This is a genomic window from Nocardioides sp. zg-1228 (genome assembly GCF_017086465.1).
In the GTDB taxonomy this organism is placed as follows: domain Bacteria; phylum Actinomycetota; class Actinomycetes; order Propionibacteriales; family Nocardioidaceae; genus Nocardioides.
Genome location: NZ_CP070961.1, coordinates 3,849,884 through 3,905,265, shown reverse-complemented (window position 1 = coordinate 3,905,265; position 55,382 = coordinate 3,849,884). Strand labels below are relative to the sequence as shown.

At 73.1% G+C, this 55,382-nt stretch carries 61 protein-coding genes (2 of these 61 running past the window's edge); 38 read left to right on the top strand and 23 right to left on the bottom strand.

Annotated features, from left to right (window positions below):
* From JX575_RS18800 to JX575_RS18760, 9 genes are all read left to right on the top strand, one after another.
* A protein-coding gene (locus JX575_RS18800; RefSeq protein WP_186339561.1) for a GH1 family beta-glucosidase crosses the window boundary here: on the top strand, positions 1-1,029 show its 3' portion. The gene continues 321 nt to the left of window position 1, outside the view; the window shows 1,029 of its 1,350 coding nt (coding positions 322-1,350); its start codon lies beyond the left edge, outside the window; its stop codon occupies positions 1,027-1,029.
* A 59-nt stretch (positions 1,030-1,088) separates the two neighbouring features.
* Positions 1,089-1,610 (top strand): hypothetical protein, encoded by a 522-nt coding sequence (locus JX575_RS18795; protein ID WP_186339560.1) that lies wholly within the window; start codon positions 1,089-1,091, stop codon positions 1,608-1,610.
* Positions 1,611-1,701: 91 nt separating this feature from the next.
* The gene (locus tag JX575_RS18790) at positions 1,702-2,694 is read left to right on the top strand and encodes a hypothetical protein (protein WP_186339559.1); all 993 of its coding nucleotides are present in this window, start codon (positions 1,702-1,704) and stop codon (positions 2,692-2,694) included.
* Positions 2,691-3,437 (top strand): hypothetical protein, encoded by a 747-nt coding sequence (locus JX575_RS18785; RefSeq protein WP_186339558.1) that lies wholly within the window; start codon positions 2,691-2,693, stop codon positions 3,435-3,437. Before JX575_RS18790 ends, JX575_RS18785 begins: the two co-directional genes overlap by 4 nt.
* Positions 3,437-3,841 carry a hypothetical protein gene (locus JX575_RS18780; protein ID WP_186339557.1) on the top strand — a complete coding sequence of 135 codons (405 nt, stop codon included), beginning with the start codon at positions 3,437-3,439 and terminating at the stop codon, positions 3,839-3,841. The genes JX575_RS18785 and JX575_RS18780 overlap by 1 nt, the downstream gene beginning before the upstream one ends.
* A 33-nt stretch (positions 3,842-3,874) precedes the next feature.
* Entirely contained in the window at positions 3,875-4,960 is a 1,086-nt protein-coding gene (locus tag JX575_RS18775; RefSeq protein WP_186339556.1) for a sulfotransferase family protein, read from the top strand.
* Entirely contained in the window at positions 4,960-5,898 is a 939-nt protein-coding gene (locus tag JX575_RS18770; RefSeq protein ID WP_186339555.1) for a glycosyltransferase, read from the top strand. The genes JX575_RS18775 and JX575_RS18770 overlap by 1 nt, the downstream gene beginning before the upstream one ends.
* Positions 5,895-7,685 (top strand): glycosyltransferase, encoded by a 1,791-nt coding sequence (locus JX575_RS18765; RefSeq protein WP_186339554.1) that lies wholly within the window; start codon positions 5,895-5,897, stop codon positions 7,683-7,685. The genes JX575_RS18770 and JX575_RS18765 overlap by 4 nt, the downstream gene beginning before the upstream one ends.
* Positions 7,686-7,688: 3 nt before the next feature.
* Positions 7,689-9,296 (top strand): glycosyltransferase family 2 protein, encoded by a 1,608-nt coding sequence (locus JX575_RS18760; protein WP_186339553.1) that lies wholly within the window; start codon positions 7,689-7,691, stop codon positions 9,294-9,296.
* 90 nt (positions 9,297-9,386) lie between these two features.
* Here JX575_RS18760 and JX575_RS18755 read toward each other — a convergent pair whose 3' ends face one another.
* The 4 genes from JX575_RS18755 to JX575_RS18740 all read right to left on the bottom strand — a co-directional run bounded on the left by JX575_RS18755 (position 9,387) and on the right by JX575_RS18740 (position 13,400).
* Positions 9,387-10,559 carry a nucleotide sugar dehydrogenase gene (locus JX575_RS18755; RefSeq protein WP_186339552.1) on the bottom strand — a complete coding sequence of 391 codons (1,173 nt, stop codon included), beginning with the start codon at positions 10,557-10,559 and terminating at the stop codon, positions 9,387-9,389.
* 78 nt (positions 10,560-10,637) lie between these two features.
* Positions 10,638-11,669, bottom strand: coding sequence for a hypothetical protein (locus JX575_RS18750; RefSeq protein WP_186339551.1), 1,032 nt, complete (start codon positions 11,667-11,669; stop codon positions 10,638-10,640).
* A complete protein-coding gene (locus JX575_RS18745; protein WP_186339550.1) occupies positions 11,645-13,132 on the bottom strand; it encodes a hypothetical protein in 1,488 nt (495 codons plus the stop codon). Before JX575_RS18745 ends, JX575_RS18750 begins: the two co-directional genes overlap by 25 nt.
* A complete protein-coding gene (locus JX575_RS18740) occupies positions 13,116-13,400 on the bottom strand; it encodes a hypothetical protein (RefSeq protein WP_186339549.1) in 285 nt (94 codons plus the stop codon). Before JX575_RS18740 ends, JX575_RS18745 begins: the two co-directional genes overlap by 17 nt.
* A 112-nt stretch (positions 13,401-13,512) precedes the next feature.
* On the opposite strand from JX575_RS18740, the gene JX575_RS18735 reads away from it, so the two are divergent.
* From JX575_RS18735 to JX575_RS18725, 4 genes are all read left to right on the top strand, one after another.
* Positions 13,513-13,650 (top strand): hypothetical protein, encoded by a 138-nt coding sequence (locus tag JX575_RS18735; RefSeq protein WP_186339548.1) that lies wholly within the window; start codon positions 13,513-13,515, stop codon positions 13,648-13,650.
* A 91-nt stretch (positions 13,651-13,741) separates the two neighbouring features.
* On the top strand, positions 13,742-13,876 hold the full coding sequence (locus JX575_RS19865) for a hypothetical protein (protein WP_260988502.1): 135 nt from the start codon (positions 13,742-13,744) through the stop codon (positions 13,874-13,876).
* A 31-nt stretch (positions 13,877-13,907) separates the two neighbouring features.
* Entirely contained in the window at positions 13,908-14,909 is a 1,002-nt protein-coding gene (locus JX575_RS18730) for a beta-ketoacyl-ACP synthase III (RefSeq protein WP_186339547.1), read from the top strand.
* Positions 14,910-14,957: 48 nt separating this feature from the next.
* On the top strand, positions 14,958-15,887 hold the full coding sequence (locus tag JX575_RS18725) for an NADP-dependent oxidoreductase (RefSeq protein WP_186339546.1): 930 nt from the start codon (positions 14,958-14,960) through the stop codon (positions 15,885-15,887).
* Between the two features lie 13 nt (positions 15,888-15,900).
* Here the strand turns inward: JX575_RS18725 and JX575_RS18720 are convergent, their stop codons facing one another.
* Entirely contained in the window at positions 15,901-16,743 is an 843-nt protein-coding gene (locus tag JX575_RS18720) for an IclR family transcriptional regulator (RefSeq protein WP_186339545.1), read from the bottom strand.
* A gap of 86 nt (positions 16,744-16,829) precedes the next feature.
* On the opposite strand from JX575_RS18720, the gene JX575_RS18715 reads away from it, so the two are divergent.
* From JX575_RS18715 to JX575_RS18660, 12 genes are all read left to right on the top strand, one after another.
* A complete protein-coding gene (locus tag JX575_RS18715; protein WP_186339544.1) occupies positions 16,830-18,095 on the top strand; it encodes a CoA transferase in 1,266 nt (421 codons plus the stop codon).
* 2 nt (positions 18,096-18,097) lie between these two features.
* A complete protein-coding gene (locus tag JX575_RS18710) occupies positions 18,098-18,880 on the top strand; it encodes an enoyl-CoA hydratase-related protein (protein ID WP_186339543.1) in 783 nt (260 codons plus the stop codon).
* Position 18,881: 1 nt separating this feature from the next.
* Positions 18,882-19,346 (top strand): PaaI family thioesterase, encoded by a 465-nt coding sequence (locus tag JX575_RS18705; RefSeq protein WP_186339542.1) that lies wholly within the window; start codon positions 18,882-18,884, stop codon positions 19,344-19,346.
* A 62-nt stretch (positions 19,347-19,408) separates the two neighbouring features.
* Entirely contained in the window at positions 19,409-20,386 is a 978-nt protein-coding gene (locus JX575_RS18700) for a tripartite tricarboxylate transporter substrate-binding protein (RefSeq protein ID WP_186339541.1), read from the top strand.
* A complete protein-coding gene (locus JX575_RS18695; RefSeq protein ID WP_186339540.1) occupies positions 20,383-20,922 on the top strand; it encodes a tripartite tricarboxylate transporter TctB family protein in 540 nt (179 codons plus the stop codon). Before JX575_RS18700 ends, JX575_RS18695 begins: the two co-directional genes overlap by 4 nt.
* 16 nt (positions 20,923-20,938) lie before the next feature.
* Complete coding sequence (locus tag JX575_RS18690) at positions 20,939-22,603, top strand: tripartite tricarboxylate transporter permease (RefSeq protein WP_186339539.1); 1,665 nt, start codon at positions 20,939-20,941, stop codon at positions 22,601-22,603.
* Positions 22,600-23,097, top strand: coding sequence for an AbrB family transcriptional regulator (locus tag JX575_RS18685; RefSeq protein WP_186339538.1), 498 nt, complete (start codon positions 22,600-22,602; stop codon positions 23,095-23,097). Before JX575_RS18690 ends, JX575_RS18685 begins: the two co-directional genes overlap by 4 nt.
* On the top strand, positions 23,094-24,308 hold the full coding sequence (locus tag JX575_RS18680; RefSeq protein ID WP_186339537.1) for a CoA transferase: 1,215 nt from the start codon (positions 23,094-23,096) through the stop codon (positions 24,306-24,308). Before JX575_RS18685 ends, JX575_RS18680 begins: the two co-directional genes overlap by 4 nt.
* Positions 24,305-25,525 carry an L-2-hydroxyglutarate oxidase gene (gene lhgO, locus JX575_RS18675; protein ID WP_186339536.1) on the top strand — a complete coding sequence of 407 codons (1,221 nt, stop codon included), beginning with the start codon at positions 24,305-24,307 and terminating at the stop codon, positions 25,523-25,525. Before JX575_RS18680 ends, lhgO begins: the two co-directional genes overlap by 4 nt.
* Positions 25,522-26,439, top strand: a complete 918-nt coding sequence (locus JX575_RS18670; protein ID WP_206054452.1) for a dihydrodipicolinate synthase family protein — start codon at positions 25,522-25,524, stop codon at positions 26,437-26,439. Before lhgO ends, JX575_RS18670 begins: the two co-directional genes overlap by 4 nt.
* Positions 26,424-27,197, top strand: coding sequence for an SDR family oxidoreductase (locus tag JX575_RS18665; protein WP_186339535.1), 774 nt, complete (start codon positions 26,424-26,426; stop codon positions 27,195-27,197). Before JX575_RS18670 ends, JX575_RS18665 begins: the two co-directional genes overlap by 16 nt.
* Before the next feature lie 29 nt (positions 27,198-27,226).
* Positions 27,227-28,075, top strand: a complete 849-nt coding sequence (locus JX575_RS18660; RefSeq protein WP_186339534.1) for a fumarylacetoacetate hydrolase family protein — start codon at positions 27,227-27,229, stop codon at positions 28,073-28,075.
* On the opposite strand, the gene JX575_RS18655 is transcribed toward JX575_RS18660, so the two are convergent.
* The 3 genes from JX575_RS18655 to JX575_RS18645 all read right to left on the bottom strand — a co-directional run bounded on the left by JX575_RS18655 (position 28,065) and on the right by JX575_RS18645 (position 30,007).
* Positions 28,065-28,856, bottom strand: coding sequence for an alpha/beta fold hydrolase (locus JX575_RS18655; protein WP_186339533.1), 792 nt, complete (start codon positions 28,854-28,856; stop codon positions 28,065-28,067). The two genes, JX575_RS18660 and JX575_RS18655, sit on opposite strands and share 11 nt — an antisense overlap.
* 64 nt (positions 28,857-28,920) lie before the next feature.
* A complete protein-coding gene (locus JX575_RS18650; RefSeq protein ID WP_186339532.1) occupies positions 28,921-29,526 on the bottom strand; it encodes a M23 family metallopeptidase in 606 nt (201 codons plus the stop codon).
* Positions 29,527-29,536: 10 nt separating this feature from the next.
* Complete coding sequence (locus tag JX575_RS18645; RefSeq protein WP_186339531.1) at positions 29,537-30,007, bottom strand: hypothetical protein; 471 nt, start codon at positions 30,005-30,007, stop codon at positions 29,537-29,539.
* Between the two features lie 135 nt (positions 30,008-30,142).
* Between JX575_RS18645 and JX575_RS18640 the strand changes: the two genes are divergently transcribed.
* Positions 30,143-30,529, top strand: a complete 387-nt coding sequence (locus tag JX575_RS18640; RefSeq protein WP_206054451.1) for a cupin domain-containing protein — start codon at positions 30,143-30,145, stop codon at positions 30,527-30,529.
* On the opposite strand, the gene JX575_RS18635 is transcribed toward JX575_RS18640, so the two are convergent.
* Genes JX575_RS18635 through JX575_RS18625 form a run of 3 tightly spaced genes read right to left on the bottom strand, consistent with a single transcriptional unit; the run spans position 30,501 to position 31,423 of the window.
* Positions 30,501-30,818, bottom strand: a complete 318-nt coding sequence (locus tag JX575_RS18635) for a helix-turn-helix domain-containing protein (RefSeq protein WP_186339530.1) — start codon at positions 30,816-30,818, stop codon at positions 30,501-30,503. The genes JX575_RS18640 and JX575_RS18635 overlap by 29 nt on opposite strands.
* Positions 30,815-31,219, bottom strand: coding sequence for a VOC family protein (locus tag JX575_RS18630; protein ID WP_186339529.1), 405 nt, complete (start codon positions 31,217-31,219; stop codon positions 30,815-30,817). Before JX575_RS18630 ends, JX575_RS18635 begins: the two co-directional genes overlap by 4 nt.
* Before the next feature lie 54 nt (positions 31,220-31,273).
* Entirely contained in the window at positions 31,274-31,423 is a 150-nt protein-coding gene (locus tag JX575_RS18625; RefSeq protein ID WP_206054450.1) for a hypothetical protein, read from the bottom strand.
* A gap of 120 nt (positions 31,424-31,543) precedes the next feature.
* Here JX575_RS18625 and JX575_RS18620 point away from each other — a divergent pair, with 120 nt between their 5' ends.
* Positions 31,544-32,128, top strand: coding sequence for a hypothetical protein (locus JX575_RS18620; RefSeq protein ID WP_186339528.1), 585 nt, complete (start codon positions 31,544-31,546; stop codon positions 32,126-32,128).
* Between the two features lie 3 nt (positions 32,129-32,131).
* Here JX575_RS18620 and JX575_RS18615 read toward each other — a convergent pair whose 3' ends face one another.
* Complete coding sequence (locus JX575_RS18615; protein ID WP_186339527.1) at positions 32,132-32,449, bottom strand: hypothetical protein; 318 nt, start codon at positions 32,447-32,449, stop codon at positions 32,132-32,134.
* Positions 32,450-32,576: 127 nt separating this feature from the next.
* On the opposite strand from JX575_RS18615, the gene JX575_RS18610 reads away from it, so the two are divergent.
* Complete coding sequence (locus JX575_RS18610) at positions 32,577-33,413, top strand: MOSC N-terminal beta barrel domain-containing protein (RefSeq protein WP_206054449.1); 837 nt, start codon at positions 32,577-32,579, stop codon at positions 33,411-33,413.
* A gap of 52 nt (positions 33,414-33,465) precedes the next feature.
* Here JX575_RS18610 and JX575_RS18605 read toward each other — a convergent pair whose 3' ends face one another.
* From JX575_RS18605 to JX575_RS18580, 6 genes are all read right to left on the bottom strand, one after another.
* Positions 33,466-34,677, bottom strand: coding sequence for an AI-2E family transporter (locus tag JX575_RS18605; RefSeq protein WP_186339525.1), 1,212 nt, complete (start codon positions 34,675-34,677; stop codon positions 33,466-33,468).
* A 93-nt stretch (positions 34,678-34,770) separates the two neighbouring features.
* A complete protein-coding gene (locus JX575_RS18600) occupies positions 34,771-36,210 on the bottom strand; it encodes a HAMP domain-containing sensor histidine kinase (protein ID WP_186339524.1) in 1,440 nt (479 codons plus the stop codon).
* Complete coding sequence (locus JX575_RS18595) at positions 36,207-36,899, bottom strand: response regulator transcription factor (RefSeq protein WP_313960514.1); 693 nt, start codon at positions 36,897-36,899, stop codon at positions 36,207-36,209. The genes JX575_RS18600 and JX575_RS18595 overlap by 4 nt, the downstream gene beginning before the upstream one ends.
* 72 nt (positions 36,900-36,971) lie before the next feature.
* Positions 36,972-38,204, bottom strand: coding sequence for a monooxygenase (locus tag JX575_RS18590; RefSeq protein WP_186339522.1), 1,233 nt, complete (start codon positions 38,202-38,204; stop codon positions 36,972-36,974).
* 251 nt (positions 38,205-38,455) lie between these two features.
* Positions 38,456-38,947 (bottom strand): DUF1360 domain-containing protein, encoded by a 492-nt coding sequence (locus tag JX575_RS18585; protein ID WP_186339521.1) that lies wholly within the window; start codon positions 38,945-38,947, stop codon positions 38,456-38,458.
* A gap of 76 nt (positions 38,948-39,023) precedes the next feature.
* Positions 39,024-40,703 (bottom strand): long-chain-fatty-acid--CoA ligase, encoded by a 1,680-nt coding sequence (locus JX575_RS18580; RefSeq protein ID WP_277395304.1) that lies wholly within the window; start codon positions 40,701-40,703, stop codon positions 39,024-39,026.
* Positions 40,704-40,917: 214 nt separating this feature from the next.
* Here JX575_RS18580 and JX575_RS18575 point away from each other — a divergent pair, with 214 nt between their 5' ends.
* The gene (locus tag JX575_RS18575; RefSeq protein ID WP_186339519.1) at positions 40,918-41,337 is read left to right on the top strand and encodes a CBS domain-containing protein; all 420 of its coding nucleotides are present in this window, start codon (positions 40,918-40,920) and stop codon (positions 41,335-41,337) included.
* A 45-nt stretch (positions 41,338-41,382) separates the two neighbouring features.
* Here the strand turns inward: JX575_RS18575 and JX575_RS18570 are convergent, their stop codons facing one another.
* From JX575_RS18570 to JX575_RS18555, 4 genes are all read right to left on the bottom strand, one after another.
* Positions 41,383-43,413, bottom strand: coding sequence for an NADPH-dependent 2,4-dienoyl-CoA reductase (locus JX575_RS18570; RefSeq protein ID WP_186339518.1), 2,031 nt, complete (start codon positions 43,411-43,413; stop codon positions 41,383-41,385).
* A gap of 1 nt (position 43,414) precedes the next feature.
* Positions 43,415-43,963, bottom strand: coding sequence for a PadR family transcriptional regulator (locus tag JX575_RS18565; RefSeq protein ID WP_186339517.1), 549 nt, complete (start codon positions 43,961-43,963; stop codon positions 43,415-43,417).
* A gap of 203 nt (positions 43,964-44,166) precedes the next feature.
* Positions 44,167-44,694 (bottom strand): hypothetical protein, encoded by a 528-nt coding sequence (locus JX575_RS18560; protein WP_186339516.1) that lies wholly within the window; start codon positions 44,692-44,694, stop codon positions 44,167-44,169.
* The gene (locus tag JX575_RS18555; RefSeq protein WP_186339515.1) at positions 44,694-44,873 is read right to left on the bottom strand and encodes a hypothetical protein; all 180 of its coding nucleotides are present in this window, start codon (positions 44,871-44,873) and stop codon (positions 44,694-44,696) included. Before JX575_RS18555 ends, JX575_RS18560 begins: the two co-directional genes overlap by 1 nt.
* Before the next feature lie 9 nt (positions 44,874-44,882).
* Here JX575_RS18555 and JX575_RS18550 point away from each other — a divergent pair, with 9 nt between their 5' ends.
* The 9 genes from JX575_RS18550 to JX575_RS18510 all read left to right on the top strand — a co-directional run bounded on the left by JX575_RS18550 (position 44,883) and on the right by JX575_RS18510 (position 55,339).
* A complete protein-coding gene (locus JX575_RS18550) occupies positions 44,883-46,031 on the top strand; it encodes a CaiB/BaiF CoA-transferase family protein (RefSeq protein WP_186339514.1) in 1,149 nt (382 codons plus the stop codon).
* Positions 46,028-46,762: a glutamine amidotransferase gene (locus tag JX575_RS18545; protein WP_186339513.1), complete on the top strand. Its 735-nt coding sequence runs from the start codon at positions 46,028-46,030 to the stop codon at positions 46,760-46,762. The genes JX575_RS18550 and JX575_RS18545 overlap by 4 nt, the downstream gene beginning before the upstream one ends.
* Positions 46,763-46,786: 24 nt before the next feature.
* Complete coding sequence (locus JX575_RS18540) at positions 46,787-47,971, top strand: MFS transporter (RefSeq protein ID WP_186339512.1); 1,185 nt, start codon at positions 46,787-46,789, stop codon at positions 47,969-47,971.
* A gap of 49 nt (positions 47,972-48,020) precedes the next feature.
* Positions 48,021-49,469 (top strand): NAD(P)/FAD-dependent oxidoreductase, encoded by a 1,449-nt coding sequence (locus JX575_RS18535; protein ID WP_186339511.1) that lies wholly within the window; start codon positions 48,021-48,023, stop codon positions 49,467-49,469.
* A gap of 179 nt (positions 49,470-49,648) precedes the next feature.
* A complete protein-coding gene (locus tag JX575_RS18530; RefSeq protein ID WP_241005254.1) occupies positions 49,649-50,947 on the top strand; it encodes an extracellular solute-binding protein in 1,299 nt (432 codons plus the stop codon).
* Positions 50,948-50,984: 37 nt separating this feature from the next.
* Positions 50,985-51,998 carry a sugar ABC transporter permease gene (locus tag JX575_RS18525; protein WP_241005253.1) on the top strand — a complete coding sequence of 338 codons (1,014 nt, stop codon included), beginning with the start codon at positions 50,985-50,987 and terminating at the stop codon, positions 51,996-51,998.
* Positions 51,995-52,813, top strand: coding sequence for a carbohydrate ABC transporter permease (locus JX575_RS18520; RefSeq protein ID WP_186339510.1), 819 nt, complete (start codon positions 51,995-51,997; stop codon positions 52,811-52,813). Before JX575_RS18525 ends, JX575_RS18520 begins: the two co-directional genes overlap by 4 nt.
* Entirely contained in the window at positions 52,810-54,294 is a 1,485-nt protein-coding gene (locus JX575_RS18515; RefSeq protein ID WP_186339509.1) for a GH1 family beta-glucosidase, read from the top strand. Before JX575_RS18520 ends, JX575_RS18515 begins: the two co-directional genes overlap by 4 nt.
* A 10-nt stretch (positions 54,295-54,304) precedes the next feature.
* Entirely contained in the window at positions 54,305-55,339 is a 1,035-nt protein-coding gene (locus JX575_RS18510; RefSeq protein ID WP_186339508.1) for a LacI family DNA-binding transcriptional regulator, read from the top strand.
* Between the two features lie 29 nt (positions 55,340-55,368).
* Here JX575_RS18510 and JX575_RS18505 read toward each other — a convergent pair whose 3' ends face one another.
* Positions 55,369-55,382, bottom strand: the 3' end of a protein-coding gene (locus tag JX575_RS18505) for an arsenate reductase ArsC (protein ID WP_186339507.1). The gene runs 382 nt beyond the window's last position; the window shows 14 of its 396 coding nt (coding positions 383-396); its start codon lies off the right edge, out of view — the gene reads right to left on this strand; the stop codon is at positions 55,369-55,371.

The following is a 55,382-nucleotide window of genomic DNA, read 5'->3' as shown; positions in this document are numbered from 1 at the left end:
CTCGTCGACACGCTGCTCGCCAACGGCCAGGAGCCGATGGTCACGCTCTACCACTGGGACCTGCCGCAGGCGCTCGAGGACGACGGCGGCTGGCTCAACCGCGACACCGTCGAGCGCTTCGCCGAGTACGCCGCGATCGTGGGCGAGCGGCTCGCCGACCGCGTCGCGCACTGGATCCCCGTCAACGAGCCCAACGTCGCCTCGATCCTCGGCTACGGCCTCGGCACGCACGCCCCGGGCAAGACGCTGCGCTTCGACGGCCTGCCCGCCTCCCACCACCTGCTGCTGGCCCACGGCCGCGCCGCCATCGAGCTGCGCCGGGCGGGCGCGACGTCGGTCGGCTGCGCCAACAACCACTCGCCCATCTGGCCCGCGAGCGACGACGACGCCGACGTCGGGATGAGCAAGATCTTCGACGCCCTGTGGAACGGCGCGTTCCTCGAGCCGATGCTCCTCGGGCGCTACCCCGCCGACCTGATGCCCCTCTTCGAGGGCGTGATGGCCGACGGTGACCTCGCCACGATCCGCCAGCCGCTCGACTTCTACGGCGTCAACTACTACCAGCCGCTCAAGGTCGCGGCGGCCGACGAGGACTCCGACATCCCCTTCGCCGTCCGCGAGGTCGTCGGCTACCCGACCACCGACCTCGGGTGGCCGATCGTCCCGGACGCCCTGCGCGAGTGGCTGGTGATGTTCCGCGCCCGGTTCCGTGCGGCGCTCCCGCCGATCGTCATCACCGAGTCCGGCTGCGCCTACGGAGGCGACCCCGACGAGGACGGTGTCGTCGACGACCAGGCGCGCATCGACTACCACCGCGCCCACGTCAACGCCGTCGCCGAGGCCGTCCAGCGTGGCGTCGACGTGCGCGGCTACTACTGCTGGTCGCTGCTCGACAACTTCGAGTGGGCCGAGGGCCACCACCAGCGCTTCGGTCTCGTGCACGTCGACTACGACACCCTCGAGCGCACCCGCAAGAAGTCGTTCCACTGGTACGCCGCGCTGATCGCCGCGCAACCGCAGCACCTCTGACGCGGCTGGGCGCCGGCTGGTTGGTTGCCGGCTGGTCGCCGGGTGGTTGACTGCGCGCCATGGCCGACGAGCGTCCCGTCCCCGAGCGTCCCGTCCCCGACCGCCCCGGTGCGGAGGGGGGCGGCTTCTCCGGCGGCGCGGCGCGCGACAACCACGGCATGACCTGGGTCGCGCTGGTCCTGCTGCTCGTGATGGTGGTCGTGGTCGGGTGGCGGCTCTACGACTTCTGGGACAGCCGCCAGCCGCCGTCCAGCGTGCAGACGCAGCAGGCGACGGTCCTCGGCTTCGAGGATCTCGGCCCGAGCCGCGCCGGACAGAGGTCGACGGAGTACACCTCGGTCGTCTTCGAGCTGCCCGACGGTGAGCAGGCCTCCGCGCTCTACGAGCTGCGCCGCCTCGGCGACGTGGGGAAGGGCGACGAGATCACCGTCTACCAGCAGGGCGGGGAGTGGCGTACGACGGCCGAGCGGGCCTGGGGCTCGACGCTCGGGTGGGCCCTCGGACTGGTCGCGCTGCTCGCGATGGTCGTCGGCTGGTTCCGCGTGCGGTCGCGCGCGAAGCGGCGCGAGAGCCCTGCCTGACACGACCTCCCGCGTTTTGACGGCGACCGCTCCGGGTAGGAGGGGTGCCGGCACCGACCCCGACCGCGCCACTCGACGAAGGACCCCGACCGTGAGCTTCCAGGTGGACCCCGACGCGCTGACCGCGGCGTCGCGACTCGCGTCCAAGCAGCACGACCACATCAGCACGATCGACGACTACATCTCCTCCTCGTGCAGCAACTTCGGCGCCTTCTCCGGGGTGCTCAACCTCTTCCAGGGCAGCTACGAGTCGGCGGTGGCCACGGCCCACGACGGGCTGCGCGACTCCCGCGCGGTGGCCGACAAGGTGCGCGACGCGTTCCTCGACTCGCGCGACGACTACCTCGAGACCGACGAGGCGACCTACGACCGCTTCCGCGCGCTCGCGCCCGACCCGTCGAGCTTCCCGCCCTACGCCCCCGCCGGCAGCGGCAACGACACCCCGGGCGGCCCCCTGTCCGACGCCCCGCAGGACGGCCGCACGATCCCCGACCTCGAGGACAAGCACCCCGGCATCTCCGACGGCGCCTCCGCGGTGGGCGACAAGGTCAAGCCCGGCAACGACGTGGGCGACGTGCCGCCGTGGATGGACCCCACGAAGGCCGCCGGGGACCACGTCTCCGACGCGATCGAGCGCCGCACCGACGAGTACAAGTACTACCGCTCGCTCGGCTACTCCGACGCCGAGGCGCTGGCCTACGCCAAGACCGACGGCATCGACGGCCGCGCCGACACGATCAACCACGACCGGATCAACCGCACCGCCGAGGGCGCCTACCACCGTGAGTACGACCGGGCGATCGCCGAGGGCGCCAGCCCCCAGGACGCCCGCGAGCGCGCCAACGACGCCTACGCCGACTCCCGCTCGCGCGACTCCGCCGACCACGACCGGCGTCGCGACATCGGCGAGACGGTCTCGACCTACACCGACGTCTACGACGAGGGCAAGAAGGTCGTCGACAACGTCAACGACCTCGTCGACACCGTCGGCGAGATCGGTGACAACGCCGACGACCTCGACCGATACGACGACTACCAGTCCCAGCACGAGGACGACAGCGCACAGGAGTGGGCCGGCCGATGACGACGATCACCGAGCACGTCAACCCCGTCTCCGCGGTCTCCGGCGGCACCCCGCCGGGCACCCAGGGGCAGTACATCGAGGACAAGAAGGGCGAGTGCGGCCTGATCATCCCGGCGATCGACGGCATCGTCGACAAGATCACCGGCTGGAGCCTGCTCGAGGCGCTGTTCAAGCCGGTCGCCGGCGACTTCAACGCCGTGTCGTCGATGCAGCTCGCCTGGGGCAACGTCGGCAACGCCTGCGGCGCGGTCGGCCAGAACTACACCTCCCTGGGCCAGCAGCTCCCCGCCGTGTGGCAGGGCCCGGCCGGCAGCTCGGCCCGCTCGCGGATGGCCGACGTCGGTGAGATGCACGCCGACCAGCAGGAGGCCTCGGGCTACATCGCCGAGCAGCTCGGCCACGTCATCGAGGTCGGCAAGGCCACCCTCGACGTGCTGGTGATCGCGATCGACTTCATCGACGGCGTGATCCAGGAGCTCATCATCTCCGGCCTCGCCGGACCGATCGGCTGGCTCAAGGCCGGCGTCTCGGCGCCCGGCAAGGCGCGTCGCATCGTCGAGCTGATCCACGACGGGCTGCGCGCGATCGAGAAGCTCACCCAGGCGGCGCAGGCGCTGCTCAAGGTGCTGCGCTACGTCAACGCCGGCCTCGGCGGCGCCAACGCCGTGCTGTCCTCGATCAGCACCGCCCAGCACGCCGCCGCGGGCAACCGCACCGACGACTCCGCGACGCGAGGATTCTGATGGCCCTCTCCGACGACCCCGGCCTGCAGGCCGCCCTCCAGGACTCCCGCCGGCAGGCGCGCGAGGCGACCGCGTCGCTGCGCCAGCTCGCCGCCCACCTCGGCGCCGAGCGCGACAAGTTCCGCGCCGAGTCGGCCCGCCGCATCCAGGACCTGCAGGCGCAGGCCCGCCGCGGCGAGCTCGGCCCCGACCAGGAGCGCCTGCAGCGCCGGGTCGACGCGGGCGAGACGTCGTGGCGCGACATCGCCTCCGGCGCCGACGACGACCCGTCCGCCGAGGCCGCCCGGGTGCACCTCGGCACGAGCCTCAGCGCGCTGCGCGAGGAGCTCGAGCACGACGAGGCGTTCCAGGAGGCCGACGCGGCCGCGAAGGCCCAGCAGGGGCGGGCCACCCCCGAGGCCTGATCGGTGCCGGAGGCCACCGATAGGCTCCGCAGCATGACCGAGCCCACCCGCCGCCGCGTCGTGTTCGTCGTCGGCTCGGGCCGCAGCGGCACGAGCACGATGGCCGGCACCTTGCGCACGCTCGGCCTGCACGTTCCGCAGCCCGAGGTGGTCGCCGACGCGACCAACCCCAAGGGCTTCGGCGAGCCGCGCTGGGTCGTCGACCTCCACACCGAGCTCCTCGCGCGCAGCAACGTGCAGGTCTCCGACGCCCGCCCGCGGGCCTGGCTCGACACCGGCACCACCAGCGGCGACCACGCCACCCGGGCCCGGGTCGCGGCCTGGCTGGAGGAGCAGCTGGCCGTCGGCGACGAGCTCGTCATCAAGGACCCCCGCGCCGCCTGGTTCCTCGGCCTGTGGCGCGCGGCCGCCGACCGGTGTGGCGCCACGTCGTCCTACGTGACGATGCTGCGGCCGGTGACGGAGGTCGTCGGCTCCAAGCAGACCTACTACGGCTCGATGGGGACCGGGCGCGGTGGCGCCGGAGCCGACCAGGGCGCGATCACCCGCACCGCGGCGTGGGTCAACATGATGCTCCACACCGAGCGCGCCACCCGCGGCCGGCAGCGCGCGTTCGTCCACTACGCCGACCTGCTCGACGACTGGACGCAGCCCGTGTTCGCCCTCGGTGAGGCCTTCGACCTCGCCGGGGTCAAGACGGCGATGGCCGTCGACATCGCCGAGGTGCACCGCTTCATCGACCCCTCGCTGCGCCGGGTGACGATGACCTGGGACGACATCCCCGTGCCCGACCGGCTGCGCGAGCTGGCCGACGAGACGTGGCAGGCGCTCGACGCGATCGCCTCCGACGACACTCCCGCCCACCAGGAGTGGTGCGACCAGCTGCGCATCGCCTACGCCGAGCAGTACGCCGAGGCGGAGGCGTTCGCCCACTCGACCGTCGTCGCCCAGCGGCGCGCGGCCGCCGCGGAGGCGCGGCGGGAGGCGGGCGGGCAGCCCGCGCGCAGCGCCGTCGACCGGGTGCCCCACGCCGTGCGCGCGATGGTGCCCCCCGCGGCCCGCGAGCGGCTGCGCAAGGCGATCGGCCGCGAGCGCCCGCAGGGGCCGGGGACTCGCTGATGCCCGACATCGCCTCCCTCGAGGGCGACCCGGCGTACGACGTCACGTGGCCGTGGACGTCCGGCGAGCCGTTGGCCCCGGGCCTGACGTGCGTGTTCCGGGTGCGCAACGAGGCGCGCAACCTGCCGTGGGTGCTGCCTCCGGTCTTCGACGCGGTGCAGCACGTGCTGCTGGTCGACAACGCCTCCGACGACGGCACCGCCGACGTCGCCCGCGAGGTGGCCGAGCGGTGCGGCGCGTCCGACCGGCTCACCGTGCTCGACTACCCCCACCGGGTGTCGCGCGCCGGCGGCGAGCACCTCGCGACGCCCGCCACCAGCGTCCACTCGCTCACCCACTTCTACAACTGGTGCTTCTCGCACGTCCGCACGGCCTACTCGATGAAGTGGGACGGCGACATGGTGCTCACCCCCGAGGGATCGGGCATCCTGCGCGACCTCGCGTGGCAGCTCGAGGCGACCCGCGCGATCGTCGCGATCCCGCGCCACCCGCTGACCGTCGTCGACGAGTCGACCGGCTGGCTCGACCTGTCGTTGCGCTTCCTCGAGCCGTGGGTCTACCCGATGGGGCCCGACACCACCTTCGTGAAGGCCTTCGACTGGGAGCTGCGCGAGCAGCCGCCGGGCATCGAGCGGATCGTGCTGCAGCAGGGCCTGGTCGTCGAGGTCAGGTGGCTCGACGCCGACGAGTACGCCCACTGGCGCCGCGACGGCGTCGACTTCACCAACACCCGGCTCTACCGCAAGCTGCGGGAGTTCGAGGTCGACGAGGCGATCCGCCACGGAGACCCCGAGGCGCTCGGCGGGCTGGTCGAGGTGACCGCACCGCCGGGCGTGCACATCATCGACCACGTCAGCCGTGACTGGCTGTGGCGTCAGCCCCGACCGCTCGTGCAGCACTCGCTGCCCGCCTCGCTCAAGGAGCGCGTGCGACCGTGAACCTCCCTGCCCAGCACCCCCTCCACGACCTCCGGCTCCCGGGCCCGACGCTGGTCGTGGTCGACGACTCCGACAGCCTGGCTCTCGACGCCCTGCAGGGCATCGAGGACGTGCCCGGCATCGAGCCCACGATCGTCGCGCTGTCCTCGCTCACCGGGCCGCGCAAGGGCTGGGGCTCGGTGCTCGTCGTCGCCGCCGACCGGGCCCGGTTGCGCCGGATGGCCAGCGCCGTGCCGCCGCTCGGGCAGTGCAAGGCCGTCGCCTGCTGGCTCACCGACGCCCCCACGCCGTGGGTGCTGATGCCGCGCCCGGAGTGGCCGCGGATGGTGCACCTGGCCGCGCGCGAGGCCGGTGACCGCGGCGTGCTGACGGTCGTCCGGTTCGCCGCCGGAGCCCGCGCCCAGCTCGTCGTGATGGAGATGGCCCGCCAGGCCGCCGGGCCGGGCGACGCCACGCACGGCGGCCTCGTCGTGGCCTATGCCGGCCGACCGGCGGCGCCCGGGCTCGACGCCCGCGCGGTGCTGCTCCCCGACGTGGCCGACGCCGGCGCCGCCGAGCGCGACGTGCCGCCCGACGTGGTGGTCGCCCGGCGTGGCACCACCTCCCAGCAGGGCGTCGCGGCGCACCACGTGATCGACCGCGCCCCGACGGTCGTCACCGACCCCGGGCCCGAGCCGGTCGACGAGCGGGTCTTCAACCCGATCGGCTTCCGCAAGGACTGGGACCACCCCGTCGTCGACCTGGCCCGGATCGGCCGCGGACCGGTGACCGAGGGGGTCGTCGCGGCCGCGCGGGCGTTCCAGGGCGTACGCCTGCCCGCCGACACCCCCACCGCCGACCTGCTCGCGCTCGCGATCTCCGGTGTGCCGCTGGTGACCTCGGGCGTGCTCGACGTCGCACCGCCGCTGGCCGAGGCCCTCGACGCGGAGGTCGACCTCGACGACGCGCTGCGGCGCGAGGAGCACAGCCTCGCCGTGCGCCGCGCCGCCTTCGACCACCACTCCACGCTGGCCTGGCGCTCGGCGCTGGCCTCGCGGGCCGGCGTACGCCATGTCGGGCTGCAGCCGGTCAGCGCGCTGCTGGCCACCCGGCGCCCCGAGATGCTCGAGTTCGCGCTGCGCCAGGTCGCCCGGCAGCGCGGCGCCGACGTCGAGCTGGTGCTGGCCGCCCACGGCTTCGAGCCCGACCGCGAGGTGGTGCGGCGCGTGCTCGGCGACCGCCCGCACCAGGTGCTCGCGTTCGACCAGGCGGAGTTCTTCGGCGACGTCCTGACCGCCGCGGCGCGCGCCGCGTCGAGCGAGGTGCTGCTCAAGATCGACGACGACGACTGGTACTCACCCGACGCGGTGCACGACCTGCTCATGGCGCGGCGCTTCTCCGGCGCCGACGTGGTCGGGATGCCGTCGGAGTTCGTCTACCTCCACGCCACCGACCAGCGCGGCGACCTCACGGTGCGGCGCAACCACCCCTCGGAGATCTTCGCCCGCTTCGTCGCGGGCGGCACCCTGCTCCTCGACCGCGGCCTGCTCCACTCCCTCGGCGACTTCCGCCGGGTGCGCCGCTACGTCGACGCCCAGCTGCTCGCGGGCGTCGAGGCGGCGGGCGGGCGGATCTACCGCACGCACGGCCTCGGCTACGTCCTGCGCCGCACCGGCGCCGGACACACCTGGCAGCGCGACGACGAGGAGTTCCGCCGGCCTGACATCGTGGCGTCCGAGTGGCCGGGCTTCCAGCCGAGCCGGGCGCTGGAGGTCGACCCGGTCGACCGTCCCGACGGGGGGAGCTAGGACATGGCGCGGCAGCCGGTGGTGCGGCACAACGACTGGGGCTCGCTCACGCCCGCCACCCTCGGCGACTGGGAGCCGACGCTGTCGGTGAGCGTCGTCGTCCCGACCTTCAACTACCAGCGCACCCTGCCCTACGTCCTCGCGGCGCTGGCCGCGCAGTCCTACCCCGACCACCTGCTCGAGGTGCTCGTCGTCGACGACCAGAGCTCGCCGCCGCAGGAGCTGCCCGAGGTGCGCCCCGAGCGCACCCGGCTGATCCGCGTCGAGGAGGGCTGGGGCCGCGCCAACGCCTGCCACCTCGGTGCGCTCGCCGCCGAGGGCGACGTCCTGCACTGGTACGACGCCGACATGCTCGCGCACCGCGAGGAGGTCGAGGCGCACGCCCGCTGGCACCACCTCGTCGACTACGCCGTGCCGGGCGGGCACAAGCTCTTCGTCGACCCCGCCTCCCTCTTCGACCTCGACCCCGCCGTCGTGCGCGACCGGGTCGCGGCCGGCGGGGCGGGCGAGCTGTTCCCCGACCAGGAGCACGAGCCGCACCAGTGGGTCGAGGACTACTGGGCCAAGACCGGCGACCTGCGCACCGCCGGCCCGCGTGCCCAGCGCTACCACATCGGCATGACCGGCTCGGTCAGCAAGGCGCTCTACCTCGACTCGGCCGGCTTCGACCGCACGCTGCGCCTCGGCGAGGACATGCACCTCGGTCACTCGCTCGCCCAGGCGGGCGGCGTCTTCGTGGTCGACCGCCAGGCGCGCAGCTGGCACCTCGGCCGCTCGCAGGTGCTCCGCCGGGCCGAGCAGGTCAACCGCTTCAACGACCCCTACCTCGCCGACCTCGTCCCGACGATGCGCCCCAAGCGCAACCGGCGCGGCCGCGCCTACCAGGTGCCCTACCTCGAGGTCGTCCTCGAGGCCGGGCCCGCCGACGAGACGATCCACCTCGTCGACTCGCTGCTCGACGGCGACGTGCCCGACCTGCGCATCACCCTCGTCGGGCCGTGGGGATCGGTCCACGACGAGCGCGTGCAGCCCGTCGAGGACCCGGTGCTCGAGACCCGGCTGGTGCACCGCTCCTACCTCCACGAGCCGCGGGTGCGGCTGGTCGAGCAGCGGCCCACCGGCTCCGACGCCGAGTTCGTGCTGACCCTGCCCGACGTCTCGCACGCCCCGCTGCCGGCGACGCTGTCGGCCCTGCTCGACGACCTCGAGCGCACCCACCACGGCGCCCGCGTGCTGGCGTACGACACCGGCGCGGCCGCGCGCCTGGAGCGCACGTCGGCGCTGGCGCGGGTGGCGCGCCTGGTCGACGAGGGCGACGACGCCGAGGCGCTGCTCGACGAGTCGTTCGGCGTGAAGACCTATCCCGCCACGTCGGTGGGCTGGGTGCCGGTCGCCGACCGCGTGGTGGAGCGCTTCGTGCTCGGCGCGCGCCCGCCGATGGACCCCGACAAGTCGGAGCACCGGCTGCGCAAGGCGCTGCGCCGCGCCGCGGACGCCTCCGCTGCGGCCGGGCAGGACGGCCCGGGCCGGCCGGCCGAGCCGGCGCCGGGCGAGACGCCGGACGCCGAGGCCGACCACCACCGCCGGGGCATCTTCGGCCGCCGCCGCTGATGGTTCATCACGGTATGTCGGTGAACCCGCACTTCCCACGGTGAGCTCGTCGAGGGAGGCGCCGGTTGGTCTGCATACCGTGATGAACCGTCAGTCGCCGCCGAACAGGTCGCGGGTGTAGACCCGGTCGGCCACGTCGCGCAGCTCCTCGACCATCCGGTTGGCGACGATGAGGTCGACGCGCTCCTTGAAGCCGGCGAGGTCGCTGGTGACCTCCGAGCCGAACCACGAGTCGACGCCGAGCTCGGGCTCGTAGACGATCACCTCGACGCCCTTGGCCTTGAGCCGCTTCATGATCCCCTGCACCGACGACTCGCGGAAGTTGTCGGAGCCCGCCTTCATGATGAGCCGGTGGATGCCCACGACGCGGGGCGCGCGGTCGAGGATGTCGAAGGCGATGAAGTCCTTGCGGGTGGTGTTGGCCTCGACGATGGCCGAGATCAGCGTCTGCGGCACGTCGGAGTAGTTGGCCAGCAGCTGCTTGGTGTCCTTGGGCAGGCAGTAGCCGCCGTAGCCGAACGACGGGTTGTTGTAGTGGGTGCCGATCCGCGGGTCGAGGCCCACCCCGTCGATGATCTGCCGGCTGTCGAGCCCGTGCGAGAGCGCGAAGGAGTCGAGCTCGTTGAAGTAGGCCACCCGCATCGCGAGGTAGGTGTTGGCGAAGAGCTTGATCGCCTCGGCCTCGGTGGGCTCGGTGAACAGGACCGGCACGTCGTCGGCGTCGGCGCCCTTGACCAGCAGCTCGGCGAACGCGCGCGCCCGCGCGGAGTCCTCGCCCACGACGATGCGCGCGGGGTGGAGGTTGTCGTGCAGGGCTCGCCCCTCGCGCAGGAACTCGGGGGAGAAGATCACGTCGGCGATGCCCAGCCGGGTGCGTACGTCCTCGATGTAGCCCACCGGCACGGTGGACTTCACGACCATGGTGGCGCCGGGCGCGATGCGGTGCACGTCGCGCATGACGGCCTCGATCGAGGTGGTGTCGAAGTAGTTGGTCACCGGGTCGTAGTTGGTGGGCGTCGCGATGACCACGAAGTCGGCGCCGGTGTGGGCCTCCTCGGCGTCGGTGGTGAAGGTGACGTCGAGGTCCTCCTCGGCCAGGAAGCGGGAGATGTCGTCGTCGTGGATCGGGCTCTCGCCCCGGCGCAGCCGCTCGACCCGCGAGGCGTCGAGGTCGAGGCCGACGACGGTGTTGTGCCGGGCGAGCAGCACGGCCATGGACAGGCCGACGTAGCCGAGGCCCGCGACGGAGATCTTCGTGGTCACGCGAGCAGTCTGCCGCACGCCGGCGACGGGAGCGTGACGACGAGGGCGCGATCGCCCGTCATGGGTAGCGGGGCCGGGTCATCCGGCGATCGGGGTCAGGTCGGACGGCAGGACCGCGGGCACGCCCCGAGCGTGGCGGGGCCGTAGCGTGGTGTCGCCCGTGCAGGCCGGGTCGTCGAGCTCGGGGAGCTCCACGACGCGGGTCGGGTCGGGCCCCCCGGTGACCGGCAGCGTCACCCGCAGGTCCGTGCCGCCGGCGCCGAGCCGGGCGGTGAGCACGGCGGGCCCGGCGTCGAGCTCGCGGACGAACGTCGCGAGGGTGGCTCCACCCCCGCCGCAGGCGGCGTAGGTGAGGCGCCACCCGGGCAGCCGCCCCGCCAGCTCGGCGAGCGTCGTCACGTCGGCCGTGGTCTCGGCGGCGGGTGCGCGGCGCCGGTTGACGCCCTCCTCCAGGCTCACCGACGCCACCCGCAGCCCGAGGTCGGCGAGCCCGGGGTCGGCGGCGGCCTGCTCGAGCAACGCGTCGACCCCGTCGGGGTCGTCGGCCTCCCACGCCGCGTCGGCGTCGGTCGCGCCCGCGTCGCCGATCGGGGCCGAGGCCAGGGGCGGCGCCTCGAACGGGGGCGACTCGGCGTCGAGGCACGTGCGCTCGACCGGGTCGGGCACCGCCCACGCGGTGTCGAGGTGGTGCCGGCCGACGACCTGCACCGCGGCGCTCGCGCCGTCGCCGTCGGGCGCCACGACCAGCTGGGCCACGGCGTCCTGCGTCGGCGCCACGAGCGCGACCCGGACGGCGTCGTCGCACGTGCTCGACGTGGGCGCCCAGCCCGCGGACCGGGCGACCCGCAGCTCGGCCCGGGCGGCGCGCTCGACGCCGGCGGCGTAGGGCGTCGTGCGCTGTGCGACGACCCGGTCGACCTGACCCCTGCTGCCGAGCGCCGGGCCGGCCACTGTCGCGGAGGTGGGCGCGACCCACGGGTCGGACCACACCGCGACCGCCGCGTCGACGTCACTGGCGTCGGAGACGATGCCCGCGTCGTCGGAGCAGCCGGCGAGCACCGCCGCCGTCACGACGGCGACGGCGCTCAGGACGGCGTGACGGCGAACCACGGCTCGTCCCACCCGGAGACACCGAGGTCGCCCCTGGTGAAGTCGTCGCGCGAGACCGTCTGCTCGCGTCCCGTCGCGGGGTCGTAGATCCTCAGCGAGTCGCCGTCGCCGCCGGTGACGAGGACGACGTGGCCGGGCCGGGTGGTGTCGCCGACGTAGAGGGGCACGTGGTGGCCGTCCTCGACCGAGTCGGCGATGTGGTCGTAGGTCGCGCCGCGGTCGCCCGGGGCCACCGTCTGCACCTCGTAGTCGCGCCCCGGCGCGCCGCTGCCGTCCTGCGCGGACATCTCGTTGGCGAGCGCCCACGGCTGGGTGCCGGCGGCCTCCGGCCACGGGAACTGGAGCTCGCCGTCACGGTCGCGGACGGCGTTGGTGCGCTCGTGCATCGCGAGCGACTCGTCGGCGAAGCGCTGCTCGGGGGTGCGCGGGTCGGTGACACCGGTCGCGGCGTCGTAGCCGGTCTCGATCCACAGCGCGTAGGCCGGGTCGTTGAGCATCCGCGACATCACCAGGCTCGAGGAGCCGCAGGTCGTCTGGTCGGGCTGGGAGTAGGAGCCGTCGGTCGGCGGGTCGAGGCCGTCGAGCTGGGCGGGGCTCATCGTGTGGAGCTTGGCGAGGTAGTTGGCCAGGGCGGCGCCGGTCAGCCCCGAGGCGACCCCGGCGAGGATCCACGCGCGCTCCTGGTCGCTGCGGGCGCCGGCGAGGGCGTCGCGCACCGCCTGCTGCTGCGCGGGGGTCAGCTGGTCGAACGCCTCGTCGTAGGCGGCCAGGGCGGAGCCCGACAGCGGCCCCTCCTCGTCCTCCCAGGCGTTGACCAGCGACACCGCGCTGATGCCCCGGGGCAGCGAGTCGGGCAGGTCGATCTCGTCCATCGCCCGGCGGATCGCGGCGCGGGCCACCCGCACGGCGTCGCGGGCGTCGGCGTAGGAGCCGATCGCCTCCCGCACGGCGTGGACGACCCCCGCGACCACGCCGCGGAGGTGGTCGACGAGCTCCCACGGCATCAGGTCGCCCCACGAGAGCTCGAGGTTGTTGCGCAGCATGTCGTCGGCCCGGGCGTGCCGCTCGCGCGCGTCGGCCATCGCGTCGGCGAGGGTCTCGAGCGCGGTCACGACGCCGGTCGCGGCGGGAGGGACGGTCGCCGTACGCGTGCCCAGGCGCCGCATCGAGGTGCGGAAGGCGTCGCCCGACGTGCCGCGCCACACGGTCGCGTCGATGCGCTCGCGGCAGGTGTCGAGCTCGCCGCACCCGCGCTCGACGACGCCGGCGATGCGCCGCCACGCGGCCGCCGCGGCCGTCAGGTCGCGGGGGTCGGGGGCGGGCGGGTCGGTGGCGATCTCCACGGCCGTCGCGACGGCGTCGACGATCGTCTGGGCGGCGTCCCACGGCGGCCAGAGGTCGATGTCCTCGACGACCGCCAGGACGCCCCTCAGCCGGGAGACGGTGTCATCGAGCAAGCCCATGGAACTCTCCCGCCGAGCTGCCGTCGGTCGCCTCGAAGTCGGCGATGCACTGCTCGGTGCCGGTGCGGTGCTCGTCGATCACGCCTCGCACGACGCGCAGCACGCCTTCCATGTCGCCGGCCGCGTCGGCCAGGGCGTCGGCCAGGTCTCCGAGGGCGTGACCGGCGGCCTCGCCCGTGTGGTCGAGGCCGTCCTGGACCTCGGCGCGTGCGTTGTCGCCGTAGTGCCATCCGGCGCGGACCGCCGCGGGGTCGAGCTCGATGGTCATGGTGCCTCCTGTCAGGAGGATTCCCCTCCCGGTGGCGATCAAACAAGGCGGTCGGCGGCTGTGCAGTCGGCGTCGGCGGCGACGGCTTGGCCGGGGCTGGCAGGGTGGAGGCATGGGAATGGCGAAGAAGCTCGCGACGCTCGGCATCGCGAAGAAGGTCTACGACGAGGCGCGCAAGCCCCACAACCAGGCCAAGATCCGCTCGGCCGTGCAGAAGGTCCAGGAACGCCGCGGCGGCAAGCGGTCCTGAGCCCGCCGGGCCGCGGCCGCGCAGGCCTGTCCCGGGCGCAGGCCGGGACGGGCCGGTTGCCACGCCCGCCCGGTGGGCGTAGGACTGGTGCATGACCACCACACCCGTCGAGCCCGACGCCGACCCCGAGGTCGTGCCGTCCGGCGACCCCTCCGTCAACCCGATCGACCCGGGCGAGGTGCCCGACTCGCCCATCCCCGAGACCCGCCCCGACGGGGAGCAGTAGCGCCGCACCCCCGGCTGCCTATGCTCGCGGCATGACGATCCAGCAGCCCACCGCCCTCACCCACGCCGCGATGCTCGGCCTCGGCGTGCACCGGCCCCAGCGGCTGGTGACCAACGACGAGATCTGCGAGGTCCTCGACTCCTCCGACGAGTGGATCCAGACCCGCTCCGGCATCCGGACCCGCCGCTTCGCCGGCGCCGACGAGACGCTCATCGGCATGTCGATCTCGGCGGCGGAGAAGGCGCTGGCCGCGGCCGGGATCGCCGCCGACCAGGTCGGCTGCGTCATCGTCGCCACGTCGACGCACCCCGAGCACACCCCCGCCTCCGCGCCGCAGGTCGCCAGCGCGCTCGGCATCACGGCCGCCGCGTTCGACATCTCCGCCGGGTGCGCGGGCTTCTGCCACGCGCTCAACCTGGCCGCGTCGATGGTGCGCGCCGGCGCGGAGAGCCACGTGCTGGTGATCGGGGTGGAGCAGCTGAGCCGCTTCATGGACCCCGCCGACCGGGGCACCGCGTTCATCTTCGCCGACGGCGCGGGCGCGGTCGTGGTGGGTCCGTCGGAGACGGCGGGGATCGGCCCGACCGCCTGGGGCTCCGACGGCTCGCAGGCGCACGTCATCACCCAGACGCCCAGCTGCCTCGGCGGACCCTCCGACCGCGAGCACCCGGTGGTGCAGATGGAGGGCACCGCGGTCTTCCGCTGGGCGCCGTTCGCGATGGCGAAGGTCGCCCACGAGGCGCTCGATCTGGCCGGCGTCCCGGTCGAGGAGCTCGACGCCTTCATCCCGCACCAGGCCAACCTGCGGATCACCCAGACCCTCGCCAAGAACATCCGGCTGCCCGAGCACGTCGCGATCGCCACCGACGTCGTCGACTCCGGCAACACCTCGGCCGCGTCGGTGCCGCTGGCCATGGAGGCGATGCTGCGCCGGGACGAGGCCGCGGCCGGCGACACCGCGCTGCTCATCGCGTTCGGCGCCGGGCTCAGCTATGCCGGACAGGTCGTGACCCTCCCCCCGCTCGGCGGGTGAGCCGGCCCCGTCCCGCACGGGGGCGACCGGCGGGCTAGGTTCGCGTCCATGGCTCACCACTGGATCGCCACCCGCCCCGGCGGGCTCGACGTCTTCTCCTTCGAGGCCTACGACGTGCCCGCGCCCCCGCGCGGTGAGGTCACGATCGCGGTCCGCGCGGCCGGGATGAACCCGGCCGACGCCAAGCACGTCGCCAGCGGGTCGGGCGACTTCCCCCGGGCCGTCGGCTACGAGGTCGCCGGGGTGGTCAGCGCCGTCGGGCCCGACACCGACATCGCCACGGGACCTGTGGCGGTGGGCGACGAGGTGCTCGCCTTCCGGATCAGCGGTGGCTGGGCGAGCGAGGTCACGGTCCCGGCGCAGGACGTGTTCGCCAAGCCCGCAGCGCTGTCGTTCCCCGAGGCGGCCAACCTCCTGCTCGCGGGCACGACGGCCGCCGAGATGCTCCACGTCACCGGCGTGGCCGCGGGCGAGACGATCCTGGTGCACGGTGCCTCCGGGGCGGTCGGCGTGAGCGTGCTGCAGCAGGCGGCGCGCCTCGGCGCCCGTGTGATCGGCACGGCCAGCCCGGCGCGCCACGACGTCGTCGCCGGCTTCGGCGGGGTGCCCGTGGGCTACGGCGACGGCCTCGAGCAGCGGGTGCGCGACGCCGCGCCCGACGGGATCGCCGCCGCGCTCGACTGCGTCGGCACCGACGAGGCGATCGACACCTCGCTCGCGCTGGTCGCCGACCGTCGTCGCGTCGTCTCCATCGCCGCACCCGGTCGCGCGAAGCAGGAAGGCATCATCGCCATCGCCGGCGCGCTGCCGGCCAGCAAGGCCTTCCGCGCCTCGGTGCGCGCCGACCTCGTCGACCTCGCCGGCGCCGGTGGGCTCGTCGTCCCCGTCGCGCGCACCTTTCCGCTCGCCCACGCGCTCGAGGCAGCCGAGCTGCTGATGGCCGGGCACCCGGGCGGGAAGCTCGCGCTCGAGCCGTGAGCGTCGAGACGGCTCAGGCGCCGGGGCCCGGCCCCTCGGCGAGGAGCCGCCGTTGGTCGACCAGCTCCCGGGTCGCGCCGAGCGCCTCCGAGACCTCCCAGGCGACCTGGGCGGCCCGCGCTCCGAGCTGGCCGGTGCGCGCGCCGTCCATCCGGACCGTCGGCACGGAGAGGCCGAGTGCGCCGACCACCGAGCCGGTGTGGTCGAAGACGGGCGCGGCGACGGCGCGGATGCCCGGGGTGCGCTCGGCGTCGGACCCCGCCCAGCCGCGTCCGCGGGCGACCGCGAGCTCGGCTGCGAGCTCCACCGGGTCGGTCACCGTCTTGTCGGTCACCGGCTCGATGCCGCGTGCGAGGGCCGCCTGCTGCCGCGCCCACGGCAGCATGCACAGCATCGCCTTGCCGGGCGCTCCGTGGGTCAGCGCGATGGGGACCCCGAGGTCGGTGTAGTGACGCCGCAGCTCCTGGCGTGACTCGACCTGGTCGACCACCGTGCGCTCGTACGTCGCGAGCAGCTCGTGCAGGCCGACGGTCTCGTCGACCTCGTCGCGCAGGGCCACCATGTAGGGGCGGGCCGCCTCGCGCAGGCCGGACGGGACGGCGCCCGAGCGCCCGAGCTGCACCAGCAGCGGACCCGGCCGGTAGCGCTTGTCGGGGCCCTGCTTGAGGAGCCGGTTGACGGTCATCGAGCCGAGCAGCCGGTGGGCGGTGCTGGTCGACAGACCGGTCAGCCGGGCGATGTCGGTGATCCCGAGGGCGGCGTGGTGGGCGTCGAAGCACCGCAGGATCGCGACGGCTCGGTCGATCGACTGGACGCTGCTGCGCTCGGTCGGGCGCTCGGTCGGGCGCTCGTTCATGGTGTCGTCCCTCGGTCCACGGAGTCAGTGTGCCGGAGTCCGGCGTTTCCCTTGACGACCCATGTGGCGTGTGCCACAGTTCCCACATGACGGCAAGCAATCCCACGATACGGGAAAACTCCTCACGGCGTCCACTCGAGGGCTTCCGGGTCCTCGACCTGACCCGCTTCCTCTCCGGCCCCTACTGCACGATGGTGCTGGCCGAGCTGGGCGCCGACGTGATCAAGGTGGAGCAGCCGCACACCGGTGACGACTCGCGGCGCATGGCGCCCAAGATCGACGGCGAGAGCTACCCGTTCGCGATGCCCAACCGCAGCAAGCGGTCGGTGTCGCTGGACCTCAAGACCGACAAGGGCCGGGAGCTGTTCCTCGCGATGGCCGAGACGGCCGACCTGGTGATCGAGAACTTCCGACCGGGGGTCGCCGACCGGCTCGGCATCGGCTACGACGGCGTGAAGGCCGTCCGCGACGACATCCTCTACTGCTCCATCAGCGGGTTCGGCCAGACCGGTCCCTACCGCGAGCGCCCCGGCTTCGACATCATGGCGCAGGGCATGGTCGGCTTCCTCCGGATGACCGGTGAGCCGGGCGGGCGACCCGCCAAGGTCGGCATCGCGGTCAACGACATCGCCGCCGGCGCCACGGCGATCTACTCGATCCTGGCCGCCCAGATGCAGCGGATGACCACCGGTCAGGGCCAGTACATGGACATCTCGCTCGTCGACGCGGGGCTCGCCTGGGCCGTGTGGGAGTCCGGCGCCTACTTCGGCGCCGGCGAGGTGCCGCAGCCGACGGGCACCCGGCACCGCCGGTCCACTCCCTACCAGGCCTACCGCACCAGCGACGGCTACGTGACCATCGGTGCCGCCAACGATCGGCTGTGGCTGAGGCTCCTCGGCGCCCTCGACCGCCCCGAGTGGGAGAACGACCCGCGCTTCCTCACGCTGCCCGACCGGATGGCCCACATCGACGAGCTCGAGGCCGAGATCGAGGCGATCACGATCACGCGCACCACCGACGAGTGGATCAAGGCCATCGACGCCGTCGGCGTCCCCTGCGGCCCGGTGCTCACCTTCGACGAGACCCTCGACGACCCGCACGTCCAGGCCCGCGGCATGATCGCCGAGCTCCACCACCCGGTCATCGGCGAGATGCGGACGATCGCCCCGCCGACCAAGTTCTCCGCGATGGACTACTCCGTACGCGGACCCGCGCCGTGGCTCGGCCAGCACACCGCCGACCTGCTGCGCGAGATCGGCGAGAGCGAGGACTCGATCGCCGCCCTGTTCGCCGACGAGGTCGTCTTCGACGCCCGACCCGACCTGCACGACCGACTCGAGGGAGAAGCCTGAGCATGTCCGACCACATCCTGGTGGAGCGTCGCGACGCGATCGCGACCGTCGTCCTGAACCGTCCCGAGAGCCACAACGCGATCAACGTCGCGATGTACCGCGACCTGCCCGACGTCGTCCGCGACCTCGACGCCGACCCGAGCGTCAAGGTGATCGTGATGCGCGGCGCCGGCACCCGGTCCTTCGCCTCCGGCGCCGACATCACCGAGTTCGAGGCCGAGCGCAGCGACGCGGTGAAGGCGAAGGCCTACAACGTGAAGGTCGCCGCGGCCGAGCACGCGATCGAGGGGCTCACCAAGCCCTCGATCGCGATGATCCACGGCTACTGCATCGGCGGCGGCGCCGGCCTCGCCCTGGCCTGCGACATCCGGTTCGCCGACCGGGCGGCGAAGTTCGCCGTGACCCCGGCCAAGCTCGGTCTGGTCTACAGCCTCGAGTCGACCAAGCGGATGGTCGACCTCGTCGGCCCCGCGCGCACCAAGTGGATCCTCTTCAGCGGCCTGCAGGTGCCCGCGGCCCGCGCCTACGAGCTCGGCCTCTTCGACGAGGTGGTCGACACCGAGGACCTCGAGGAGCTGACCTACGGCTTCGCCGAGACGGTGTGCAGCCGGGCCCAGTTCAGCGTCCGAGCCGGGAAGGTGATGGCCGACAAGGTCGTGGCCGGGCAGGTCCGCGACGACGAGGCCACCCTCGACCTGCGCAACTCCTCCTTCGACACCGAGGACTTCGCCGAGGGCGTCCGGGCGTTCATGGCCAAGCGTCCGCCCAGCTTCACCTGGTCCTGACATGACGACCACAGCGACCGGACGCGCCGTGCCGCGCGTCGACCCCGACGAGGTGTCGGCCCTGGCGCGCGAGGCGGCGTCCGATCCGGCCTGGGAGTTCGGCTCCTTCTTCCTCAGCCGGTTCCTGCAGCTCGAGATCTCCTATGACGAGCCGGAGCAGACCTGCACCGTCGTCCTTCCGTACGGCCCTCACCTGTGCAACCCGCAGGGCTCGGTGCACGGCGGTGTCATCACCACGGCCCTCGACATCTCGATGGGCCACCTCTGCAAGAAGTTCCTGTCACCGGCGGTGACGATCGAGATGCAGATGCGCTTCTTCCGTCCCCTCACCGGGACGGGCACCTGCACCGGCCGACTGATCCGCTCGGGTCGCCGCATCGTGCACCTCGAGTCGCGGATGACCGACGACCAGGGACGACTCACCGCTCTCGGAACCGGGTCGTGGCACCGCCTCGACGCGGTGTGACCCACGCACCGACCACTCTCGACCCGGCACGGCAGCGCCGTGCCCCGCAACCAGGAGGAACCATGAAGCACAAGAGGATCGCAGTCGCTTCAGCGGCGGCGCTGATGCTCACCCTGAGCGCCTGTGGTGGCGACTCGGACGGTGGGTCGGGCGGGGCGTACCCGTCGGAGGACATGGACTGGACGATCGCGTTCGGCCCGGGCGGCGGCAACGACCTCATGGCGCGCACGATGGTCGACATCCTGCAGCGCCAGGACCTCTACCCCGAGAACATCCGCGTCGAGAACCGCGACGGCGGATCGGGCGCCACCGGGTGGGGCTACCTGCTCAACCAGTCCGGCGAGGGCTACGGCATCTCGACGACCTCGGGATCGTTCATCACCACGCCCCTGCAGGCCGACACCGGCTGGGAGCCGACCGACTTCACCCCGGTGGGCCTGCTCGCCGCCGACAACGCGCTGCTCATCGCGTCCGGCAAGGCCGACTTCCAGAGCTACGAGGAGTGGGTCGACTACGCCACCGAGAAGGGCAAGGTCGTGGTCGGCGGGATCGGCACGGTCAACGTCGACTACATCATCCAGCAGATGATCGCCGACGCCGAGGGCTACGAGATCGACTACGTGCCCTACAACGAGGAGGGCCAGATGCAGACCTCGCTGCTCTCCGGTGCCATCGACACGATGATCTCCAACCCCGGCTCGATCATGGGCCAGATCGAGGCCGGCCAGGTGACGCCGCTGCTCTTCACCGGACCCGAGCGCCTCGAGGCGCTGCCCGACGTGCCCACCGGCGAGGAGAACGACATCTCCGACATCCCGTCGATGCCGCGCGGCCTGATCCTGCCCCCCGAGGCCCCCCAGGAGGCGCAGGACTGGTGGATCGAGACGATGCAGGAGGTCGTCGAGACCCCCGAGTGGCAGGAGTACCTCGACGAGAACTACCTGCTCGAGGACGAGCGCTGGGGCGAGGACTTCACCACCTACCTCGACGACACGCAGACCGCGTTCGAGGAGCGACTCACCGACCTCGGTGCGCTGTGACGCTCGCTGACGCAGCCACGCCCGCGGCCCGGCCCCAGGGCCGGGCCGCGGGGTGGGTCCGGCCCAAGACCGTCTTCCTGGCGGGCGTGCTGGTCGTGCTCGCGGTCTACACCGAGATGGCCTTCGGCCTCGACTGGCGCACCCAGGCCGGCCGGATCGGTCCGGGGTTCTTCCCGCGGATCGTCGGCGTCGGCGGCCTGCTGATCACGCTGTGGGCCCTGGTCACCGCCATCCGCACCCCGGAGGACGACGAGGTGGTGGCCCTCGAGGACGAGGTCGGTGACGCCGACCTCGGCAAGCACCCGCGACTGCTCGCGATCATGGTGCTCGCCGCCGCCGCCCTCGTCGCCACGCTGCTGTGGCTCGGCACCATCATCTCGTGCGCGCTCTTCCTCGGCGTCATGTTGAGCCTGCTCAACCGCGGGCACCACGTGACCAACGCGGTCGTCGCCATCTGCCTGCCGCTCGTGATGTACATCCTGCTCCAGACCCTCCTGAACGCCGGGCTGCCCGAGGGCATCCTGCCGCGCTTCTGACGACCGGAACCCCGACATGGACATCTTCGACAACCTGGCCAACGGCATCGTCGCCGTCGCCACCCCGATGAACCTGCTGCTGCTGTTCGCAGGCGTCATGCTCGGCATGATCGTGGGGGTGATGCCGGGCCTCGGCCCCTCGGCCGGACTTGCGATCCTGCTCCCGCTCACCTTCACGCTGGACCCGACGGGCGCGGTGGTGATGCTGGCGGCGGTCTACTACGGCGCGATGTACGGCGGCACGATCACCTCGGTGCTGATCAACACGCCGGGCGAGTCGGCGACGGTCGCCAGCACCTTCGACGGCTATCCGCTCGCCAAGCAGGGCAGAGCCGGACCGGCGCTGGTGATGGCCGCCATCGGCTCGTTCGTCGCCGGCACCATCGGCGCCGTGCTCATCAGCATCGCCTCGCCGGCCACCGCTTCGCTCGCGGCCACCTTCGGCCCGCCCGAGCTCTTCCTCGTCGTCGTCCTCGGCCTGCTCACGCTGATCGTCATCATCGGCGGCAACCGGCTCCTGGGCGCCCTGTCGGCGCTGATCGGCTTCGGCATCGCCACCGTCGGCATCGACATCGGCACGGGTCAGCAGCGCTACACGTTCGGCTCGGTCGAGCTGATCAACGGCATCGACTTCATCCCCGTCGCCATCGGCCTCTTCGGCGTCGGCGAGATCCTGCACACGCTGTGGCGCGGCGGCCACCTCGAGAAGCTCGCCTACTTCAACGTCTCTGCCCGCTCACGGGGCTTCTGGCCCACCAGGACCGACCTGCGCGAGTCGGCCGGGCCGATCACCCGAGGATCGTTCCTCGGCTTCTTCGTCGGCGCCACGCCCGGTGCCGGCGCCACGGTCGCCTCGCTCATGTCCTACAACCTGGAGAAGTCGGTCTCCAAGACGCCCGAGAAGTTCGGCAAGGGCGCGATGGCCGGCCTCACCGGCCCTGAAGCGGCCAACAACGCCGCCTCCTCGGGCGCGATGGTGCCGCTGCTGACGCTCGGCATCCCGGGCTCGGCGTCGACCGCGGTGCTGATCGGCGGCTTCATGATGTGGGGGCTCCAGCCGGGGCCGCTGCTGATGACGCAGAACCCCGAGTTCGCGTGGGGCCTCATCGCCAGCATGTTCCTCGGCAACATCATGCTGCTGCTGGTCAACGTGTTCTGCATCCCGGCATTCGCCAGCATCGCCCGGGTCCCGTTCCGGGTCCTCGGCCCGACGATCATCGTGATCTGCGTCCTCGGCACCTTCACGGTCAACGGCTCGATCGTCGAGGTGGCGATCATGCTCGCCTGCGGCGTGCTCGGCTTCTTCATGCGCCGCTTCGGGCTCTCCCCAGCCGCGATGGTCATCGCGCTCGTGCTCGGCCCCATGGCGGAGGAGTCGCTGCGCCAGACCATGATCATCTCGGGCGGCACCTTCGGGATCTTCTGGGACCGCACCACCTCCCAGGTCCTGATCGCGCTGATCGTCCTGCTCCTGGTCCTCCCGCTCGTCACCCGGCTCATCAAGCGGGCCGCAGCCCGCATCATCGCGCGCCTCGGCGCCATGCGGCGCCGTCACGCCCGCGGCGGCACCCCGGTCCCGCCGCCCGAGGATCTTCCCGGCCCGTCCGGTGACGCGCCCACGGACGGCTCCACGGACGACGGTGACCGTGGGCCCACGCCCGAACGCGTGGACTCCCGTTGATCGCCAGCATCCTCGCCACGTCGGCGGCGGCCCTGGTCGGCGCGGGCGTCGCCACCGCGCTCAAGCTCCCGGCGGCGCCGCTGCTGGGGGCGATGATCGGGGTCGCGGCCCTCTCGCTGTCGAGCGAGCTGAGCTGGCAGGCGCCGGGCGGGGCCAAGTGGGTGGTCTACGTCGCGATCGGTGCGCTGCTCGGGCAGTCCGTGACCCGCGAGTCGCTCGTGGCGCTCCGCTCCGCGGCGGTGCCCATCGTCATCACCGTCGTGCTGTTCCTCCTCTTCGGGCTGGCCCTCGCCTGGGGACTGTGGAGGTTCACCGACTTCGACGTGCACACCGCACTTCTCTCCACGGCACCGGGCGGCATCGCCCAGATGGGAGCGTTGTCGGCCGAGGCCAACGCCAACGTCCCCGTCGTGCTGTCGATCCACGTCCTGAGGATCACGTCGGTCATCGTGCTGATGAGCCTCGGACTCAAGCTGATGGGAGGACGATCATGAACCCGTCCGGACACCACCACCACCGCTCGCTCGACGGCGTACGCGTCGTCGACCTGAGCCGCGCGCTCGCCGGTCCCTACGCCACGATGATGCTGGCCGACGTGGGCGCCGACGTGCTCAAGGTCGAGCCGCCGTCGGGCGACGACAGCCGCGGCTGGCTCCCCTTCGCGCCGCCCGGCCCCGACGCCGCGCCGGACACCACCGAGGAGTCGGCCTACTTCCTCTCCGCCAACCGCGGCAAGCGCTCGGTGCGCCTCGATCTCAAGTCGCCGGAGGGCGCCCAACGCCTCCGCGACCTGTGCGCCGACGCCGACGTCCTGGTCGAGAACTACCGCCCGGGCCTGCTCGCCAGGCTCGGCCTCGACCCCGCCTCGCTGCGCGAGGCCAACCCGCGACTCGTGACGCTCTCCATCACCGGCTTCGGGTCGGGCGGCCCCGACGGCGACCGCCCGGGCTTCGACCAGATCGTGCAGGCCGAGGCCGGGCTGATGAGCCTGACCGGCGAGGCCGACGGCGACCCCACCCGCGTCGGGCTGCCGATCGCCGACATCCTGGCCGGCATGTTCGGCGCCTTCGGCGTGATGTCGGCCCTGCGCGAGCGCGAGGCGACCGGCGTCGGCCGGGCCGTCGAGACGAGCCTGCTCGCGGCCGTCGCCTCGGTCCACGCCTTCCACGGCTCCGGCTGGCTCAACGGCGGCCGGGTGCCGGCCCGCACCGGCAACCGGCATCCCTCGATCGCGCCCTACGGCACCTTCCGGTGCGCCGACGCCTCCCTGGTGATCGCGGTCGGCTCGGAGTCGCTGTGGCGACGCTTCGCGGCGGTCGTCGGCATCGACCCGGCGCGTCCCGACGTGGCCACCAACCGCGACCGGGTGGGCAACGTCGACGCCCTCCAGGCCGAGATCGACGGCCTGCTCGCCGACCGCGCGGCCGAGGACGTCCTCGCCGAGCTGGCCCGCGAGGGAGTGCCCGCGGGCCGGATCCGCAGCATCCCCGAGGTCTACGCGTGGGAGCAGGTCCGCCACCTCGGCCTGGTCCACCAGCTCCAGCACACGACCCTCGGCCAGGTGGCCGTGCCGGGCGGCGCGCTGCGCTACGACGGCGCGGCCTCGGCCTCACCGGTGCCCCCGCCCCTGCTCGGCGAGCACGAGGACCTCGCGTGGGACCGGCCCTGGCTCGACCAGAGCGACGCCGCGGACGGTGCGGCATGAGCGCCGTGTCGTACGCCGTGATCGGTGGCGGGATCCTGGGCGCGGCCGTCGCGCGGCGCCTCCAGGTGGTCGACCCCGACGCGTCGGTCACCGTGTGGGAGAAGGAGGACCGGCTGGCCGCGCACCAGACCGGACGCAACTCCGGCGTCGTGCACGCCGGGCTCTACTACGAGCCGGGCTCGCTCAAGGCGACCCTGTGCCGGCGCGGGGTCGGCCTGCTCCGCGACTTCTGCGACGAGCACGACATCGCCTACGACGCGTGCGGCAAGGTGCTCGTCGCCCTCGACGCGGCGGAGGAGGGCCGGCTCGACGCGATCGAGGCCAAGGCGCTCGCCAACGGCGTGCCCGGCATCCGCCGGCTGTCGGCCGGGGAGCTGCAGGAGATCGAGCCCCACGTGCGCGGGGTGGGCGGGCTGCACTCGCCGTCGACCGCGATCGTCGACTTCCCCGGCGTCACCCGCCGCCTCGCCGAGCTCGTGGAGCGAGACGGCGGCACCGTCCGGCTCTCGACCGAGCTGACCGGCGTCCGGCACGACGGCACGGGCGTGGTGCTCACCGCCCGCACGCCCGACGGCCCGCTCGAGGAGCGCTTCGACCGCGTGGTCCTCTGCACCGGGCTGTGGGCCGACCACACCGCCGAGCAGGCGGGCGACACGCGGGAGCCGCAGGTGGTGCCCTTCCGGGGCGAGTACCTCCTGCTGCGCCCCGAGCGCCGCTCCCTGGTCAACGGCCTCGTCTACCCGGTGCCCGACCCCCGCTACCCGTTCCTCGGCGTGCACCTGACGCCCCGGGTCGACGGTGAGGTGATGGTCGGCCCCAACGCCGTGCTCGCCCTGGCCCGCGAGGGCTACGACTGGCGCACCGTCTCCGCGCGCGACCTGCGCGAGATCGCGGCCTACGACGGGTTCCGTCGTTTCGCGCGCCAGCACTGGCGCACCGGCGTGATGGAGATGGCCGGGTCGCTGAGCCGCCGCCGCTTCGTCGCCGCCGCGCGCCGCTACGTGCCCGAGCTCCGGCTCGACGACGTGGTGAGCGGGCCCAGTGGCATCCGGGCGCAGGCGCTCGAGCGCAGCGGCGCGCTGGTCGACGACTTCCGGATCACCACCCGCGACCGGGTCACCGCGCTGCGCAACGCCCCGTCGCCGGCGGCGACCTCCAGCCTGGCGATCGCCGAGCACGTCGTCGACGTCGTGCTGGGCCGCGAGGTGGCGCGGTGAGCGACGTCCACCTCGACCGTGGCCTGTGGATGGTGCTCGCCTCGCCGTTCGACGACGGCCTCGCACTCGACACCGCCTCGCTGGAGCGTCAGCTCACGCTCGCCGACTCGGTGTCGGCGCAGGGCGTGGTCGCGCTGGGCGTCTTCGGCGAGGCCGACGCGCTGACGCGCGCCGAGCAGCAGGACGTCGTCCGCACGGTGACCACCGCCTCCGACCTGCCCGTCGTGATCGGGCTGTCGGCGCGCACCACGGCCGTCGCGGTCGACCAGGCGCTGTCCTGCCTCGAGGCCGCGCGGCGACCGCCCCGGGCGCTCATGGTGCAGGTCAACTCCCCGCGCACCGAGGTCGCCGTCGAGCACCTCACCGCGATCCACCGGGCGACCGGGCTCCCGGTCGTCGTGCAGGACTACCCGGCCGCCTCCGGCGTCACCGTCGCCGGCGACGTGCTGGTCGAGGTCGTCCGCGCCTGCGCCGGCTTCGCGGCCGCGGTGAAGGCGGAGGCCGCGCCGACCCCGCCCGCGATCGCGACGCTGACCGGCGCGGTCGAGGTCCCCGTGTTCGGCGGGCTCGGCGGTGTCGGCCTCGTCGACGAGCTCGCCAGCGGCGCCGCCGGGGCGATGACCGGGATGAGCCACCCCGAGGGGCTCCGCGCCGCGCTCGACGCCCACGAGGCCGGCGGTTTCGCCGAGGCCCACCGGGCGTGGGCGCCGTGGCTCCCGCTCGCCAACTTCGAGGGCCAGCTGCGGATCGGGCTGTCGATCCGCAAGGAGATCCTGCGTCGTCGCGGCGTGCTCGCGACCGGCCGGGTCCGCCCGCCCGCCGCCGCCCTTCCCGCCACGATGGTGCCGCTGCTCGAGCAGCACCTCACCCACCTGCCCCCCACCTCTGGAGGAACCCCATGGATCTCGACCTGACAGGCAAGGTCGCCCTCGTCCTCGGCTCGACCGCCGGACTCGGACGCGCGTCCGCGGAGGCGCTGGCCGCCGAGGGCGCCCACGTCGTCGTCGCGGGGCGCCGCGCCGAGCTCGTCGACGCGCTCGTCGAGTCGCTGCCGTCCGCGGCCGGCGTGGTCGCCGACGTGACCGACCCCGACACCCCGGCCCTGCTGGTCAACCGGGCCCGCGAGAGCTTCGGCGAGGTCGACATCGTCGTCCTCAACGGCGGCGGCCCGCCGCCCGGCCCCGCCGACGCCTTCACCGCCGAGACCGCCCAGGCGGCGTTCGACCTGCTCCTCAAGCAGCACATCAGCCTCGTGGGCCAGGTGCTGCCCGGGATGCGCGAGCGCCGGTGGGGCCGCATCGTGGCGATCGGGTCGAGCGGCGTGCAACAGCCGATCCCCACGCTGACCGCGTCCAACGTCGGGCGCGCCGCGCTCGCGGCCTACCTCAAGACGCTCGCGGGCACGGTGGCCGCCGACGGCGTCACGGTCAACATGGCCCTGCCCGGCCGGATCGACACCGATCGAGTCGCCCAGCTCGACCGGGCCGCGGCCGAGCGCACCGGCACCACGCCCGACGCCTCCCGCGCCTCCTCGGAGGCGGCGATCCCCGCCCGACGCTACGGCGACCCTGCTGAGTTCGGCGCGGTCGTCGCGTTCCTCGCCTCGCAGCAGGCGGCGTACGTCACCGGCGAGCAGGTCCGCGTCGACGGCGGACTCGTCGGCGCCTACTGACCCCCACCACCACCCCCAGGAGACCACCCGTGCGACTCGCCACCATCCTCGACCGCGGCGCCGACGTCCCGGTCCTCGTCGACCCCGAGCGCGGCGTCGTGCCGATCGCGTCGCTCACCGACCGGCCGGTGCCCTCGCTGCTGAGCGTCATCGAGGACGACCTCTACGACGACCTGGTGGCCGCCGCCGCCTCGGCCGGCGCCGAGTCGTTCCGCCCGTCCACCGACGTCACGTGGACCGCGCCCTACCGGCGCCCCCGCAAGATCTGGGGCATCGGGCTCAACTACGTCGACCACGCTGCCGATCTCTCCGAGTCGGTGCCCGACGAGCCGGCCTCCTTCATCAAGGGCGACCACACCATCATCGGCCAGGGCGACGACATCCCGATCCCGTCGCAGAGCGAGCGCACCACGGCGGAGGGCGAGCTGGGCCTGGTCATCGGGCGCGAGTGCCGCAACGTCTCCGAGGAGGAGGCCCTCGACCACGTCTTCGGCGTCACCACGATCCTCGACCAGACGGCCGAGGACATCCTCCAGCGCAACCCCCGCTTCCTCACCCGCTCCAAGAACTTCCCGGGCTTCTTCTCCTTCGGCCCCGAGATCGTGCCGATGGCCGAGGTCCTCGAGCGGTTCGGCTCGATCGGCGACGTCGAGGTGTCCACCGTCGTCAACGGCGACCAGGCGCGCACCAACACCGTCGCGCACATGCGCTACAGCCCGGCGTTCCTCGTCGCGTTCCACAGCGCGGTGATGCCGCTCTTCCCGGGCGACGTCATCTCCACCGGCACGCCCGGCGCGATCCACGTGCGCGCGGGCGACGTCGCGGAGTGCCGGATCCCCGGCATCGGCCGCCTGGTCAACCCGGTGGTCAGCGGCTGACGGGGGCCGGCCGGGCCAGCCGGTCGGCCACCACCGTCCACACGTCGGGGTCGAAGCCCATCCCGAGGTGGGTCGAGCCGACCTCGACGTGCTCGACCCCGGGGGTGGACCGGTCGAGGCACGCCTGCCACGCCACCACCCCGTCACGCCGCGAGAACAGCACCGTGAGCGGCACGCCGATCGGCGACGACGCGTCGAGACGGCGCGACACCCGGTCGGCGTCCGCGTCGGCCCCGGTGCCGGAGGCCCGGGCGACGCTGGTGTGTCGCGCGCCGCCGGTCACGGGCGTGCCGTAGGTGACCACGCGGCGTACGACGTCGGGGTGGCGGCGGGCGACCTCGCGCGCGATGACGCCGCCCAGGCTCCACCCGACCAGCGAGGCGGGGGCACCCGTCTCGTCCACGAGATCACGGACCCGCCGCGAGAGCCGCTCGACGTCGCGGCGCGGGTCGCCGGTGTTGGTGCCGAAGCCCCAGCCGCGGGCGTCGTAGCCGAGCCGCGACAGGTAGCCGCGCAGGGGTGCGCCGGTGAGCTCGGGCGCCTTCCACCCCGGGATGTCCACGACGAGGTGGCCGTCGCCGCGCGGTGCTGTCGCCAGCCGCGGGAGGGCGCCGACCAGGCGGGCGGCGTCGAGCGCCGAGCCCAGCTCGCCGAGCGTCGTACGCGCCGACGGTGGTCCGCTCGGGAGGCCGAGCCCCGCGGGGTCCGCGTGGTGCCGCGCCCGCGAGCGGGTGCCGGCGGCCGCCAGGAGGTGGTGCCCGGGGAGGGGGAGGCGTGCCATGTCGCGACTGTACGACGGGGGTGTCCGGCGGCGGCTGCGCCCGGCCCGGCGGCGTCGGCGTGGGCTACCCGGCGTCGACGACCTCGCCGTTGTGGGGCACCCGGCCGCCGAACGTGATCGGCACGGCGGCGGCCTGCGCGACGTCCGCGCGGTCCATCGCCTGGAGGTGGACGTGGGGCTCGGTGCTGTTGCCCGAGTTGCCGCACCGCCCGAGCACCTCGCCCACCTCCACCCGGTCGCCCGGCCGCACCTGGAGGCTGTCGCGTTGCAGGTGGCACACCGCGACCACCGGCCCCTCGGCCGTCCGGACGAGGACGTGGTTGCCGGCCAGCGCCTCCCACCCCGCAGCGACCCGGCGGCGCTGGGTGAGGGCGTAGCCCACGGACGGCAGGCCGCGGTAGGACGGGTGGTCGGTCGCCGTGCCGTGCACGCCCACGACCACGCCCGACACGGGGGCGAGGACGGGGCGCCCGAAGCCGGGGAACCGCTCGGCCGGCTCGGGGCGGACCAGCGACCCGATCGTGACGGGTGCGGTCCGCCCGCCCTCGTCGACCGGGACGAAGTCGATGGCGTACGAGGTGGCCAGCAGCGCGGTGCCGTGGCTGGGCACCCGGTCGGCGGGGCTGTTCTGGGTCAGCCAGCGCCCCGTGAACGGGAACGCGAGGTCCATGGGGGCTTGGTCAGCTCGACAGCGGCGAGGCCTTGCGGATGGCCCGCTTCGAGGTCTTCGCGCCCGCCTTGGCCGCCGAGACGACCCCTTGGCTCAACAGCGTCAGCCCGCCGCCGACCAGCCACACGTCCTTGGCCACCGCGATGCCCTCCTGGCTGGGGCGGATCCCGTCGTCGAGCGTCATCGACGGGGTCCTCAGGTACATCCCGACCAGGCTGCAGCCGAAGCCGGTCAGCGCGGCCCCGGCCACGGTCGCGGGGACCATGGGCGCCAGCAGCGCCGCCCCGACACCGATCTCGCTGTACGCGAGCAGCCGCGCGAACTTCGCCGGCTCCATGTCCTTGAACAGGGCGGGGTAGGCGCCGGCCGCGGCGCCGTGGAGGAACTGGGCCGTGCCCTCGTCGGCACCCAGCTTGCTGACGCCGGAGTTGAGGATGTAGGCACCGGTGGCGAGGCGAAGCGGGATCTGGGTGAGGGACACGGGCTCTCCTGGGTGGGTTTCGTGGACGGGCACTCGCTCTACCGTTACCCCCACGTGGCGCCCACACAACCCCGGGAGCCGATCGGTTTCGCGGGCGCGCTCGTGGGGAGGGTCCGCCCGTGGCACGCTGGGGCGGTGAGCGGTGAGCTGCCCCGGCCCGTGCGGGTCTTCACGCCGGCCGACCTGGCGCCGGGCGACCCGACGCCCGGCATGCACCGTGAGCTGGCCTTCGAGCTGCCCCTGCTGTGGGCCGGACAGGTCGCGACGGACCCCGGTGCCGTGTCTGGCTGGCACCACCACGAGCGCAACGAGTCGAGCCTCTACGTCGTGCGCGGGGTGCTGCGGCTGGAGTTCGAGGGCCACGAGGGCCACGTCGATGCCGGCCCCGGCGACTTCGTCCACGTCCCGGCCTGGACCGTCCACCGCGAGTCCAACCCCGGCCGGGAGCCGTCGCTGGCCGTGATCGCGCGCGTCGGTGGCGGTCTTCCGACCGTCAACGTCGACGGTCCGGCGGCTCGCTGACGCTCGGTCCGGCGTTCTCCTGGCCCCAGCGGCCGAGCGCGACGATCGCCTCGCGCAGGGCGAGCCCGCGGTCGGTGAGCGCGTACGCCCGGGTGTTGTGCCGCAGCGGCAGTCGGGTCAGGACGCCGGCCGCCTCGAGCTCGCGCAGGCGCGTCGCGAGCATGTTGGTCGGCACGCCCAGCTCGCGCTGCAGGTCGCCGTAGCGCTGGGGCCCGTCGAGCAGCCGCTCCACGATGAGCAGGGCCCACCGGGCCCCGACGACGCCGAGGGCCGCGGCGAGGTCGCTCACGCGGTCGGGTCGGCGTCCGGCTTCATCCAGAACGGGGAGTAGTGGTAGCCGTCGGGGTCGTCGAACTGTCGCTGGTACATGAAGGGGTAGTCGTCGGTGTCCCCGATCCGTCCGCCGGCGGCCCCGGCGCGCTCGACGACGGCATCGACCGCCTCGCGGCTGCCGAGGTCGAACGAGACCGTGACCTTGGAGGGCGTGTCGGGGGCGCCGACCAGCTCCTCGCTGCCGCCGACGCTCGCGTACATCTCGCGGCTGCCGAGCATGACGTACTGCTCGGGCGCGATCGCGAAGCACGACACGTTGTGGTCGGACATCTCCGGGTTGAGGGTCCACCCGAGGGCGGTGTAGAAGGCGGTCGCGCGCTCGACGCTGTCGACCGGGCAGGTGATGAAGAGGCTCATGGCATTGACACTTGCAAAATACAAGTGACGCGTCAAGGGGGTGGGGGAGACGGCTCAGGTCCGCAGCTGCGTCCACTGCCCCTCGGACACCACGCGGACCTCCCCGTCGACCACCGTGATCGCCGTCTGGTCGTCGATCGCGTAGGCCGGGTGGTCGATGCCGGTCACCCACTCCTCCGCCTCGGCCATCGAGTTGCCGGGCATGCCGTCGGGGTGCGCCGACCCTCCCGCCCCCGGCATCGCGGTGACCGATTTGGGTGATGGCGACCGGGTGCTGCCCGGGCGTAGGTTCGGACATCGGCCCTTCGAGCACCGGAGCCCACCATGCGCATCTCCCGGACGCCCACCACCTCCACCGTCGTCGCTGCCCTGCTCCTGGGACTCCTCGCCACGCTGACCGTGGCGGTCGGCGCCGCGACCGGCGCCGGTCGTACGTCCGCTGTCAAGGCGTGCGCCAGCAAGAGCGACGGCTCCCTCCGCCTCGTCGGCACGAAGAAGTCGTGCCGCAGGGGCGAGCAGGCGGTCACCTGGAACAAGCGGGGCGTCCCGGGCTCGGACGGCGTCGACGGGACCAACGGTGCTGCCGGCGCCGCAGGCGCTGCCGGCGAGCGGGGGCCGGCCGGGGCCCCGGGCGTGTCCGGCTACCAGATCGTGGAGCGGTCCACCCCGGTCGACGGGTTCTTCCTCGGGAGCGCCGAGGTCGCCTGCCCCGCCGGGAAGAGGGTGGTCGGCGGTGGCGTCAGCGCGCTCAACGCGGCGGGACGGGACGTCGGGACGAGCACCTTCCTGGTCCGCGCCGAGTACCCGTCGGCGGACGGATCCAAGTGGGGCGCCATCGTCGAGAACGGCAGCGGCACCGTCGTCAGCCGGTTCGTGATCCGCGCCATCTGCGTCACCGCCCTGGACTGAGCGTCAGCCTCTGGCGTCGCGTCGCTCCTGCAGACGCGCGCGGGCCTCGGGCAGGTAGGCCAGGCACGGCGCCTCGGCGTCGGGGTGCTTGGACGTGAGGTGCAGGATCCATCGGTCCATCGCGGCCATGTAGCCGTTGTCCTCGCCCGGCCGGCGCGTGCCCCAGGCGCGGGTGCCGGTGCCGGGCCGCGGCACCTCGCACTGCGTGCACGAGATCGTGTAGGCGTACGAGCCGTCGGGGCTCTCGTCGATGCGGACCACGGCCAGCGGTCCCGCCTCGGCGCTGGCCTTGCGCTGTCGGGCAGATCGGGTGGCGGGCACAGGGGACCTCGGTTCGTGCTCGGGGATGGCCGTCCCAGCCTAGGCACCGGCGGAGGTGCCGAGCTGCGGGGGCAGCGGTACGCCTCTCGGGCGGATGCCGTCCTCCGCTCTCGCCTACGCTGACGCCATGCTCGTGAGCGGCCTCGCCATCCACCCCGTCAAGAGCACGGCGATCCGGCCGGTGGACAGCGCGCGGGTCCTGCTCGGCGGCCTCGAGAGCGACCGGACGTGGATGGTGGTCGACGGCGAGGGGACGATGGTCACCGCCCGCGAGGCGCACTCCCTGTTCAGGATCGTCGCCGACACGCCGGCCACCGATCCCGCGCTGCAGCGAGGGCTGCGGCTGCGCGCCGACGAGATGCCGGACCTGCTCCTGGACCCGCCGAGCGGGGAGCGGGTGCGCACCCGGCTGTTCGGCCAGCAGCTCGAGGGCGTTCCCGCCGGCCGAGAGGCTGACGCGTGGCTCCGGGCGGTGCTGGGCCGCGAGGACGTCCGCCTGCTCTGGTGCGACGAGCCGACCCGGCGCAGCCTGGACCCCGAGCACTCCCGGCCTGAGGACTTCACGGCGTTCGCCGACGGCTATCCGGTCACCATCGCGTCGCTCGCCTCCCTGCGCCAGCTCAACGACTGGATCGCCGAGGGTGCGGTCCAGCGCGGCGAGGACCCGCCCCCGCCGCTTCCGATGGAGCGCTTCCGGCCCAACATCGTGGTGGACGGCGACCAGCCCTTCGCCGAGGACCACTGGAGCTCGGTGGTCATCGGGGACGTGCGGCTCCGGGCCGCCAAGCTCAATGCCCGGTGCGTGATGACGACGCTCGATCCCGACTCGCTGCAGACGGGCAAGGAGCCGATCCGCACCCTGGCCAAGCACCGGCGGGTCGGTCGCAAGACCCTGTTCGCGGTCAACCTGATCCCGGACACCACCGGTCAGATCAGCGTCGGCGATCCCGTCGAGGTCCGCTGAGGCCGTACGCGGGCAGGGCGGACCGATGCCTCGCCTGCGCCGTTGACCCTTCCTATGGGGCGGGAGGCGGTGCGACGGCAGGCGGGGGTCGTTCTCGGGAGCGTTGGGTGACGACGTCGTCGAGGTAGCGCACGACAACAGCCAGCACTGCTGTCACCGGGACTGCGAAGAACGCACCGGTGACGCCGAACAGGGTGCCGCCGAGGGTGACCGCGAGCAGCACCACGGCCGCGTGCAGGTCCATCGACTTCGACTGGAGGAACGGCGAGAGCACGTTGCCCTCGAGCTGTTGCACGGCGACGACCAGCGCCAGGACGAGGAGAGCGCCGGTCGTGCCGTTGGAGACGAGCGCGATGAGCACGGCGAGGAGGCCGGACGCGAACGCGCCCACGATCGGGATGAATCCGGCGAAGAACGTGATGATGGCGAGTGGCACCGCCAGCGGCACGCCGATGAGGAGCAGCCCGCCGCCGATCAGCACGGCGTCGATCAACGAGACCAGCGCCTGGGTGCGGATGAACCCGCCCAGGGTGTCCCAGGCCCGTTGCCCGACGGACTGCAGGTGGTGTCCCGCGGTGTGCCCCGCCAGGCGACCGACCCAGGGCAGGAAGCGCCTCCCGTCCTTGAGGAACAAGAAGCTGAGGATGAGAACGAGCACGAGGTTGATGACGCCGTTCGTGACTGCTGAGACGCCGGTGAGGACTCCGGAGGCGATGCTGCTGGCGGAGCCCGCGAGCCGTTCCTGCAGTGCCTGCAGGGCGGCGTCGATCTGCTCCTTCGACACGAAGTCCGATTCCTGGACCCACTCCTGCACGCGTTCGAGTCCGTCACTGGCGCTGTCGACGATGTCCCCACTCTGTGCCGCCACGGACGGCGCGATGGTGAAGCCCACCGCGACGACGATCGCGACTGCGCCGAGCAACGTCGCGGCGGCTGCCAGGGCGTTCGGCAGGTGCGCCTTGGTCCGCAGGAACCTGGCGACGGGCGACAGGACGGTGCACAGGACCAGTGCCATCAGCACCGGGAAGAGGATGACCCAGGCATATCTGATGACATATCCCAGGAGAACCGCGCCGAGAACGATGGCAGCCAGCCGCAGGCTCCAGCGTGCGGTCCAGGCCACACCCGCACCGATGGTCTCCTCCCGCGACGGCGGGTACGACGGCACCGCGACGGGTGGGGTCGGCGGAGCAGTCTGTGGGTCGGGGGGAGGCGGAGCCTGCGAGCCGCGCCCGGACGAGAGCTTCCTGGTGAAGAGCTTCACGCCATGAGTATCCATCTGGACGGCGCATGAGCGGCACGCCTGTGCGGGTGCCGATCTGCTGGTGTCCAGGTGATCGTCCGCCGTCGGGGCGGGTCAGCGCACCGGGCCGTCCTCCGCGGCGGTGATCTGCGCGATCGGGGTGGGCGGGGACGCCGTCGGAAGGTCGACCCGAAGCAGCGCGCCTCCGCGTGCGGAGCGGGCGGCGGTCACCCGGCCGCCGTGGGCGGCGACGACCCGCTGCACGATCGACAGGCCGAGGCCGGATCCGGGCAACGCCCGGGCGCTGTCGGCCCGGTAGAACCGGTCGAACACCCGCGGCAGGTCGGCGGCGTCGATGCCCGGCCCGGCGTCGTCGACCTCGAGCACCGCGGACGCGCCTTCGGCACGGAGCCTGACCTGGACCTGCTCGTCCGCAGGGGACCACTTGCCGGCGTTGTCGATGAGGTTGAGGACCGCCCGCTGGAGCGCGGCGGGACGCCCGCCCACCCACACGGAGGTCACGTCGAGCGCGATCTCGACGTCGGGCGCGCGGGAACGCGCCAGGGCCGCGGCGGCCACCACCACGTCGGCGAGGTCGAGCAGCTCGGCGCTCTCGTCGGTGATGTCACCACGCGCCAGGTCGGTGAGCTCGGCGGCAAGGGTGCTCAGCTCGGCCACCTGGGCGCCGAGGTCGTTGAGCAGCCGGGTCCGGCTCTCCGCCGGCAGTGCGCTGTCCAGGGTCCCGCGCCGATCGAGCCGGATCAGCAGCTCGACGTTGAGGCGCAGGCTGGTGAGCGGGGTCTTGAGCTCGTGGGCGGCGTCCTCGGCGAGCAGCCGCTGGGCCCGACGGGAGTCCCGGAGCGCGGCGAGCATGTCGTTGATCGACCGGATCAGCCGCCGGATCTCCCCACCGCCCTCGTCGGGGATGTCGGCGTCGAGATCCCCCGTGTCCGCGACACGCACCGCGGCGGCGGTCAGCCGGTCGATCGGTGCCAGCCCGGCCCGCGCCACGGTCCGCCCGACGAAGGCGCCGCCGACCACGCAGAGCAGCCCGACCATCAGCATGCCGAACCCGAACCGGTTGATCGGGCTGTCGTCGGCGGCGCGGGCCACCTGGACCGCACCGGCACCCGCCCGCCGGGTGTGGATCACGTAGCCCTCCTCGGGGTCGTCCGACTCCATCAGGCCGGCCGGCGCGACCCGCCGGGCCTGCTCGGTGACCGGGGGCAGGGCGGGCTGGCCGGCCGGCGTCCGGGTCGAGCCGTCGGGCAGGAGGACCCGCACCAGGCGACCGGATCCGGGATACGGCGGCAGCTCCACCTGAGCCAGACCGGCGCGCTCGGCGGCCGTCGCCAGGACGCGGGAGTCGGCGCGCAGCTGGTCCTCGAGGCTGTCCCGCAGCTCCCGGTCCAGCAGCTCGCTGGCCAACTGGAAGGCCACGAACACGCTGACCGCGATGGCCGTCGCCGCGATCACCGTCAGCCTGGTCCGCAGGGACCGCCCGCGCCACCACCGGGTCAGCCGGCGCGGCTCCCGGCCCGTGGGTCTGCTCATGGAGGAGTCTCGCGCAACGCGTAGCCCAGGCCGCGCAGCGTGAAGATCAGTCGCGACTGACCCCCGGCCTCCATCTTGCGGCGCAGGTAGCTCACGTAGACCTGGAGGTTGTTGGCGGTGGCGCTCATGTCGAAGCCCCAGATCGCCTCGAACAGCATCTCGCGGGTCACCACCCGGGTCGCGTTGGCCATGAGCACCTGCAGGAGGGAGAACTCCGTCCGGGTCAGGCGCAGCGGCCGCCCGCCGCGCCACGCCTCGAACCTGTCGGGATCGAGGCGGACGTCGGCGAACGACAGGACCTGCGACTCCTCGTCGGTCGCCGTGCGTCGGCGAAGCAGGGCCCGCACCCGGGCCAGCAGCTCCTCGGTGGCGAACGGCTTGGGCAGGTAGTCGTCGGCGCCCGCGTCCAGCCCCTCGACGCGGTCGGAGACCTGGTCACGAGCGGTCAGCATCAACACCGGCAGGTCCTGGCCCGCGGCTCGCAACCGCCTGCAGGTCTCGATCCCGCCGAGGCGGGGCATCATCACGTCGAGGATCAGCAGGTCCAGCGGGTCACTGCCGGCCCCCCCGACCCCGTCGAGGACGGCGAGACCGTTGGCGACGGTGCTGGTGTCATAGCCCTCGACCCGGAGCACGCGCTCCAGCGATTCACGGATGGCGGCCTCGTCGTCCGCGATCATGATCCGCACGCCGGCCCGCCCTCTCCCGTCGATGCTCCTGCCGCTCATTGTCCCCGATCCACCTGCCCCGTGTTCGCCTCATCAGGGCTCGCGGGGGGAGACCGTCATGATGCCGATGCACATCTCGTCGCCGGTGCCGTCGCCCCACACCACGTAGCGCGGCGGCAGCTTGCTCAGCTGGGGCACCTGCTGGCGCAACCCGGCGTCGTGCGTGCACGTCACCCGCAGGGTGTCCCCCGCATCGACCTCGACGGGCGACGGCAGCCTCACCATGTGCTGGTCGTCGAAGTCGAACTGCGGCACGTCCAGCAGGACCTTGGCCTGCGGCGTGCCCGGGTTGAGCTCGACCTTCAAGGACCGCCCGAGCATGTGCATGTGACCGAAACCGGCGAACACGGTCACCGGCTCCTCCACCACGTGGTCGCAGACCTGGGTGTCACCGGGCGTCGGCACGCCGCCCTCGTTGCACTCCTCCACCTGCTCGTCCGCGAACTCGCCGACCTCAGGCCCGAACCGCTTCGTCACGTCCGCGATCGAGGCCGCCCGGTCACACAGCGGACCCGACTCGCCCGCGGCACAGGGCAGGTCGGTCGGCGCGTCGAGCGACCACGTCTCGAGCTCCCGTGTCTGCGGCGTTCCGTCCGTCAGGCGCAGGCGCACCGCCGAGCGGTCCGACCCGGCCGGCTCGCCGTCGGTCGCGAGCAGGTTGTAGTGCATCTGGAAGACGATCAGGCTGCCCGGCTCGAGCTTGAAGCCGGCGTCCTGGTCGAGCAGCGTCTCGGCGGCGCCCGGCGCCCAGGTGTCCACCCACGCCGCGCCCGGGTCGGCGCCCTCGTCGTCGTCCTCCACGTCGGCTCCCTCGACGCCGGTCCCGCCGAAGCACCGCCAGCCGAGGCCGGGAGTCCTCGCGTCCTGCTCGCGCACCGCGTCGGCGTCGCGCGGCGGCACGGCGTACACGATGCCGTGGTGCGCGATGGCGACGTTCTCCGGCATGACCTGGGTCCCGGTCAGGAACGCCTCCTCGGTCAGGCCCGGATCGAGCACCTGGCACCGGTACTCGTCCAGGGCGCCCTCCGGCGGCTCGGGCGTGTAGGCCTCCGCCATCCTCAGCTCGACGAACCGCTCGCCGGCGCGCAGCGGCTGCGGGGGAGCCGACGACCCGCCCGCGTGCATGCTGTGCGAGGCGTCTCCGGGGGGCGCCGTGTCGTCGTCGGCGTCCGAGCTGCAGGCGGCGACGGCCAACGCCGTCGCGAGCACCGTGGTGGCCGCCGTGAACCTCCGCCATGCACCGGACGGCGCCGCGTTGACTGCCATGACTGGCCTCCTGCTTCGTAGTGCCTCGTCTGTCTGAGGCCTACGTCCTACCGAGCGAAACTTAGACACCTGTTAGAGCGATGAGACGGCCCGGAGTCGGTCTCGGGCCCCTCAGGTCAGAGGATGGAGCGGCCTCCGCCGCGACCCGGACCCAGTGTCAGTGGGCCCTGGAAGAGTGTCTCCATGACGGCGATGGCACACGTCGACGACCACAGTGGTCCGACCACATCGGCAGGTCCGGCGCGAGTGGCTCAGTCGCCGCGCAGGCGCGAGTAGCCGTGCTGGAGGGCGTCGGACGCGCCGACCACGGTGAGCACGGCCGCGGCGGCACGGGTCGGCCGGGGCGCGAACGCCATCCCGGCGACGTAGGCCGTGCCCACCCAGACGCCCAGGCAGAACGGGCAGGTCAGCAGCTCGCCCACGGTGTGGCGTACGCCGTGCTCGCCGCGCGACGACTCCACGTGCTCGCCCGATCCCGCGGCCGCGTCGAACTCGGTGAACGGCGCGCGCAGCGGGCTGGCGACCGACGAGCGGCTGAGCAGCCGCGTCAGCTTGTGCGTGGCGATCCCGCCGAGGGTGAGGTCCGTGAGGGAGTAGCGCTCGGGGAGCGAGCGTCCCGTGCCGCGGCCGAGGAGCAGCAGCCCGCCCACTGCGGCGACGTAGACCGCCATGCTGCCGGTGTAGCCGCGGAGGTCGACTGCGCCGTCCGGGTCGTAGCGGGAGGCGTCGAGGAGCTGGGTCATGCGCGTCCGTACCCCGTACCCGCCCCGACGATGACACGTGTGCCGGCCGATCAGGTCACAGCGGCCGGAGCCGGGCTCAGGAGTCGTGCAGCCGCGTCGCGACCTCGCGGCGCAGCACCTTGCCCATCGGGTTGGTCGGCAGCTCGTCCATGAAGACGACCCGGCGCGGCACCTTGTAGGGCGTCAGGCCCTCGCGGGTGTGGGCGCGCAGCTCGTCGGGCTGCACCGGCACCCCCTCCACGAGCACCACCGCGGCGACGACCTCCTCGCCGCCGTCCTCGTGCGGCATGCCGACGACCGCCACGTCGACGACGCCGGCATGGGTGCGGAGCACCGCCTCGACCTCGGAGGGATAGACGTTGAACCCCCCGGTGATGATGATCTCCTTGATGCGGTCGACGATCGTCAGGAAGCCGTCGGGCGACATGGTGACCACGTCACCGGTGCGGAACCAGCCGTCGTGGAACGCCACGGCGGTCTCCTCGGGCATCCCGCGGTATCCGGAGAAGACCTGCGGGCCCCGCACCAGCAGCTCGCCGCGCTCGCCCTGCGGGACGTCGCGGTCGAGGTCCTCGGGGTCGGCGACGCGGATCTCGACGTCGGGGAAGGGCACGCCGATCGAGCCGGGCCGGCGCGCCTTCGTCATCGGGTTGCCGACGATCACCGGCGAGGTCTCGGTCAGGCCGTAGCCCTCGACGAGCAGCCCTCCGGTGGCCGCCTCCCACCGCTCCACGAGCGCGGCCGGCAGCGGCATCGCCCCCGAGAGGGCGTAGCGGATGCCGCGGATCGAGACGTTGCGGCGCTCGGCCTCGTCGACGATGCGCTGGTAGAGCGGCGGCACGGCGGGCACGAAGCTCGGCACGTCGCGCTCGATGGCCTCCATGATCAGCCCGATCTCGGGCTTGGGCAGCAGCACCAGCTTGGCGGCCAGGCTCACCCCGAGCAGCACGCTGACGGTCACGCCGTAGGCGTGGAACATCGGCAGCGCGACGAGGAACGTCTCGGTGCCCTCCTGCAGGCCCGAGACCCAGACGCGGCCCTGGAGCACGTTGGCGACGAGGTTGCGGTGCCGCAGCGGCACGCCCTTCGGCACGCCGGTCGTGCCGGAGGTGTAGAGCAGCAGAGCGACGTCGTCCTTGCCGGGGCGGGGGTGCGACGCGTCGATCGGCTCCGCGGACGCCAGCTCGGACCACTGCGTGGCCTGCGGGGCGGGCGAGGTCAGCTGGTCGCGGGCCGCGCGCGCCTTCGCGATCGGCAGGCGCAGCGCGAGCCGCTTGGTCCACGGCAGGCGGGTGGTCATGTCGACGGCGACGATCCGCTCGAGCGGGGTCTCGCCGACGAGTCCCTCGACGACGGGCACGACCTTGTCCCACACGATCGCGACGCGGGCGCCGTGGTCGGCGAACGGGTAGCGCAGCTCGGCCGCGGTGTAGAGCGGGTTGTGCTCCACCACGGTCGCGCCGAGGCGCAGCACCGCGACGAACGCGATGACGTTCTGCGGGCAGTTGGGCATGACCAGCGCGACGTTGTCGCCGGGGCGTACGCCGAGCGCGTGCAGGCCGCCGGCGACGCGCTGCACCTCCTCGTCGACCTCGGCGTAGGTCGACTCCCGGCCCAGGAAGTCGAGTGCCGGCCGGTCCGGGTGGTCGCGCACCGCGCTCTCCCACAGGTCGAGGACCGTGGTGTCGCCGTAGTCGAGGTGCAGGGGCACTCCGGGTGCGTAGGAGTCTGCCCAGAGGGGTTGTCGAGCAGGCACGGCTTTCCTCGCGTTCGGGTGTCGCGGGACGGGGATCGCGACTGCTTCCAAGATATCGCTCGGACAGCAGGGTCCGGCAGGGCGTACCCGCTCCTGCCCCGCACCGCGACCTCGAGAGCAGTTCGGTCCCTCCGGTGGGGACCAAGGACCCTGACCCGCGTGCCGGTGAGCACGCAGGCTGGAGTCAGCACCAGACGCAGACCAGGAGGTCACCATGTACGCCAGCACCAGCACCGCCCACCCCGCCGACGCCGTCGCCCGAGTCATGGTGTGGCCCGTGGCCACGGTGGGCACGGCGACGTCCCTGCTGGAGGTCGCCGAGGCGCTCGCCGCGGAGGGGGTCGGTGTCGTCGCCGTGGTGCACAACGACCGTCTCGCCGGACTGGTGTCCGAGCGCGACGTCGTGCAGCACCTCGCCCAGGGCGCCAACCCCGAGCACGTGACGGCCGCCGACGTGATGAGCGTCGATCTCGTCACCGTGGGCCCCGACGACCACGTGCTCGACACCGCCCGCCGGATGGTGGAGGCCGATGTGCGGCACCTGCCGGTGATGGACGGCGACGAGATCGCCGGCATCGTCTCGATGCGCGACCTCTTCGGTGTGATCGTCGCCGCCGCCGCCCCGTGGGAGTGAGCCGGGGCCTCGAGCCGGTGGAGTGAGCCGCTCACCCCTCCCGGATCACAGCGCGGCCACCACCTCGGTGCCCTGCTTGATCGCCCGCTTGGCGTCGAGCTCGGCGGCGACGTCGGCGCCGCCGATCAGGTGCACCGCGGGTGCGTGCGTCGCCTCGTGGTCGAGGTCGTCGTAGAGGTCGCGCACGGAGTCCTGGCCGGCGCACACCACGATCGTGTCGGCCTCGAGCACGCGGGAGGCGCCGTCGACGGTGACGTGGAGGCCCTCGTCGTCGATGCGGTCGTAGGTCGCCCCGCGGACCTGGGTCACGTGTGACTGCTTGAGCACCGCGCGGTGCGCCCAGCCCGACGTCTTGCCGAGGCCGATGCCGATCGGCGTGGTCTTGCGCTGCACCAGCGTCACCTCGCGGGCGGGGGTGCGCGGCTTGGCCTCGGTGAGTCCGCCCTCGTGCAGCGCCGGGTCGCCGACGCCCCAGTGGGCCATCCAGTCCTCGAGGTCCTCCTCCTCGTGGGTGAGGAAGACGCTCACGTCGACGCCGATGCCGCCGGCGCCGATCACGACCACGCGGCGGCCAGGGACGACCGCGCCGCTCAGCACGTCGGCGTACGACGCCACGCTGGGGTGGTCGATGCCGGGGATCTCCGGCATCCGCGGCTCGACGCCCGTCGCGACGACGACCTGGTCGAAGCCGGCGAGGTCGGCGGCGGTCGCGGCGGTCGAGAGGCGTACGTCGACGCCGAGGACCTCGAGGCGACGGGTGAAGTAGCGCAGCGTGTCGGCGAAGTCCTCCTTGCCCGGCACGGCCATCGCCAGGCGGAACTGGCCGCCGAGCTCGGGCGACTTCTCGAAGAGCGTCACCGCGAAGCCGCGCTCGGCGGCGCTGGTCGCCGCGGCGAGGCCGGCGGGACCGGCGCCGACGACGGCCACCGTCTGCGTGCGGAGCGTGGGCATCAGCACCAGCTCGGTCTCGTGGCAGGCGCGCGGGTTGACCAGGCACGAGGCGCGCTCGTTGCTGAAGACGTGGTCGAGGCAGGCCTGGTTGCAGGCGATGCAGGTGTTGATCTCGTCGGCCCGCTCGTCCATCGCCTTGGCGACGAAGGCGGGGTCGGCCAGCAGCGGGCGCGCCATCGAGACGAGGTCGGCCTCCCCGGCGGCGAGGATCTCCTCGGCCAGCTCGGGGGTGTTGATCCGGTTGGAGGCGCAGACGGGGACGTCGACGAGCTCCTTCAGGCGGGCGGTGTGCGCGCGCCACGCGCCGCGGGGCACCTGGGTGATGATCGTCGGCACCCGCGCCTCGTGCCAGCCGATGCCGGTGTTGAAGACGGTGACGCCGGCGGCCTGCAGGTGCAGGGCGAGCTCGGCGGTCTCCTCCCAGGTCTGGCCGCCCTCGACGAGGTCGAGCAGCGAGATCCGGTAGACGAGGGGGAAGTCGGCGCCGACCAGCTCGCGGGAGCGGCGTACGACCTCGACCGCGAAGTGCATCCGGCGCGCGGGGGAGCCGCCCCACGCGTCGTCGCGGTCGTTGGTGCGCGCGGCGAGGAACTGGTTGATCAGGTAGCCCTCGGAGCCCATGATCTCGACCGCGTCGTAGCCGGCCTTGCGGGCCAGCGCGACGCTCTTGGCGAAGGCGGTCGCGGTGCGGTCGACCTCCTTGCTCGACATGGCGCTGGGCCTGAAGGGCGTGATCGGCGACTTCTTGTCCGACGCGCTCTGCGAGAGCGGGTGGTAGCCGTAGCGCCCGGCGTGGAGCACCTGGAGCGCGATCGCGCCGCCGGCCCCGTGGACCGTCTCGGTGATCCGCTGGTGCCGCATCGCGTGGAGGCGGTTGGACATCTCGCTCGCGAACGGCTTGAGCCAGCCGCGCTTGGTGGGGGCGTACCCGCCGGTGATGATCAGGCCGACGCCGCCGCGCGCCCGCTCCTCGAAGAACGCCGCGAGCTTGTCGATGTCCCACGGGTGGTCCTCGAGCCCGGTGTGCATCGAGCCCATGACGACGCGGTTGCGCAGCGTCAGCGCGTCGGGCCCGGCGCCGAGGGTGATCGGCTCGAGGAGGTGGGGGTAGCGGGGGTGGGTCATGTCAGTCCCTCTGGTGGGCCCTGTCGTGGGCGTGCAGGTAGTCGGTGATCCAGTCGATCCAGAAGCGCTCCAGGCGGATGCCGCCGCGCAGCACCAGCCACTGGTCGAGCCCGGCCTCGTCGAGGGCGTCCGGGTCGGGGAACTGCTCGCGCTCGAGCGCCTCGTAGTGCGCGAGCCGGGTGGCGTGGTCGGCGCGCGCGTCGGCGAGGTGGGCGCTCAGCACCGCCCGGTCGCCGTACGACGCGCCGCGCAGCTTGACGGCCAGCTCGCTGCGGAAGGTCTCCATCGGCATGGGCGTGGCCAGCCACTCCGCGAGCACCCGCCGGCCCTCGGCCGACGGGGTGTGGACCCGCTTGTCGGGGCGGCCGTCCTGCTCGACCACCTCCACGGCGACCCAGCCGTCGGCCTCCATCCGCGCCAGCACCCGGTAGATCTGCTGGTGGGTGGCGTGCCAGAAGAAGCCGATCGACTTCTCGAACCTCCGGGTCAGCTCGAGCCCGCTCGCCGGGCGCTCGCTCAGCGCGACGAGGAGGGCGTGCTCGAGGGCCATGCGCGCATCGTGCCCGACCTATGCAACGAGTTGCAAGCCTCGTACGCTCGGGCGAAGGGCGCGCGCGGGCGGAGATCGTGGAGCTTCCGAGTCACCGGGTGGCTCGGATCCACCACGATCTCCCCGTCGAGGCGAGGGGGGTTGGTCCGCGTCGTCGGGCTCGTCCTGCTCCGCGAGCTCGCGGCTCGGCGTCGCCCTTCGGCTCACTCGAAGCCCGGGGGCACGTGGGTCAGGCGCTCCTCGGTGGTGAGGCCGTCGTGCGGGGTGCCCGCGTCGTGCCACGGCGCGCCGTGAGCCAGCCACTCGGCGCGGTAGGCCCGGGCGCCCGCGGGCGTGACGTCCTCGTAGCCGGCCTCGACCTCGCAGCACGGACAGATGTCGAAGTCCGGGCTCCGCCCGTCGTCCCCCCACGGCGGAGACGGCCACCGGTAGCCGCAGGCTCGGCAGTTGTGCTCGTCCCCGGCCGCGCGCAGGTGCGCCCGCAACGGCTTCAGGGCCGTCATTGCTGCCGGATGCACCTCGTCGCCGAACACGGTGAACCTGATGAGCTCGAGGTCGCCCTCGACGTTGCGCACGACCCTCGCCACCTCGGACGAGCCGGGCGAGTCGGTGCGCTCGAGCAGCGTCACGACGGACTGGAGCCCGGCCTGGAGCGTCTCCAGGTCGATCTCGTGGGCGGCGAAGGCGCGCACGGTCTCGGCAGTCGCGGCCAGCAGGGTCTGGTTGCTCATCAGGTGTCCCTCGTGATCACGGTGATGGCGATGTCGTCCTCGGTGACGATACGCACGCCGCCGCGCTCGTAGATCTCACCGATCGCCCCGGCGGGCGTCCGCACCGTGCCGGGCGTGACCGTGCCGAGCGGGTGGTCGCGGACGCGCGACCGGCGCGACCCTGACAGCGGTGGTGTCATGATCGGGCCATGACGTACGAGCTGGGGCAGGGCACCGGACCGTTGCGGGGCGTGCGGGTGGTCGAGGTCGCCGGCATCGGCCCGGGTCCGCACGCGTGCATGATCCTGGCCGACCTCGGCGCCGACGTGATCCGCATCGACCGGCCGGGCGGCGGGATGTTCGCGATGGGCGCGAAGGACGTGATGGCCCGCGGGCGGCCGAGCGTGGCCCTCGACCTCAAGCACCCCGACGCGGTCGCCACCGTGCTCGACCTGGTCGAGCAGGCCGACGTCCTCGTCGAGGGGATGCGCCCGGGCGCGATCGAGCGCCTCGGGCTCGGCCCCGACACCTGCCACGCCCGCAACCCGCGCCTGGTCTTCGCGCGGATGACCGGCTGGGGCCAGGACGGCCCGTGGAGCGGGGCCGCCGGGCACGACATGAACTACGTCGCGGTCAGCGGCGCGCTCCACGGCCTGGGCCAGGACCGCGACCGGCCGCACTTCCCGAGCAACCTCCTCGGCGACTTCGGCGGTGGCTCGACCTACCTCGTCATCGGCGTCCTCGCCGCGCTCCTCGAGGCGCGCGCCAGCGGACGCGGCCAGGTGGTGGACGCCGCGATCGTCGACGGCACCGCCCACCTCAACGCGATGGCCTCCACGTTCGCCGCGATCGGCCTCGCCACCGGCACCCGCCGCTCGGGCCTGCTCGACGGCGGCACCCCCTGGTACGACCTCTACGAGACCGCCGACGGCCGGCACGTGAGCGTCGGCGCGCTCGAGCCGCAGTTCTGGGCCGCGCTCGTCGAGCGCATCGGCGTCGACCTGCCCGACCGCGACGACCCGGCCAACCACGCCGAGATCCGGGACGCGCTGACCCGGCGGTTCAAGGAGCGCACGCAGGCCGAGTGGTGCGAGGTCTTCGACGGCACGGACGCCTGCGTCGCGCCCGTCGTACCCCTGTCCGAGGCCCCCGCCCACCCCCACCTCGCCGCCCGCGGCACCTTCGTCGAGCGTGACGGGGTCACCCAGCCGGCGCCCGCGCCGCGCTTCTCGCGCACCGCCCCCACCCTGGGCCTCGCGCCGGCGCTGCCGGGGCAGCACACCCGCGAGGCGCTGGAGGCGTGGGGCGTACGCGATGTCGACCGGCTGCTCGCCGACGGCGCGGCGGCGCAGGCGTGAGGCCCTTCCTCTTCCTCGGCACCCGCGCGGAGGACGACGTCGCCCAGCAGGAGTACGACGCGGTGCTGGCCGGCTGCGGCCTGCGCCCCGACGAGCTGGTGCGCGTCCGGCTCGAGGCCGAGCCGCTCGGCGAGGTCGACCTCGCCGCGTGGTCCGGGATCATCCTCGGCGGCGGCCCCTTCAACGTCTCCGACCCCGAGGACGTGAAGTCGCCGGCGCAGCGCCGGGCCGAGGCCGAGCTGCACCGGCTCGCCGAGCGGGCGGTCGCGGCCGACTTCCCGTTCCTCGGCGCCTGCTACGGCATCGGGGTGCTCGGCACTCTGGGCGGCGGCGTCGTCGACCGGACGTGGGGCGAGCCCATCGGCGCCCTGCCCGTGGGGCTCACCGAGGCCGGCCGCGCCGACCCCCTGTTCGGTGTGATGCCGGCGGAGTTCCTGGCCTACCTCGGTCACAAGGAGGCGGTCTCGCGGCTGCCCGACGGCGCGGTGCTGCTCGCCTCGACGCCCACCTGCCCCGTCCACGCCTTCCGGATCGGACGCCACGTCTACGCCACGCAGTTCCACCCCGAGCTCGACGCCGTCGCGATCTGCGACCGCATCGACGCCTACAGCGCCCACGGCTACTACGAGCCGCACGAGCAGGAGCACCTCAAGTCGGCCGCCCGCGAGGCGATGGTCGCCGAGCCGGTGCGGCTGCTGGCCAGGTTCGTCGAGCTCCACGCCCGCGCCTGAGCCCGTCTCTGGGAGGGTGAGGCGGTGGACGTCGACACGCACCCGGTCGCGGCGCGCCGCGCGCGCCTCGCCGTGCCGGTGGTCGTCGTCGCCCAGCTGCTCGGCACGTCGCTGTGGTTCAGCGCCAACGCCGCGGCCTCCGATCTCCGCGAGGTCTGGGACCTGACCGACGCGGGCCTGGGCAGCCTCACCGTCGCCGTGCAGTCGGGCTTCGTCCTCGGCACGCTCCTCGCGGCGGTGACCAGCCTGCCCGACCGCTTCCCGGCGAGCCGGATCTTCGCGGTCGCCTGCGTGCTCGGCGCGGGCAGCAACGCCGGCTTCGCGCTGCTCGCCGACGGCACGGCCGAAGGGGTGGCGTGGCGGTTCGTCACCGGACTCAGCCTGGCCGGCATCTACCCGCTGGGGATGAAGCTCGTCGTCTCCTGGTCCCCCGACCGCGCCGGCGAGGCGCTCGGCTGGCTCGTCGGCATGCTCACCCTCGGCACCGCCCTCCCGCACCTGATCACCTCGCTCGGCCTCGGCTGGCAGTGGCGGGCCGTCGTCCTCACCTCCTCGGTGCTGGCCCTCGTGGCCGGCGTCGTGGTGCTGCTGCTCGGCGACGGGCCCCACCTGCCGCGCGGAGGTGCCGCCGGGCTGCGCCCCGGCGCCGTGCTCCAGGCGTTCCGGGTGCGGGGCTACCGGGGTGCGGCGCTGGGCTACTTCGGGCACATGTGGGAGCTCTACGCCTTCTGGACCCTCGTGCCGCTGCTGCTGCTCGACCTCCTCGGCGACCGCGGCACGACCCTCAACGGCTGGGCGTTCGCGGTGATCGGGGCGGGGGCGCTCGGGTCGGTCGCCGGGGGCTGGTGGAGCCGGCGCGTCGGCGGCGTACGCGTGGCCGCGACCGCGCTGTCCGTCTCCGGCGCCGCCTGCCTGGTCTACCCGCTGGTCGCGCGCGCCCCGGTCGCGCTCGCGCTGGCGCTGCTGCTCGTGTGGGGCGTCGCGGTCGTCGCCGACTCGGCCCAGTTCTCCGCGCTGTCGGCCCGGGCGTGCCCGCCCCACCTCGTGGGCAGCGCGCTCGCCATCCAGAACGGCCTGGGCTTCGGCCTCACCATCGGTGCCATCGCGCTGACCGTCGCGCTGGTCGGCGACCTCGGGCCGCTGGTGTCGCTGCTCCTGCTGCCCGGCCCGGTGCTCGGGCTCGCGGCGATGGCGCGCAACCTGCGCTGACCTGTCACTCGTCGTCACGCCATGGGCCCGCGTCACCTACCCTCGGGACGTGAGCAGTCGCGAGCACGTCGACGTGCTGATCATCGGGGCCGGGCTGTCGGGCATCGGCGCGGCCGCGCACCTGGCCACCGACCTGCCGCAGACGACGTACGCCGTGTGGGAGCGCCGCGACGCCAGCGGCGGCACGTGGGACCTCTTCCGCTACCCGGGCGTGCGCTCCGACTCCGACATGCACACGCTGGGCTACCGCTTCCGGCCGTGGCGCGGCGACACGGCGCTGGCCGACGGCGCCTCGATCCTGGCCTACCTGCGCGACACCGCGCGCGAGCACGGCGTCGACCGCCACATCCGCTACGGGCACCGCGTCGTCGCGGCGGACTGGGACTCGAGCGCCGCACGGTGGACGGTGACCGCCGAGGTCGACGGCGAGCGGCGCACCATCACCGCCGGCTTCCTCTGGGCGTGCAGCGGCTACTACGACTACGACGCCGGCCACGCCCCGCACTTCGAGGGACAGGAGCGCTTCGGCGGCCGGCTCGTGCACCCGCAGCGCTGGCCCGACGACCTCGACCACACCGGCAAGCGCGTGGTCGTGATCGGCTCGGGCGCCACCGCCGTCACCCTCGTGCCCGCCCTCGCCGACACGGGCGCCGCGCACGTCACCATGCTGCAGCGCTCGCCGACCTACGTCCTCCCGGTGCCGGCCACGGACGGGGTGAAGGGGCGGCTGACCAGGCTGGTGGGGGAGGACCGCTCCTACGTCGTGACCCGCTGGAAGAACATCGCGCTGCAGGCCGCGCTCTACCGCGCGAGCCGCCGCCGCCCCGACCTCGTGCGCCGCTTCGTGCGCCGGGTCAACGTGGCGCAGCTGCCGGCCGGCTACGCCGTCGACACCCACTTCAACCCGGCCTACGACCCGTGGGACCAGCGGATGTGCCTGGTGCCCGACGGCGACCTGTTCCGGGCCATCGGCGACGGACGCGCGGAGGTCGTCACCGACCGCATCGCCACCTTCACCGAGACCGGCGTGGAGCTGGAGTCGGGGCGGCGGCTCGAGGCCGACGTGGTCGTGACGGCCACCGGCCTGTCGCTGCAGGTCTTCGGCGGCGCCGAGCTCAGCGTGGACGGCGAGACCGTCGAGCCCCGCGACACGATGGCCTACCGGGCGATGATGCTGTCCGGGGTGCCCAACTTCGCCTTCACGATCGGCTACACCAACGCCTCCTGGACGCTCAAGGCCGATCTCGTCAGCGAGTACGTCGTCCGGCTGCTGACGCGGATGCGCGCCACCGGGGAGCGCTCGGTGGTGCCGGTGCGCGACCCGTCGGTCGAGGAGGTCCCGCTGATGGACTTCGACGCGGGCTACATCCAGCGGGTGGTCCACACGCTGCCGCGCCAAGGCACCGTCGCCCCGTGGACGCTGCGGCAGAGCTACCTCCACGACGCCCGCACGATCCGCCGCGCGCCCCTCGACGACGGGGTCCTGGACTGGTCGTGAGAGCCGCTTTCATGGAAGCGCTCTCACATTCCGGATCGGTTTTGTCCGCAAGCCGTTGACAGGTCATGTGACCGTCGTCATAGTTGCTGGCGGACGGAAGTGGAAGCGCTCTCACACCGCTCACGTCCACCTCCCGGCCGGGCGACCAGCCCGGCACCCCGCAGGACGGCAGGAGTGCAGTGGTGCAGACAGCAAGCAGGACCCAGCGGACCCGGCGGGTGCGACTCGCCTCGAGCGCACTGATGGCGCTCACCCTCGCGACGACCGCGGCCGCGTGCAGCAACGACGACGACTCCGACGGATCGAGCGCCGATGGCGCGACCACGATCACCGTCGCGACGTTCAACGAGTTCGGCTACGAGGACCTCATCGAGGAGTGGAACGCCGACAACGACGACATCAAGATCAAGCAGGTCAAGGTCGGCACCTGGGACGACGCCAAGGCCAACCTCTACACCAAGCTGGCGGCGGGCTCCGGCCTCTCCGACATCGAGGCGATCGAGGGCGACGCGATGCCCGCGATCATGGCCGAGAGCGGCGCCTTCGTCGACCTCACCGACCCCGAGCTCGAGGGCCGCTGGCTCGACTGGAAGGCCGAGGCCGGCACCAACGCCGACGGCCAGATGATCGGCTACGGCACCGACGTCGGGCCGGAGAGCATCTGCTACCGCGCCGACCTGTTCAAGAAGGCCGGCCTGCCCACCGACCGCGAGGAGGTGGCCAAGCTGATGGGGACGTGGGACGACTACTTCGCGACCGGCGAGAAGTTCGTCAAGGCGATGCCCGGCACCGCGTGGTACGACTCCTCCGGCGCGCTCGCGCAGGCGATGCTCAACCAGGTCGAGTACCCGTTCGAGACCGACGAGGCCACCATCGACGTGGACAACCCCGAGCTCCAGGCGGTGTGGACCGCCGTCACCGACAACATCGAGAGCGGGCTGTCGTCCAAGATCCCGCAGTGGAGCGACGACTGGACCGCGCAGTTCCAGGACGACGGCTTCGCCACGATCGCCTGCCCCGGCTGGATGATGGGCATCATCGAGGGCAACTCCGAGGGCGTCGAGGGATGGGACATCGCCAACGTCTTCCCCGGCGGTGGCGGCAACTGGGGCGGCTCGTTCCTCACCGTCCCGGCGCAGGGCGACAACATCGAGGAGGCCAAGGAGGTCGCCGCCTGGCTGACCGCCCCCGAGCAGCAGGCCAAGGCGTTCGAGGCCGTGGGTGCGTTCCCCAGCCAGGTCGAGGCGCAGGACGCCCCGGAGGTCAAGGAGGCGGTCAACGAGTTCTTCAACGACGCGCCCATCGGCACCATCACGGCCGAGCGCGCGGCGGCGATCACGGTGCAGCCGTTCAAGGGCCCGAAGTACTCCGACATCCTCTCCGCGTTCCAGGCCGCCATCCTGCGCGTCGACGACGGCTCGCAGGACCCCGACACGTCGTGGGAGCAGTTCCTGACCGACGTCGAGGCCCTGGGCTGACCCGGCCCCGGGCACCCCACCACCCGATCGGCGAGACGTGACCACTCATCTCCCCACCCGGGGCGACGGCACCGAGCAGGTGCCGTCGTCCCGGGCCCGGCTCCCGGCCGGCCGCGACCCCGGGCGGCGCCCGCGGCCGTGGAGCCACCGGCTGAGCCGGCTCGACGTGGCGCTCTCGCCCTACCTCTACATCGCCCCGTTCTTCATCGTCTTCCTCGTGGTCGGCATGTTCCCGCTGGCCTACACCGCGTGGGTGTCGGTGCACGACTGGAGCCTGCTCGGCGGCCAGGGCGACTTCGTCGGCCTCGGCAACTACCGCGAGGTCATCGACAACCCCTACTTCACCAAGCAGCTGGTCAACACGATCAGCATCTTCCTGATCTCCTCGGTGCCGCAGATCCTGCTCGCGCTCGTGGTGGCCGCCCTGCTCGACAACCAGCTGCGGGCGCGCACGACGTGGCGGATGAGCATCCTGCTGCCGTTCGTCGTCTCGCCCGTGGCCGTGGCGATCATCTTCGGCAGCCTCTACGGCGACCGCTACGGCCTGGTCAACGAGCTCCTCGGCATGGTCGGCATCGACCCGATCGCGTGGCACACCGACCGGCTCGCCAGCCACGTCGCGATCGCGACGATGGTCAACTGGCGCTGGACCGGCTACAACGCGCTGATCTTCCTGGCCGCGATGCAGGCCGTGCCCCGCGACCTCTACGAGTCGGCCGCGATCGACGGAGCCGGCCGGGTGCGCCAGTTCCTGTCCATCACCGTGCCGATGATCCGGCCCACGATGGTCTTCGTCATCATCACCTCCACCATCGGAGGTCTCCAGATCTTCGCCGAGCCCCGCCTCTTCGACGACACCGCGGCCCGCAACGGAGGCAGCGACCGGCAGTTCGGCACCATCACGATGCTGATCTACGACTTCGGCTGGCAGCTGCGCGACCTCGGCCGCGCCTCGGCCACGGCCTGGCTGCTGTTCCTCGTGATCTGCGTCTTCGCCATCGGCAACTTCCTGGCCATCCGCCGCTTCGGCACCCGGGGAGGATCCCGATGAGCCGGCGCCCGGGGTTCCTCGTCTACGGGCTGCTGGCCGCGTTCGCGCTCGGCTCGGCCGCACCGCTCTACTGGTCGTTCCTGCTGGGCTCGCAGACCAAGGAGGTGGCCGCCCAGGGCATCCCGCCGCTGCTCCCGGGCGGCCACTTCATCGACAACGCGCAGCGCGCGCTCGACTCCATCCCCTTCTGGAAGGCGCTGGGCAACAGCCTGCTCGTCTCGACCGTCACCGCGTGCTCGGTGGTCTTCTTCTGCACCCTCGCCGGCTACGCCTTCGCCAAGCTCCGCTTCCGGGGCAACGGGCCGCTGATGGTCATGGTCGTCGCGACGATGGCCGTGCCCACCCAGCTCGGCGTCGTCCCGCTGTTCATCCTGATGTCCAAGCTGGGGTGGGCGGGCAGCATCTGGTCGGTCGTCATCCCCTGGCTGGTGACCGCCTTCGGGGTGTTCTTCATGCGCCAGTACCTCGTCGACGCGGTGCCCGACGAGCTGATCGAGGCCGCGCGGATGGACGGGTGCTCGCAGATCCGCACCTTCCTCACGGTCGCCGTCCCGGCGGCGCGACCCGCCGCGGCGATCCTGTGGCTGTTCACCTTCATGCAGGTGTGGACCGACTTCTTCTGGCCGCTGATCGCCCTGCCGTCGGACAACCCCACCATCCAGGTGGCGCTCAACCAGCTGCAGAGCGGGTACTTCAAGGACTTCAGCATGGTCCTCGCCGGGACCACCCTGGCCACCGTCCCGCTCCTCGTCCTGTTCGTCGTCGCCGGTCGCCAGCTCGTGACCGGGATCATGCAAGGAGCCGTCAAGGGATGACCATCCACACCACGCCCGCCGCCACACCCGCCGCCACCGCCATCGACACCGAGGCCGCACGCTTCCCGACCGACTTCGTCTGGGGCATGGCGACCGCGTCCTACCAGATCGAGGGCGCCGTCGCCGAGGACGGACGTACGCCGTCGATCTGGGACACGTTCTCCCACATCCCCGGTGCGGTGCTCAACGACGACACCGGCGACGTGGCCTGCGAGCACTACCACCGGATGCCCGACGACGTGGCCCTGCTGGCCGACCTCGGTGCGACGTCCTACCGCTTCTCCGTCGCGTGGCCGCGGGTGCGACCCGACGCCGGTCCGGTCAACGCAGCGGGGCTCGCCTTCTACGACCGGCTCGTCGACGAGCTGCTGTCGCACGGGATCGCGCCGTGGCTGACGCTCTACCACTGGGACCTGCCGCAGGTGCTCGAGGACGCCGGCGGGTGGACCAACCGCGACACCGCCCACCGGTTCGTCGATCACGCCATCGCCGTGCACGACGCCCTGGGCGACCGGGTGCCGACCTGGACCACCCTCAACGAGCCGTGGTGCTCCTCCTTCCTCGGCTACACCGCGGGCCACCACGCCCCCGGACGCCAGGAGGGGGCCGCGGGCCTGATCGCGGCCCACCACCTGCTGCTCGCGCACGGGCTCGCGACGCAGGAGCTGCGCAGCCGGGGCGTCGACCGGCTCGGGCTCAGCCTCAACTTCACCGTCCCCGACCCGAGCGACCCGAGCGACCCGGTCGACGTCGACGCCGTGCGGCGCATCGACGGCCTGCACAACCGGTTCTTCCTCGACCCGGTCTTCCGCGGCGCCTACCCCGCCGACGTGCTCGACGACACGGCCGCGCTGACCTGGCAGGGCCGGCCGTGGCTCGACGTGGTGCGCGACGGCGACCTCGACGTGATCTCGTCCCCGATCGACGTGCTGGGCGTCAACTACTACCACGGCAACGAGGTGTCGGGTCACCCGCGCACGGACGTCGTCGGCCTCGGTGCCGACCACCCCGAGCGGGTGGCGCTCTCGCCGTTCCCCGGCTCCGAGCACGTCACGTTCCCCAGCCGCGGGCTGCCGCTCACCGACATGGGGTGGGAGATTCAGCCCGACGGCCTGCACCGCCTGCTGCGGCGCCTGCACGACGACTACCCCCGCCTGCCGATCTACCTCACCGAGACCGGCGCGGCGTTCGCCGACGCCCCCGACTCCCAGGGCCGGGTCCACGACCCCGACCGGATCGCGTTCCTCGACTCCTACCTGCGCGCGGTGCACCGCGCCATCGAGGAGGGCGTCGACGTGCGCGGGTTCTTCCACTGGTCGTTCTGCGACAACTTCGAGTGGGCCTTCGGCTACGCGAAGCGCTTCGGCCTGGTCCACGTCGACTACGCCACCCAGCGGAGGACGCCGAAGTCCAGCGCCCACTGGTACGGCGAGCTGGCCCGCTCCGGGAGCCTGCCGCCACCGGTGGGCGGGGCGCACTAGCGTGGCGCGCGTGTCGTCGTCGCGGAGTGCCGCCAGCGCCGGCCAGCCCACCCTCGACGAGGTGGCCCGGGTCGCCGGCGTCTCGCGCGCCACGGCCTCCCGCGCGATCAACGGCGGCCAGCGCGTCAGCGCGCGTGCCCAGTCGGCGGTCGAGACGGCGGTCCGCACACTCGGCTACGTCCCCAACCCGGCGGCGCGCAGCCTGGTCACCCGGCGCACCGACTCGATCGCGGTGGTCGTGCCCGAGCCCGACGACCGGGTCTTCTCCGACCCGTTCTTCGCCGGCACCCTGCGCGGGGTGACCCGCGTGCTCGGCGAGCGCGACATCCAGCTCGTGCTGCTGCTCGCCCGGCCGGGCGCCTCGAGCACGCGCACCCTGCGCTACCTCACCAACCGGCACGTCGACGGCGCGCTCGTCGTCTCCCACCACCGCGACGACCGGCTCGCCGAGCACCTCGCCGACATCGGCCTGCCCTGCGTCTTCGGCGGCCGGCCCTGGACCGGCGGCGACCGCGTCGCCTACGTCGACGTCGACAACGTGGCGGGGGAGTGCGAGGCCACCGAGCTGCTCGTGGCCCGCGGCTGCACGCGCATCGGCACCATCGCCGGGCCCTCCGACATGACGGCCGCGGAGGACCGTGTCGTCGGGTGGCGCCAGGCCATGGCGGCGGCCGGGCTGGCCGCCGACGCGATCGAGCACGGCGACTTCACCGAGGCGAGCGGCGAGGCGGCCACCCGTCTGCTGATGCAGCGCCACCCCGACCTCGACGGTCTCGTCGTCGCCTCGGACCTGATGGCCGCGGGTGCGTTGAAGGTGCTCGCCGAGCTCGGGCGCCGGGTGCCCGACGACATCGCCGTCGTCGGCTTCGACGACCTCGGCGTCGCCGAGCGCACCACGCCGGCGCTGACCACCGTGCGGCAGCCGGTCGACGAGATGGCCGAGCGCGCGACGCGCCTGCTGCTCGAGTGCGTCGACGACCCCGCCTCCGGCCGTCCGATGCGGCTGATCATCCCCCCGACACTGGTCCGCCGCGCCAGCGCCTGAGCCGCGCGGCGTACCGCGGTCCCTTGCGGTCAGGCCAACGAGG

Excerpts from the sequence above, each read along its gene's own strand:
- JX575_RS18795 (WP_186339560.1), top strand. The coding sequence starts at position 1,089 with ATGGCCGACGAGCGTCCCGTCCCCGAGCGTCCCGTCCCCGACCGCCCC.
- JX575_RS18785 (WP_186339558.1), top strand. The coding sequence starts at position 2,691 with ATGACGACGATCACCGAGCACGTCAACCCCGTCTCCGCGGTCTCCGGC.
- JX575_RS18780 (WP_186339557.1), top strand. The coding sequence starts at position 3,437 with ATGGCCCTCTCCGACGACCCCGGCCTGCAGGCCGCCCTCCAGGACTCC.
- JX575_RS18775 (WP_186339556.1), top strand. The coding sequence starts at position 3,875 with ATGACCGAGCCCACCCGCCGCCGCGTCGTGTTCGTCGTCGGCTCGGGC.
- JX575_RS18770 (WP_186339555.1), top strand. The coding sequence starts at position 4,960 with ATGCCCGACATCGCCTCCCTCGAGGGCGACCCGGCGTACGACGTCACG.
- JX575_RS18760 (WP_186339553.1), top strand. The coding sequence starts at position 7,689 with ATGGCGCGGCAGCCGGTGGTGCGGCACAACGACTGGGGCTCGCTCACG.
- JX575_RS18745 (WP_186339550.1), bottom strand. The coding sequence starts at position 13,132 with ATGGGCTTGCTCGATGACACCGTCTCCCGGCTGAGGGGCGTCCTGGCG.
- JX575_RS18740 (WP_186339549.1), bottom strand. The coding sequence starts at position 13,400 with ATGACCATCGAGCTCGACCCCGCGGCGGTCCGCGCCGGATGGCACTAC.
- JX575_RS18735 (WP_186339548.1), top strand. The coding sequence starts at position 13,513 with ATGGGAATGGCGAAGAAGCTCGCGACGCTCGGCATCGCGAAGAAGGTC.
- JX575_RS19865 (WP_260988502.1), top strand. The coding sequence starts at position 13,742 with ATGACCACCACACCCGTCGAGCCCGACGCCGACCCCGAGGTCGTGCCG.
- JX575_RS18730 (WP_186339547.1), top strand. The coding sequence starts at position 13,908 with ATGACGATCCAGCAGCCCACCGCCCTCACCCACGCCGCGATGCTCGGC.
- JX575_RS18725 (WP_186339546.1), top strand. The coding sequence starts at position 14,958 with ATGGCTCACCACTGGATCGCCACCCGCCCCGGCGGGCTCGACGTCTTC.
- JX575_RS18720 (WP_186339545.1), bottom strand. The coding sequence starts at position 16,743 with ATGAACGAGCGCCCGACCGAGCGCCCGACCGAGCGCAGCAGCGTCCAG.
- JX575_RS18715 (WP_186339544.1), top strand. The coding sequence starts at position 16,830 with ATGACGGCAAGCAATCCCACGATACGGGAAAACTCCTCACGGCGTCCA.
- JX575_RS18710 (WP_186339543.1), top strand. The coding sequence starts at position 18,098 with ATGTCCGACCACATCCTGGTGGAGCGTCGCGACGCGATCGCGACCGTC.
- JX575_RS18705 (WP_186339542.1), top strand. The coding sequence starts at position 18,882 with ATGACGACCACAGCGACCGGACGCGCCGTGCCGCGCGTCGACCCCGAC.
- JX575_RS18700 (WP_186339541.1), top strand. The coding sequence starts at position 19,409 with ATGAAGCACAAGAGGATCGCAGTCGCTTCAGCGGCGGCGCTGATGCTC.
- JX575_RS18690 (WP_186339539.1), top strand. The coding sequence starts at position 20,939 with ATGGACATCTTCGACAACCTGGCCAACGGCATCGTCGCCGTCGCCACC.
- JX575_RS18680 (WP_186339537.1), top strand. The coding sequence starts at position 23,094 with ATGAACCCGTCCGGACACCACCACCACCGCTCGCTCGACGGCGTACGC.
- lhgO (WP_186339536.1), top strand. The coding sequence starts at position 24,305 with ATGAGCGCCGTGTCGTACGCCGTGATCGGTGGCGGGATCCTGGGCGCG.
- JX575_RS18665 (WP_186339535.1), top strand. The coding sequence starts at position 26,424 with ATGGATCTCGACCTGACAGGCAAGGTCGCCCTCGTCCTCGGCTCGACC.
- JX575_RS18655 (WP_186339533.1), bottom strand. The coding sequence starts at position 28,856 with ATGGCACGCCTCCCCCTCCCCGGGCACCACCTCCTGGCGGCCGCCGGC.
- JX575_RS18650 (WP_186339532.1), bottom strand. The coding sequence starts at position 29,526 with ATGGACCTCGCGTTCCCGTTCACGGGGCGCTGGCTGACCCAGAACAGC.
- JX575_RS18630 (WP_186339529.1), bottom strand. The coding sequence starts at position 31,219 with ATGAGCCTCTTCATCACCTGCCCGGTCGACAGCGTCGAGCGCGCGACC.
- JX575_RS18625 (WP_206054450.1), bottom strand. The coding sequence starts at position 31,423 with ATGCCCGGCAACTCGATGGCCGAGGCGGAGGAGTGGGTGACCGGCATC.
- JX575_RS18620 (WP_186339528.1), top strand. The coding sequence starts at position 31,544 with ATGCGCATCTCCCGGACGCCCACCACCTCCACCGTCGTCGCTGCCCTG.
- JX575_RS18610 (WP_206054449.1), top strand. The coding sequence starts at position 32,577 with ATGCTCGTGAGCGGCCTCGCCATCCACCCCGTCAAGAGCACGGCGATC.
- JX575_RS18600 (WP_186339524.1), bottom strand. The coding sequence starts at position 36,210 with ATGAGCAGACCCACGGGCCGGGAGCCGCGCCGGCTGACCCGGTGGTGG.
- JX575_RS18590 (WP_186339522.1), bottom strand. The coding sequence starts at position 38,204 with ATGGCAGTCAACGCGGCGCCGTCCGGTGCATGGCGGAGGTTCACGGCG.
- JX575_RS18585 (WP_186339521.1), bottom strand. The coding sequence starts at position 38,947 with ATGACCCAGCTCCTCGACGCCTCCCGCTACGACCCGGACGGCGCAGTC.
- JX575_RS18575 (WP_186339519.1), top strand. The coding sequence starts at position 40,918 with ATGTACGCCAGCACCAGCACCGCCCACCCCGCCGACGCCGTCGCCCGA.
- JX575_RS18570 (WP_186339518.1), bottom strand. The coding sequence starts at position 43,413 with ATGACCCACCCCCGCTACCCCCACCTCCTCGAGCCGATCACCCTCGGC.
- JX575_RS18565 (WP_186339517.1), bottom strand. The coding sequence starts at position 43,963 with ATGGCCCTCGAGCACGCCCTCCTCGTCGCGCTGAGCGAGCGCCCGGCG.
- JX575_RS18560 (WP_186339516.1), bottom strand. The coding sequence starts at position 44,694 with ATGAGCAACCAGACCCTGCTGGCCGCGACTGCCGAGACCGTGCGCGCC.
- JX575_RS18555 (WP_186339515.1), bottom strand. The coding sequence starts at position 44,873 with ATGACACCACCGCTGTCAGGGTCGCGCCGGTCGCGCGTCCGCGACCAC.
- JX575_RS18550 (WP_186339514.1), top strand. The coding sequence starts at position 44,883 with ATGACGTACGAGCTGGGGCAGGGCACCGGACCGTTGCGGGGCGTGCGG.
- JX575_RS18520 (WP_186339510.1), top strand. The coding sequence starts at position 51,995 with ATGAGCCGGCGCCCGGGGTTCCTCGTCTACGGGCTGCTGGCCGCGTTC.
- JX575_RS18515 (WP_186339509.1), top strand. The coding sequence starts at position 52,810 with ATGACCATCCACACCACGCCCGCCGCCACACCCGCCGCCACCGCCATC.